Source organism: Nocardia sp. NPDC058666 (assembly GCF_042714895.1).
Classification (GTDB): Bacteria; Actinomycetota; Actinomycetes; order Mycobacteriales; family Mycobacteriaceae; genus Nocardia.
In genome coordinates this window covers 1-54,182 of record NZ_JBHXRY010000020.1, presented here as the reverse complement: position 1 = coordinate 54,182, position 54,182 = coordinate 1, and the positions used below count along the sequence as shown (strand labels likewise).

The 54,182-nt window shown below is 64.0% G+C and carries 55 protein-coding genes, 1 tRNA gene and 1 pseudogene; 13 read left to right on the top strand and 44 right to left on the bottom strand.

The window, feature by feature from the left end; genetic code table 11:
- Nucleotides 1-215: 215 nt before the first annotated feature.
- Complete coding sequence (locus tag ACFWVD_RS26865; protein WP_379247412.1) at nucleotides 216-854, bottom strand: hypothetical protein; 639 nt, start codon at nucleotides 852-854, stop codon at nucleotides 216-218.
- A gap of 507 nt (nucleotides 855-1,361) precedes the next feature.
- Here ACFWVD_RS26865 and ACFWVD_RS26860 point away from each other — a divergent pair.
- On the top strand, nucleotides 1,362-4,571 hold the full coding sequence (locus tag ACFWVD_RS26860) for a heterodisulfide reductase-related iron-sulfur binding cluster (RefSeq protein ID WP_379247410.1): 3,210 nt from the start codon (nucleotides 1,362-1,364) through the stop codon (nucleotides 4,569-4,571).
- A gap of 74 nt (nucleotides 4,572-4,645) precedes the next feature.
- On the opposite strand, the gene ACFWVD_RS26855 is transcribed toward ACFWVD_RS26860, so the two are convergent.
- Both ACFWVD_RS26855 and ACFWVD_RS26850 read right to left on the bottom strand, forming a co-directional pair.
- On the bottom strand, nucleotides 4,646-5,593 hold the full coding sequence (locus ACFWVD_RS26855) for an NADP-dependent oxidoreductase (protein WP_379247408.1): 948 nt from the start codon (nucleotides 5,591-5,593) through the stop codon (nucleotides 4,646-4,648).
- A 75-nt stretch (nucleotides 5,594-5,668) separates the two neighbouring features.
- Nucleotides 5,669-6,193, bottom strand: coding sequence for a YdcF family protein (locus ACFWVD_RS26850; RefSeq protein WP_379247406.1), 525 nt, complete (start codon nucleotides 6,191-6,193; stop codon nucleotides 5,669-5,671).
- Nucleotides 6,194-6,505: 312 nt separating this feature from the next.
- Here ACFWVD_RS26850 and ACFWVD_RS26845 point away from each other — a divergent pair, with 312 nt between their 5' ends.
- Nucleotides 6,506-7,828: a UDP-glucose dehydrogenase family protein gene (locus tag ACFWVD_RS26845; RefSeq protein WP_379247404.1), complete on the top strand. Its 1,323-nt coding sequence runs from the start codon at nucleotides 6,506-6,508 to the stop codon at nucleotides 7,826-7,828.
- A 45-nt stretch (nucleotides 7,829-7,873) separates the two neighbouring features.
- Nucleotides 7,874-9,229, top strand: a complete 1,356-nt coding sequence (locus ACFWVD_RS26840; protein WP_379247402.1) for an Hsp70 family protein — start codon at nucleotides 7,874-7,876, stop codon at nucleotides 9,227-9,229.
- 21 nt (nucleotides 9,230-9,250) lie between these two features.
- Here the strand turns inward: ACFWVD_RS26840 and ACFWVD_RS26835 are convergent, their stop codons facing one another.
- The 4 genes from ACFWVD_RS26835 to ACFWVD_RS26820 all read right to left on the bottom strand — a co-directional run bounded on the left by ACFWVD_RS26835 (nucleotide 9,251) and on the right by ACFWVD_RS26820 (nucleotide 13,847).
- Nucleotides 9,251-9,430, bottom strand: coding sequence for a hypothetical protein (locus ACFWVD_RS26835; RefSeq protein WP_379247400.1), 180 nt, complete (start codon nucleotides 9,428-9,430; stop codon nucleotides 9,251-9,253).
- A 2-nt stretch (nucleotides 9,431-9,432) separates the two neighbouring features.
- A complete protein-coding gene (locus ACFWVD_RS26830; RefSeq protein ID WP_379247398.1) occupies nucleotides 9,433-10,704 on the bottom strand; it encodes a YibE/F family protein in 1,272 nt (423 codons plus the stop codon).
- Between the two features lie 493 nt (nucleotides 10,705-11,197).
- Nucleotides 11,198-12,442 (bottom strand): pyridoxal phosphate-dependent aminotransferase, encoded by a 1,245-nt coding sequence (locus ACFWVD_RS26825; protein ID WP_379247396.1) that lies wholly within the window; start codon nucleotides 12,440-12,442, stop codon nucleotides 11,198-11,200.
- A 91-nt stretch (nucleotides 12,443-12,533) separates the two neighbouring features.
- A complete protein-coding gene (locus ACFWVD_RS26820; RefSeq protein ID WP_379247394.1) occupies nucleotides 12,534-13,847 on the bottom strand; it encodes a helix-turn-helix domain-containing protein in 1,314 nt (437 codons plus the stop codon).
- 150 nt (nucleotides 13,848-13,997) lie between these two features.
- On the opposite strand from ACFWVD_RS26820, the gene ACFWVD_RS26815 reads away from it, so the two are divergent.
- Nucleotides 13,998-14,504, top strand: a complete 507-nt coding sequence (locus ACFWVD_RS26815; protein ID WP_379247392.1) for a hypothetical protein — start codon at nucleotides 13,998-14,000, stop codon at nucleotides 14,502-14,504.
- Here ACFWVD_RS26815 and dcd read toward each other — a convergent pair.
- Both dcd and ACFWVD_RS26805 read right to left on the bottom strand, forming a co-directional pair.
- A complete protein-coding gene (gene dcd, locus ACFWVD_RS26810; RefSeq protein WP_379247390.1) occupies nucleotides 14,423-15,022 on the bottom strand; it encodes a dCTP deaminase in 600 nt (199 codons plus the stop codon). The genes ACFWVD_RS26815 and dcd overlap by 82 nt on opposite strands.
- Nucleotides 15,023-15,231: 209 nt before the next feature.
- Nucleotides 15,232-15,498 (bottom strand): annotated as a pseudogene (locus ACFWVD_RS26805) (hypothetical protein); the annotation flags it as partial.
- Between the two features lie 7 nt (nucleotides 15,499-15,505).
- On the opposite strand from ACFWVD_RS26805, the gene ACFWVD_RS26800 reads away from it, so the two are divergent.
- The gene (locus ACFWVD_RS26800; protein WP_379247418.1) at nucleotides 15,506-15,721 is read left to right on the top strand and encodes a hypothetical protein; all 216 of its coding nucleotides are present in this window, start codon (nucleotides 15,506-15,508) and stop codon (nucleotides 15,719-15,721) included.
- 181 nt (nucleotides 15,722-15,902) lie between these two features.
- A tRNA-Gly gene (locus ACFWVD_RS26795) sits at nucleotides 15,903-15,973 on the top strand.
- Between the two features lie 176 nt (nucleotides 15,974-16,149).
- Here the strand turns inward: ACFWVD_RS26795 and ACFWVD_RS26790 are convergent.
- On the bottom strand, nucleotides 16,150-16,461 hold the full coding sequence (locus ACFWVD_RS26790; protein ID WP_379247388.1) for a hypothetical protein: 312 nt from the start codon (nucleotides 16,459-16,461) through the stop codon (nucleotides 16,150-16,152).
- 114 nt (nucleotides 16,462-16,575) lie between these two features.
- On the opposite strand from ACFWVD_RS26790, the gene ACFWVD_RS26785 reads away from it, so the two are divergent.
- The 3 genes from ACFWVD_RS26785 (at nucleotide 16,576) to ACFWVD_RS26775 (ending at nucleotide 19,431) form a co-directional block, all read left to right on the top strand.
- Nucleotides 16,576-17,325, top strand: a complete 750-nt coding sequence (locus tag ACFWVD_RS26785; protein WP_379247386.1) for a crotonase/enoyl-CoA hydratase family protein — start codon at nucleotides 16,576-16,578, stop codon at nucleotides 17,323-17,325.
- 166 nt (nucleotides 17,326-17,491) lie between these two features.
- Complete coding sequence (locus ACFWVD_RS26780) at nucleotides 17,492-18,598, top strand: DUF4185 domain-containing protein (RefSeq protein WP_379247384.1); 1,107 nt, start codon at nucleotides 17,492-17,494, stop codon at nucleotides 18,596-18,598.
- Between the two features lie 161 nt (nucleotides 18,599-18,759).
- Nucleotides 18,760-19,431 carry a class I SAM-dependent methyltransferase gene (locus ACFWVD_RS26775; RefSeq protein WP_379247382.1) on the top strand — a complete coding sequence of 224 codons (672 nt, stop codon included), beginning with the start codon at nucleotides 18,760-18,762 and terminating at the stop codon, nucleotides 19,429-19,431.
- 56 nt (nucleotides 19,432-19,487) lie between these two features.
- Here the strand turns inward: ACFWVD_RS26775 and ACFWVD_RS26770 are convergent, their stop codons facing one another.
- Nucleotides 19,488-20,090, bottom strand: a complete 603-nt coding sequence (locus ACFWVD_RS26770; RefSeq protein ID WP_379247380.1) for an alpha/beta family hydrolase — start codon at nucleotides 20,088-20,090, stop codon at nucleotides 19,488-19,490.
- A 210-nt stretch (nucleotides 20,091-20,300) separates the two neighbouring features.
- Here ACFWVD_RS26770 and ACFWVD_RS26765 point away from each other — a divergent pair, with 210 nt between their 5' ends.
- Together ACFWVD_RS26765 and ACFWVD_RS26760 are read left to right on the top strand one after the other, a co-directional pair.
- Nucleotides 20,301-22,136, top strand: coding sequence for an acyl-CoA dehydrogenase (locus tag ACFWVD_RS26765; RefSeq protein WP_379247416.1), 1,836 nt, complete (start codon nucleotides 20,301-20,303; stop codon nucleotides 22,134-22,136).
- Nucleotides 22,137-22,431: 295 nt separating this feature from the next.
- Nucleotides 22,432-23,469 carry a helix-turn-helix domain-containing protein gene (locus ACFWVD_RS26760; protein WP_379247378.1) on the top strand — a complete coding sequence of 346 codons (1,038 nt, stop codon included), beginning with the start codon at nucleotides 22,432-22,434 and terminating at the stop codon, nucleotides 23,467-23,469.
- A gap of 93 nt (nucleotides 23,470-23,562) precedes the next feature.
- Here ACFWVD_RS26760 and ACFWVD_RS26755 read toward each other — a convergent pair whose 3' ends face one another.
- Complete coding sequence (locus tag ACFWVD_RS26755; RefSeq protein ID WP_379247376.1) at nucleotides 23,563-24,546, bottom strand: GlxA family transcriptional regulator; 984 nt, start codon at nucleotides 24,544-24,546, stop codon at nucleotides 23,563-23,565.
- 73 nt (nucleotides 24,547-24,619) lie between these two features.
- On the opposite strand from ACFWVD_RS26755, the gene ACFWVD_RS26750 reads away from it, so the two are divergent.
- Nucleotides 24,620-25,216, top strand: a complete 597-nt coding sequence (locus tag ACFWVD_RS26750; protein WP_379247374.1) for a cysteine hydrolase family protein — start codon at nucleotides 24,620-24,622, stop codon at nucleotides 25,214-25,216.
- Here the strand turns inward: ACFWVD_RS26750 and ACFWVD_RS26745 are convergent.
- A complete protein-coding gene (locus tag ACFWVD_RS26745; protein ID WP_379247372.1) occupies nucleotides 25,198-25,812 on the bottom strand; it encodes a hypothetical protein in 615 nt (204 codons plus the stop codon). The two genes, ACFWVD_RS26750 and ACFWVD_RS26745, sit on opposite strands and share 19 nt — an antisense overlap.
- Nucleotides 25,791-26,273, bottom strand: a complete 483-nt coding sequence (locus ACFWVD_RS26740) for a hypothetical protein (protein WP_379247370.1) — start codon at nucleotides 26,271-26,273, stop codon at nucleotides 25,791-25,793. Before ACFWVD_RS26740 ends, ACFWVD_RS26745 begins: the two co-directional genes overlap by 22 nt.
- A 411-nt stretch (nucleotides 26,274-26,684) precedes the next feature.
- Here ACFWVD_RS26740 and ACFWVD_RS26735 point away from each other — a divergent pair, with 411 nt between their 5' ends.
- On the top strand, nucleotides 26,685-27,488 hold the full coding sequence (locus ACFWVD_RS26735) for a hypothetical protein (protein WP_379247368.1): 804 nt from the start codon (nucleotides 26,685-26,687) through the stop codon (nucleotides 27,486-27,488).
- Nucleotides 27,489-27,568: 80 nt separating this feature from the next.
- Here the strand turns inward: ACFWVD_RS26735 and ACFWVD_RS26730 are convergent, their stop codons facing one another.
- The 30 genes from ACFWVD_RS26730 to ACFWVD_RS26585 all read right to left on the bottom strand — a co-directional run bounded on the left by ACFWVD_RS26730 (nucleotide 27,569) and on the right by ACFWVD_RS26585 (nucleotide 54,050).
- Nucleotides 27,569-27,934, bottom strand: a complete 366-nt coding sequence (locus ACFWVD_RS26730) for a DUF86 domain-containing protein (RefSeq protein ID WP_379247366.1) — start codon at nucleotides 27,932-27,934, stop codon at nucleotides 27,569-27,571.
- Nucleotides 27,931-28,374 (bottom strand): helix-turn-helix domain-containing protein, encoded by a 444-nt coding sequence (locus ACFWVD_RS26725; RefSeq protein WP_379247364.1) that lies wholly within the window; start codon nucleotides 28,372-28,374, stop codon nucleotides 27,931-27,933. Before ACFWVD_RS26725 ends, ACFWVD_RS26730 begins: the two co-directional genes overlap by 4 nt.
- A 146-nt stretch (nucleotides 28,375-28,520) precedes the next feature.
- On the bottom strand, nucleotides 28,521-28,961 hold the full coding sequence (locus ACFWVD_RS26720; RefSeq protein ID WP_379247362.1) for a hypothetical protein: 441 nt from the start codon (nucleotides 28,959-28,961) through the stop codon (nucleotides 28,521-28,523).
- Nucleotides 28,962-29,193: 232 nt separating this feature from the next.
- Entirely contained in the window at nucleotides 29,194-30,477 is a 1,284-nt protein-coding gene (locus ACFWVD_RS26715) for a hypothetical protein (RefSeq protein WP_379247360.1), read from the bottom strand.
- A gap of 41 nt (nucleotides 30,478-30,518) precedes the next feature.
- Nucleotides 30,519-31,553, bottom strand: a complete 1,035-nt coding sequence (locus ACFWVD_RS26710; protein ID WP_379247358.1) for a hypothetical protein — start codon at nucleotides 31,551-31,553, stop codon at nucleotides 30,519-30,521.
- Nucleotides 31,550-32,623 carry a hypothetical protein gene (locus tag ACFWVD_RS26705; protein WP_379247356.1) on the bottom strand — a complete coding sequence of 358 codons (1,074 nt, stop codon included), beginning with the start codon at nucleotides 32,621-32,623 and terminating at the stop codon, nucleotides 31,550-31,552. The genes ACFWVD_RS26710 and ACFWVD_RS26705 overlap by 4 nt, the downstream gene beginning before the upstream one ends.
- A gap of 6 nt (nucleotides 32,624-32,629) precedes the next feature.
- Nucleotides 32,630-33,685 carry a hypothetical protein gene (locus tag ACFWVD_RS26700; RefSeq protein WP_379247354.1) on the bottom strand — a complete coding sequence of 352 codons (1,056 nt, stop codon included), beginning with the start codon at nucleotides 33,683-33,685 and terminating at the stop codon, nucleotides 32,630-32,632.
- Between the two features lie 28 nt (nucleotides 33,686-33,713).
- Nucleotides 33,714-35,231 carry a phage tail protein gene (locus tag ACFWVD_RS26695; protein WP_379247352.1) on the bottom strand — a complete coding sequence of 506 codons (1,518 nt, stop codon included), beginning with the start codon at nucleotides 35,229-35,231 and terminating at the stop codon, nucleotides 33,714-33,716.
- A gap of 170 nt (nucleotides 35,232-35,401) precedes the next feature.
- The gene (locus ACFWVD_RS26690; protein WP_379247350.1) at nucleotides 35,402-35,857 is read right to left on the bottom strand and encodes a hypothetical protein; all 456 of its coding nucleotides are present in this window, start codon (nucleotides 35,855-35,857) and stop codon (nucleotides 35,402-35,404) included.
- Nucleotides 35,858-35,949: 92 nt separating this feature from the next.
- Nucleotides 35,950-36,213: a hypothetical protein gene (locus ACFWVD_RS26685; RefSeq protein ID WP_379247348.1), complete on the bottom strand. Its 264-nt coding sequence runs from the start codon at nucleotides 36,211-36,213 to the stop codon at nucleotides 35,950-35,952.
- Between the two features lie 22 nt (nucleotides 36,214-36,235).
- Nucleotides 36,236-38,110 (bottom strand): hypothetical protein, encoded by a 1,875-nt coding sequence (locus ACFWVD_RS26680; RefSeq protein ID WP_379247346.1) that lies wholly within the window; start codon nucleotides 38,108-38,110, stop codon nucleotides 36,236-36,238.
- A gap of 627 nt (nucleotides 38,111-38,737) precedes the next feature.
- Nucleotides 38,738-39,622 (bottom strand): phage tail protein, encoded by an 885-nt coding sequence (locus ACFWVD_RS26675; RefSeq protein ID WP_379247344.1) that lies wholly within the window; start codon nucleotides 39,620-39,622, stop codon nucleotides 38,738-38,740.
- Nucleotides 39,623-39,630: 8 nt separating this feature from the next.
- Nucleotides 39,631-41,790 carry a hypothetical protein gene (locus ACFWVD_RS26670; RefSeq protein WP_379247342.1) on the bottom strand — a complete coding sequence of 720 codons (2,160 nt, stop codon included), beginning with the start codon at nucleotides 41,788-41,790 and terminating at the stop codon, nucleotides 39,631-39,633.
- Nucleotides 41,791-41,885: 95 nt separating this feature from the next.
- A complete protein-coding gene (locus ACFWVD_RS26665) occupies nucleotides 41,886-42,302 on the bottom strand; it encodes a DUF5361 domain-containing protein (RefSeq protein WP_379247340.1) in 417 nt (138 codons plus the stop codon).
- Nucleotides 42,263-42,553: a hypothetical protein gene (locus ACFWVD_RS26660; RefSeq protein WP_379247338.1), complete on the bottom strand. Its 291-nt coding sequence runs from the start codon at nucleotides 42,551-42,553 to the stop codon at nucleotides 42,263-42,265. Before ACFWVD_RS26660 ends, ACFWVD_RS26665 begins: the two co-directional genes overlap by 40 nt.
- 115 nt (nucleotides 42,554-42,668) lie before the next feature.
- A complete protein-coding gene (locus ACFWVD_RS26655; protein ID WP_379247336.1) occupies nucleotides 42,669-43,256 on the bottom strand; it encodes a hypothetical protein in 588 nt (195 codons plus the stop codon).
- Nucleotides 43,257-43,326: 70 nt separating this feature from the next.
- Nucleotides 43,327-43,764 carry a hypothetical protein gene (locus ACFWVD_RS26650; RefSeq protein WP_379247334.1) on the bottom strand — a complete coding sequence of 146 codons (438 nt, stop codon included), beginning with the start codon at nucleotides 43,762-43,764 and terminating at the stop codon, nucleotides 43,327-43,329.
- Nucleotides 43,765-43,876: 112 nt separating this feature from the next.
- On the bottom strand, nucleotides 43,877-44,329 hold the full coding sequence (locus ACFWVD_RS26645) for a hypothetical protein (RefSeq protein ID WP_379247332.1): 453 nt from the start codon (nucleotides 44,327-44,329) through the stop codon (nucleotides 43,877-43,879).
- Nucleotides 44,330-44,993: 664 nt separating this feature from the next.
- Nucleotides 44,994-45,446, bottom strand: coding sequence for an SMI1/KNR4 family protein (locus ACFWVD_RS26640; RefSeq protein WP_379247330.1), 453 nt, complete (start codon nucleotides 45,444-45,446; stop codon nucleotides 44,994-44,996).
- The gene (locus ACFWVD_RS26635) at nucleotides 45,443-45,595 is read right to left on the bottom strand and encodes an HNH endonuclease (RefSeq protein ID WP_379247414.1); all 153 of its coding nucleotides are present in this window, start codon (nucleotides 45,593-45,595) and stop codon (nucleotides 45,443-45,445) included. Before ACFWVD_RS26635 ends, ACFWVD_RS26640 begins: the two co-directional genes overlap by 4 nt.
- Nucleotides 45,596-45,643: 48 nt before the next feature.
- Nucleotides 45,644-46,105, bottom strand: a complete 462-nt coding sequence (locus ACFWVD_RS26630; protein WP_379247328.1) for a hypothetical protein — start codon at nucleotides 46,103-46,105, stop codon at nucleotides 45,644-45,646.
- Nucleotides 46,106-46,469: 364 nt separating this feature from the next.
- On the bottom strand, nucleotides 46,470-47,018 hold the full coding sequence (locus ACFWVD_RS26625; protein ID WP_379247326.1) for a hypothetical protein: 549 nt from the start codon (nucleotides 47,016-47,018) through the stop codon (nucleotides 46,470-46,472).
- Between the two features lie 39 nt (nucleotides 47,019-47,057).
- Entirely contained in the window at nucleotides 47,058-47,579 is a 522-nt protein-coding gene (locus tag ACFWVD_RS26620) for a hypothetical protein (RefSeq protein WP_379247324.1), read from the bottom strand.
- Nucleotides 47,557-49,743 (bottom strand): hypothetical protein, encoded by a 2,187-nt coding sequence (locus tag ACFWVD_RS26615; protein WP_379247322.1) that lies wholly within the window; start codon nucleotides 49,741-49,743, stop codon nucleotides 47,557-47,559. Before ACFWVD_RS26615 ends, ACFWVD_RS26620 begins: the two co-directional genes overlap by 23 nt.
- A gap of 155 nt (nucleotides 49,744-49,898) precedes the next feature.
- A complete protein-coding gene (locus ACFWVD_RS26610; RefSeq protein ID WP_379247320.1) occupies nucleotides 49,899-50,510 on the bottom strand; it encodes a hypothetical protein in 612 nt (203 codons plus the stop codon).
- An 88-nt stretch (nucleotides 50,511-50,598) separates the two neighbouring features.
- Nucleotides 50,599-51,864 carry a glycosyl hydrolase family 28-related protein gene (locus ACFWVD_RS26605; protein ID WP_379247318.1) on the bottom strand — a complete coding sequence of 422 codons (1,266 nt, stop codon included), beginning with the start codon at nucleotides 51,862-51,864 and terminating at the stop codon, nucleotides 50,599-50,601.
- 96 nt (nucleotides 51,865-51,960) lie between these two features.
- Nucleotides 51,961-53,055 (bottom strand): hypothetical protein, encoded by a 1,095-nt coding sequence (locus ACFWVD_RS26600; RefSeq protein WP_379247316.1) that lies wholly within the window; start codon nucleotides 53,053-53,055, stop codon nucleotides 51,961-51,963.
- A gap of 115 nt (nucleotides 53,056-53,170) precedes the next feature.
- Complete coding sequence (locus ACFWVD_RS26595; RefSeq protein ID WP_379247314.1) at nucleotides 53,171-53,533, bottom strand: hypothetical protein; 363 nt, start codon at nucleotides 53,531-53,533, stop codon at nucleotides 53,171-53,173.
- A gap of 39 nt (nucleotides 53,534-53,572) precedes the next feature.
- Nucleotides 53,573-53,902: a hypothetical protein gene (locus ACFWVD_RS26590; RefSeq protein ID WP_379247312.1), complete on the bottom strand. Its 330-nt coding sequence runs from the start codon at nucleotides 53,900-53,902 to the stop codon at nucleotides 53,573-53,575.
- A gap of 10 nt (nucleotides 53,903-53,912) precedes the next feature.
- Nucleotides 53,913-54,050: a hypothetical protein gene (locus tag ACFWVD_RS26585; protein ID WP_379247310.1), complete on the bottom strand. Its 138-nt coding sequence runs from the start codon at nucleotides 54,048-54,050 to the stop codon at nucleotides 53,913-53,915.
- Nucleotides 54,051-54,182 lie beyond the last annotated feature (132 nt).

Here is a 54,182-nt window from a genome sequence, read left to right as displayed (position 1 = left end):
CTCGCGGCCCCTCAGGGGCCGCGCTCGAGCGCGCCAGCGCTCCAAAAACACAGCCTCAAACAACCCGGGACCACTCAAACCCTGAAGCTCTGCCATACAAATCATCCCGGGACCCCCAAACCCTGAAGCTCTGCCGAACAACCCCTCCCAGCACCACCACCCCCACACAGCAAAAAGCCCCGCTCCAACCAGGAGCGGGGCCCAAAGCGCAATCCCTACTTAGGCTTGTCAGCCCACACAGTCGTGCCATCCGGAGCCTGCAGCACCTGCAGCAGCTCCCACCCGGTTACGGCCATGGTCGGCCCACCGATAGCGATCATGCCCACGATCCCACCAACAGCGGCACCCACGGTCAGACCCGGAATGCAGCCCACCGGAATCGTCACGACGCAACCGATCGCCGCACCGACAGCAGTGCCAACGAACGTGCCGATGGCAGTACCGATGCTGAACTTGCTGGAGAAGTCGTTGATCGCCCGCTGGTTCTCCTGCGCCGAAGCGATGTCCTTCAGGACAGGCTTCGGGCTGACAACCTGCTGACCGATGGCAACGCCGGCCGGCTTCTCCGGAGTCAGCTCCAGGACGGTCGAGTCCTTGACGACCGCAGCCTTGGTCGGGATCTCGGCCCCACCGATGGAGAACGCGATCGGCAGCGCGATCACGACGGCCCCGCTGGTGTCCTTGATCTCGGCGATCTGAGTCTTGGGAGCCTCGGGGGTCTCCCCATCCTGCTCGACAATCGAGAAGGTGCCGTTCTTGACGGTAGCGACCACCGTCTTGTCGACGAGCTTGACCGAGTACTTGATGTCCTGCGGCGCCTCGTCGGCATGTGCGGTGCCCATGGCAACGGTCATCGCCCCGATAACCAGTGCGGCAGCCGCAGTAGTCCTACGGAAGTTCATTCAGGTTCCATTCATCAGGTGTGGTGCGGCGTGCGGTCCAGCAACACGCGAGATCTCGTCAAGCGAGGACATCTGGTGAGATGTCCCCGACTTCTCCCCGAGCAGTGTGAAGACCGGCACAGCATGCAGAACAGCTGGAGCCTAATGGACTGAAACCCCAGTGGCCAGAAGGAATTTCGGCGAAGTTAGTAAGCCTGACCTTAGTGTCGCCGCAGTTCACGCACGGTTTACGGTGTTCACCAGCAGCTACTGGAACCCCGTAGCAAACATTTTTGTGATATTGCTCACAGGCAATATCCAGGTCAAGCCCCAGTAAACAAGGTCAGAGCGCAAATGCCGATCCTACGGTGGACAGCGGTAGTTACTGACGGGTAACTTAGGGCCGGTTACGATACGAGCAACCTCGGTGGAGTCTGTCCATCGCTGACCCTCGTGTTGCCTCGAAAGAAAGGTCGCGACATGAATGCCCTGACTATCACGTTGGGCACGATTGGAGCTGTGCTCAGCCTGTTCTGTTGGGCGTCGTTTATCGGCGGCGCCTGGAACATCGGCAAGGCCATCACCATCGGCCAGCCAGCTCCCGATCGTTGGCGACCGTTCTTCCCGCGGTTCAAGCACATGTTCATCGAGGTCGCGGCCCATACGCGGATGAACAAGTTCCGCACCGTGGGCTGGCCGCACTGGCTGGTCATGACCGGCTTCATCCTGGGCGCGATCCTGTGGTTCGAGGCCTACGGCCAGACCTTCGACCCGTCGTTCCACTGGCCGTTCATCGGCGGCACCGCGGCCTACCACCTGCTCGACGAGATCCTGGGCATCGGCACCGTGGTCGGCATCGTCACGCTGATCACCATCCGCCAGCTGAACCACCCGCGTGTGCCCGCGCGCCTGTCGCGTTTCAGCGGCTCCAAGATGGCGCCCGCCTATGTCATCGAGACGATCGTCTTGATGGAGGGCCTGGGCATGATCTTCGTCAAGGCGGGCAAACTCGCGACCTACGGTCACGCGCACGCTTCCACCGATTTCTTCACCATGCAGGTGGCCAAGCTGCTGCCCGCGAGCCCGACCATGGTGTCGATCTTCGCGTTCGTGAAGCTGATGTCGGGCATGGCCTTCCTGTACCTGGTCGGCCGCAACATCACCTGGGGCGTGGCCTGGCACCGCTTCTCCGCCTTCTTCAACATCTACTTCAAGCGTGAGGCCGACGGCAGTGTCGCGCTGGGCGCCGCCGCCCCGATGATGTCGCACGGCAAGGTGCTCACCATCGAGAACGTCGACCCCGAGGTCGACAGCCTGGGCGCGGGCCACATGGAGGACTTCTCCTGGAAGGGCTGGCTGGACTTCACCACCTGCACCGAGTGTGGCCGCTGCCAGTCGCAGTGCCCCGCCTGGAACACCGGTAAGCCGCTGTCGCCGAAGCTGCTGATCATGTCGCTGCGCGACCACGGTTACGCCGCCGCCCCGTACCTGCTGGCCGGTGGCCGCAAGGATGCCGCAGGCGACGAGGTCGGTCTGGTCGACGCTGACGGCAAGCCCGACGAGGCCGCACTGGCCAAGATCCCCGAGGCCGCTCGCGCCGAGGCCGCTCGCCCGATGATCGGTGGCGAGGAGATCGGCGGGATCATCGATCCCGAGGTCCTGTGGTCCTGCACCACCTGTGGCGCGTGTGTCGAGCAGTGCCCGGTCGATATCGAGCACGTGGACCACATCATCGATATGCGCCGCTACCAGGTGCTCATCGAGTCGGAGTTCCCCTCCGAGCTGGCCGGCCTGTTCAAAAACCTCGAGAACAAGGGCAACCCGTGGGGTCAGAACTCCAAGGATCGCCTGAACTGGATCAAGGAAGTCGACTTCGACATCCCGGTGTTCGGTAAAGACGCCGACAGCTTCGACGGGTACGAGTACCTGTTCTGGGTCGGTTGCGCCGGCGCCTACGAAGACCGCGCGAAGAAGACCACCAAAGCCGTCGCCGAACTCCTCGCTACCGCGGGCACCAAGTTCATGGTGCTCGGTGCCGAGGAAACCTGCACCGGTGACTCCGCTCGCCGCGCGGGCAACGAATTCCTCTTCCAGCAGCTGGCCCTGCAGAACATCGAGACCATCAACTCGGTGTTCGAAGGTGTCGAGCAGTCCAAGAAGAAGATCGTGGTCACCTGCGCGCACTGCTTCAACACGTTGAACAACGAGTACCCGCAGGTCGGTGGCACCTACGAGGTCGTGCACCACACCCAGCTGCTGAACCGCCTGGTGCGCAACAAGCAACTGGTCCCGGTGGCCACGGTCTCGCAGAACATCACCTACCACGACCCCTGCTACCTGGGTCGGCACAACAAGATCTACAACGCCCCGCGTGAACTGATGGAAGCCTCGGGCTCGACCCTGGTCGAAATGCCCCGGCACGCGGAACGTTCCATGTGCTGTGGTGCCGGTGGTGCCCGGATGTGGATGGAAGAGCAGCTGGGCAAGCGCATCAACGTCGACCGGGTCGACGAGGCACTGTCGACCAACCCGACCAAGATCGCGACCGGTTGCCCGTTCTGCCGGGTCATGCTCAACGACGGCGTGACCGCACGTCAGGAACAGGGACAGGGCGAAGGTGTCGAGGTCGTCGATGTCTCGCAGCTGATCCTGGACTCGATCACCCGTATCGACGCGTCGCAGTTGTCGGCGAACCTGGTTGTTGTCCAGGAGCCGAAGGTCGAAGCGGAACCCGAGCCGGAGCCGGAACCGGTCGTCGAGGCCGCGCCCGCGGCTGCTGCTGCGAAGACGGCTCCCGCTGGTGGCGGTCTGGGCATGAAGGGTGCCGCGAAGGCTCCCGGCGGCGGTCTCGGCATGAAGGGCGCCGCCAAGGCTCCCGGCGGCGGCCTGGGCATGAAGGGCGCAGCCAAGGCACCGGGTGCGAAGGCCCCCGCGGCCGACGCCACCCCGACCGCTGAAGCCGCTCCCGCCAAGGGCCTCGGTATGAAGGGCGGAGCAAAAGCTCCCGGCAGCGGCCTCGGCATGAAGGGTGGCGCAAAAGCCCCCGGCGCCAAGGCAACCGAAGCAGCCACCGAAACCGCGGCCCCCGCGGCTCCGGTCAAGGGCCTCGGCATGAAGGGCGGAGCCAAGGCTCCCGGCGGCGGCCTCGGCATGAAGGGCAGCGCAAAAGCCCCCGGCGCCAAGGCTCCCGGCGCAAGCGCCCCGGCCACTCCCGCCGCGGAAACCCCTGCCCCCGAAGCCACCCCGGCCCCCACCGCACCCCCGGTCAAGGGTCTCGGCCTCAAGGGCAAGGCAAAGGCCCCCGGCGCCAAGTCCGCGGCGGCTCCGGCAGCACCGTCGGCACCGGCAACCCCGGCAGCAGAGGCAACCCCCACGGAAGCCCCCGCCACCCCCGAGGTTTCGGCCCCCGCCGAATCCAAGCCGTCGGTCCCCGTCAAGGGCCTAGCCATGAAGTCCGGCTTCAAACGCCCGACCAAGACCCCCGGCACCCCGGCACCGGCCGAACCCACGGCACCCGCTGCGGCACCGGCTGATTCCCCGGCCCCCACGGAATCCGCGGCTCAACCCGCACCGGAAGCCGCCAAGGCACCCGAGCCCACCGGCAACGGCACCCCGGCAGCCCCCCCGACCGCCAAGCCGGGCGGCCTCGGCTTCAAGTCCAGCGCAAAGGCCCCCGGCCGCAAGAACTGAACACCCTGAACACAACGGGAACGCTCCCGGATTCCTCGGAATCCGGGAGCGTTCCCGTTTACTCGTTGATCGCCCTAGCGCGGAGTGACCACGATCTTCCCGTGGGCGAGGCCTTGCTCCCCGTAGGCGTGTGCCTCGGCGATCTCGGCGAGGGTGAAGCTGCGGGCGATGCGGGTGTGGATCTTGCCCGCGGACTGCAGGGCGGCGATTTCGGTGAGTTGTGCTTGGTCGGGGTGGACGAACACCCAGTCCGCGCGGATGCCGCGACGACGTGCGACGTCGAGTTGGCTGGGGTTCGGTGTGGTGACGATGCGGCCGCCGTCGGCGAGGACGTCGAGTGAGCGGAGGAAGACCTTGCCGCCGATGGTGTCGAAGACCAGGTCGACGTTGTCGATGTGGTCGGCGAAGTCGCCCTTGGTGTAGTCGATCGGGGTCGCGCCGAGTTCGGTGACGAACTGTTGGTCCGACGGCCCCGCCGTGGCGAACACCGTGGCCCCGGCGTTCACCGCGAACTGCACCGCCATGTGCCCGACGCCACCCGCCCCGCCCTGCACGAGAACCTTCTGTCCCGCAACAAGTTCCGCGATTGCGAACAGTGCCTGCCAGGCGGTCAGCGACACCATCGGCGTGCCCGCCAGTTCCGCGGGGTCCACATCGGCGGGCGCGTGCGTGACGTCGATCGCGCGCACCGCCACATAGTCCGCGTAGGCATTACCGAGTCCGGGAAACCCCGCCATCCCGAAAACCATGTCTCCGACAGAGAACCCGGTCGAGTCGTGCCCGGTGGCCACCACCTTGCCCGCGATATCCCACCCGAGCACCAGCGGCCGCGCGGCCGGGAGCTGGTCGGCGACACCCGAGCCGGCGCGAGTCTTCCAGTCCACGGGATTGATCCCGATCGACGCCGTCTCGAGCAGCAGGTGCCCGGGATACGCCTCGGGCACGGCAGCGTCGTCCACGACGTGCAATACCTCCGGTCCGCCCCATTCATCGAGTTGGGCCTGGCGCATTCGATCGACCATCGTCAGCTCCTCCACGCTCGGGATTTTCGATCAACGGTATCGGCGGCGCGGCGCAACCAGGCCGTACGACACCCGTCAGCAGTCCGCGAACCAGGCCTTCACATATCCCGCCGATTGATACGCGTAGTCCCACGCCCACCGCGCCGGTGACAGGTGCGGGCGAGGGTCGGTGAACAGCAGGTCCCCCGACCAACACTTCCCGAGGATGTACCGGGCACGGGAGATGTGCGGGGTGAAGGTGACCACGATGACGCGGTCCCAGTCGGCGCCGAGCCGGGCCAGCTCGCGCCCCTCGCCGAGGGTGGTGCGCGGGCTGGGGTCGAAGCAGATCACCTCGAAGCTGTAGCCGCCGTGGCAGATTCGGTTCACCATCGGACTGTGCTCGTAGGGGTTGGAGATCAACACGCGCGGTGCGTACCCCTGCGCCGCCAACCGCAGTCCGAGCTGTTCGCGCCCGTCGTGGGCCCCGCCGAGCACCAGGATCGCATCGGCCACCCGCACCGCATCGGTACGCGGCCGTACGTAGACCGGCCACAGCGCGATCACCGCGATCAACACCGCGACCAGCAATCCCCCCGTGGCGAACAGGATCCGGCGCATAACCGAATGCTAGTGAACCGACATCGCGTCCTCGGTGCCCGGCGTAATCGACCAATTCGCCGTCTCTCCATCGAAATTCCGCCTATAGGACCCCCGAATTGGTCGATTACGCCGGGCAACCCGCTGGCTGAGCAGTCCCGCACAGCGCAGGCCGACGATCCGAACCCTGCACGGCCCGAAATCACATCACCGCAGGTAGAACCCCCGCACACCCACCGCGAAACCCCCCGTTCCCCCCTGTACACCAGATGTTGCTCCCCCTGCTGCCTCGCTGACGCGGCGTAGCCACGCACACCGCTTACCAACAGAACTATGCGATGCACAGTCTTCGGAACGGGCTATCTCGGAGCCACGCATGCAGCGTGTATGGCCGAGTTGGGACATGACGTGGTCGGGGTGGATGTGGATCCCGGCAAGGTGGCCAAGCTGTCCGATGGGGTGGTGCCGTTCTACGAACCGGGGCTGGAGCAGGTGTTGCAACGCAACCTCGCGACCGGCCGTCTGCGGTTCACCACCGATTACGAGGATGCCGCCGCACACGCCGACGTGCACTTCCTCGGCGTCGGAACCCCGCAGAAGAAGGGCGAGTACGGCGCGGACCTGAAATATGTGCACGCAGTGGTGGATACGCTCGCGCCGATGCTGGAACGCCCGGCGATGATCGTGGGCAAGTCCACGGTTCCGGTGGGAACCGCTGCAGCACTTGGCATTCGAGCTCGCGAACAGGCGAGGGTCGATGTCGAGGTCGCCTGGAACCCCGAGTTCCTCCGCGAAGGGTTCGCTGTCCAAGACACCTTGCGCCCCGACAGGCTCGTGCTCGGCCTGGATCATGCCCGCGAACAGTCGAATTGGGTCGAACAGCACATCCGCGAGATCTACGCCGACCTCATCGCCGCCGAGATCCCCTTCCTGCTCACCGACTTGGCCACCGCCGAATTGGTGAAGGTCTCCGCGAATGCCTTTCTGGCAACCAAGATTTCGTTCATCAACGCCGTCTCGGAGGTCTGTGAGGCCACCGGCGCCGACGTCACCATGCTGGCCGACGCTCTCGGCTACGACGCCCGCATCGGCCGCCGATTCCTCAATGCCGGACTGGGTTTCGGCGGCGGCTGTCTCCCCAAAGACATCCGCGCCTTCATGGCCCGCTCGGGCGAACTCGGCGCCGATCACGCAGTGGCGTTCCTGCGCGAGGTCGACAACATCAATATGCGCCGCCGCACCAAGGTCGTCGACATGGCCGCCCGCGCCTGCGGTGGTTCCCTGCTGGGCGCGAACGTGGCGGTGCTGGGCGCGGCGTTCAAGCCCGAGTCCGACGACGTCCGCGATTCGCCAGCACTGAATGTGGCGGGCATGATCCAGCTGCACGGCGCCGTGGTCACCGTGTACGACCCGAAGGCGGTGGAGAATTCGCGCCGCGTGTTCCCCACGTTGAACTACGCCACCTCGGTCTCCGAAGCGTGTGATCGCGCCGATGTGGTGCTGGTGCTGACCGAGTGGAACGAGTTCACCGCTTTGACCCCGGCGGACTTGGCACCGGTGGTACGGTCCCGTTCGATCATCGACGGTCGCAATTGCTTGGACAGCACCACCTGGCGTGATGCCGGCTGGGTGTACGCAGGCCTGGGCACCCCGTAGAGTGACCAGCCAGGTGGGGGCGTACTGCAACGAGATGGGCAACAGATGAGTTCGGTTCTGGGAGTGTCGGTGGGGGCCGGGACGGTGCGTCTGGCGCGTCCGCAGCACGGTGGCCCGCACGGTGTCGTCCCGCCGTATTCGTTCGAACTGCAGTCCATCGCGATGCCGGAGCAGCAGGCGGAGGAGTCCGCGGCCGAGGCGATCGCGGGCACGTTGGCCGGGTCGCCGGAGGTCGCCGCCACCACCATCACGTTCCGCACCGACCAGCAGGCCAAGGCGGTGCGTGCCGCGATGGCGCGCCGCCAGCTCACCAACTACCAGCTCATCCCCGAAGCCGTGGCGGCCGTGCACTTCGCGCACGCGACCAGCGATATGCGCGAGGTGTCCACGCTGGCGGTGTACGACCTGGGTTCCTCGGGTCTGACCGTGAGCGTGATCAACGCCCGCACCAGCGACGTGCACCAGTGTGAGCGGATCAGCGACATCAGCGGCGACTACCTGGATTCGCTGATCAGGGAGCAGCAGATCGCCTCGGGCCGGATCGCGCATCCGGCCGATCCGGCGGGTCTGGCCGCGCTCGACGGTCTGTGCCGAGCGGCGAAAGAGCAACTGTCGCACAGCAACGCGGTGGCGTTACCCAGTGAGCAGGGCCTGGTCCTGCTCACTCAGGAGAACTTCGAAGCGTTGATGATGCTGGCGATCGAGTCGTCGGCGCGGATGGCCCGCGATGTCATCATCCGCGCCCAGCATCCCGTACAGGCCGTGCTGGTGATCGGTGGTGGCGCCCGGATTCCGCTGATCGCGCGCGTGCTCGAGCGCACGATCGGCGTCCCGGTGATCGTGCCCCCTGAACCCGAAACGGCCCTGGCCCGCGGTGCCGCGCTGTTGGCCCGTCCCGCGCAGGTCCAGCAGGCCCCTGCCGCCGCCCCGATCCCGCTCGGCGACAACGACGACATCACCCCCGCCTGGCTGACCGCGCCCACTCGTGGCCGCCGCCCGCTGCGCGCGCTGACCAACCGTTCGCATTCGCGTCGCGAGCTGAATGTCGCTGTGCTGACGGTGAGTTCACTGGTGGTGCTGGCCGCGATCGGTCTCGGTCTCGGTTACGGCCCTGAGGTGCTGGAAAGCGGTTCGTCCAGCGACGGTTCGCAGGCGGTCCCGGCGTCCACGCCGCCGCGCCCCAGCTCTGCCGACCCCACGACGACCCCGGTCACGACCACCGAGGCCGAGCACGCGGCCGTCGTCGCGCCCCCGGCCAACCAGCGCCCCACCGAGAAGACCACCGAAGCGCCACCGCCCCAGGGCCCCAACACTTTCACGGTGGTCCCGGGCCTGCCGCCGGTCGTGCTGCCGACGCTGCCCCCGGTGGTCCTGCCAGGCTTCCCTCCACCCGGCCAGTAACACCAAGCCGGGCAATGACACTCAGCCGGGCGGCAACACCCAGCCGATGCGGTAAGTCCCAGCCGGGCTGGTAAGTCCCAGCCGATGCGGTAAGTCCCAGCCGGGCGGTAAGTCCCAACCGGGCGGCAAGTCCCAGCCGGGCAGCAAGTCCCAGCCGGGCAGCAAGTCCCAGCCGGGCAGCAAGTCCCAGCCGAACAACACCCTCAGTTCCGAGCGTGCCGTGCCCGAGCAGGCTGCGCGATAACAGTTTTCGCCCCGAACGGCCGAGCCAACATCACCGCGATCGCGGTAGTCAACGGCACCGACAACGCCAACGCGATACCACCCACCGCCGACCGCGTGATCTCGATGGCCACCGCGTCCCCGGTCAACACATCGGTGATCGACCGCCCCGCAACACTGAACAGCAGCAGCAACGGCAACGCCCCACCCGCGTACGCGAGCACCAGCGTGTACACGGTGCTGGCGATGTGGTCGCGCCCCACTCGCATGGCCGCGGTGAAGATCTCCCGCCGCGTAGCCCCCTCGTCGAGCGCGGCGAGTTCGAACGCCGCGGAAGCCTGCGTGATGGTCACGTCGTTGAGCACACCCAGCGACCCGATGATGAACCCCGCCAGCAACAACCCGGTGATGCTGACGTGCTGAATGTAGGTGGCCACGTTGGTGTTCTGTTCTTCGGACAGCCCCGTGAGATGCGTGATCTCGATGGCCACCCAGGACAGCAGCGCCGCCACCAGCATCGACGCGAGCGTGCCGAGCAACGCCGAACTGGTCCGCAGATTCACCCCGTGCGCGAGGTACAGCACCACGTAGAGAATCAGCGCCCCCGACACCAACGCGACCGGAATCGCCGATTTCCCGTCCAACAGCGCGGGCAGCAGGAACATCACCACCACCCCGAACGCGAAGCACAACCCCACCAGCGCCCGGAATCCCCGCCATCGCGCGACCACGCAGATCACCACCACGAACGCGAGCACGATCAACGTCAGCGGCAGTCCACGCGAGTAGTCCTCGAACCCGTACATGGGAATCCCCGCCGGGTCCGCGGCCCGCACGACGCGAATGTCGTCGCCCGCCCGCAGATCGGGTTGCCCCGGCCCCGGCGCGATCTCGAACAGCGTCTTCTTGCCCTCGTCTGGCCCCGAGCGAATGTCGATGATGCTGCGCTGACACGTGTAGGCGGCGATCCGAGGCGGTTCGGGCTTGTCCGCGAACACCTTTCCCATCGACGGACTCCCACAGGCCCCGATGTCCTGCATGACCACGGTCCCGGCCTCGGTCTGCACCGCCCCACCGGTCATGGTCTGCATCGGCAGCGGAATCTCGACGTTCTGCGAACTGGGCCACAAGATCACCGTCGCGGCCACCACGATCACCCCGATGATCGCCAACAGCCCGACCACAACCTTCGCGGCGGTGTCACTGATAGCAATGGGCCCGGAATGATCGTGATGGTGATGATGATCGCTCACCCGCGGAAGCCTAACGGAGCCTCCCCGCCTCTCCGCGAATCCAGGCCGGGCTCAGGCGCGTAGAGGGCGGCGATGGCGGGTGGCGGGAAGCTCGTTGGTCGGGCCAGCCCGTCCCCGGTGAGTTACCCATGTTCGCGCGTGATCTGTATACACAAAAGCCTCCCCGGGTCTAGATCTAGACCCGGGGAGGCGGGAAGTATGGGGCGGCGGAGAGCAGGGGGGTGTCTCCGCCGCCGCGGTAGGCGCCCAGGGGGGTAGGCGCGCTAACCGTAAGGCTCTCGGTTGTCCAGGGGGGGTAGACAACCGGGCCAGGGCGCCGAAGCGCCGAGGTCTACTGTACACAAAAGATGCCCTTTTGCACTAGTAGATCTTCAAAAGATCCGATTTTCCGAACTCGGAGTCTGTTTTCCCTGCATCTATCAGGATGCGCATCCTGACCTGAGCGTCGAAACTCACTGGTCAGGGCCGTGACAGGTGAGCTTCGACTGTAAACCTACTGGCGGTAGCTCGCCAGAAAATTTCCGAACCTTTCGATCGCCACGGCCAGATCCCGGGCCCACGGCAGCGTCACGATCCGCAGATGGTCGGTCGCGGGCCAGTTGAACCCGGTCCCCTGCACCATCAAGATCTTCTCCTGCAGCAGCAGATCGAGCACGAGCTTGCCGTCGTCGTGGATCTCGTGCACGTTCGGATCCAGTCGCGGGAACGCGTACAGCGCGCCGCGCGGTTTCACGCACGACACACCCGGAATCATGTTCAGCCGCTCCCACGCCACGTCGCGCTGCTCGAGCAGTCGCCCGCCGGGCAGGATCAGGTCGTCGATGCTCTGGTATCCGCCCAACGCCACCTGGATGGCGTGTTGCGCGGGCACATTCGGGCACAGTCGCGACGAGGCCAGCAGGTCGATGCCCTCGAGGAAGCCACGGGCGTGGTCCTTGGGTCCGGTGATGGCCAGCCAGCCCGAGCGGTAACCGGCCACCCGATACGCCTTGGACAGCCCGTTGAACGTCAGGCACAGCAGGTCGGGCGCCAGCGACGCCAGGGAGATGTGCTTGGCATCGTCGTAGAGGATCTTGTCGTAGATCTCGTCGGCCAGCAGCAGCAACCGGTGCTTGCGCGCCAGGTCGACGATCTGTTGCAGCACCTCCGCCGAGTACACCGCACCCGTGGGGTTGTTCGGGTTGATCACCAGCAGGGCCTTGGTCTTGTCGGTGATCTTCGATTCGATATCGGCGATATCGGGCTGCCAGCCGTTCTCCTCGTCGCACAGGTAGTGCACGGGGGTGCCGCCGGCGAGGCTGGTCATGGCCGTCCACAGCGGGTAGTCCGGGGCCGGGATCAGCACTTCGTCGCCGTTGTCGAGCAGGGCCTGCATGGTGACGGTGATCAGCTCGGAAACACCGTTGCCCAGGTAGACGTCGTCCACATCGAGCTCGGGGAACCCCGGAACCAGCTCGTACCTGGTCACGATGGCGCGCCGAGCCGACAGGATCCCCTTCGACTCGGAGTACCCCTGCGCCAGCGGCAGCGCGGCGATGATGTCGCGCATGATCACATCGGGCGCCTCGAACCCGAACGGGGCCGGGTTGCCGATGTTGAGCTTGAGGATGCGATGGCCTTCGGCCTCGAGCCGTGCTGCCTGCGCGTGAACCGGCCCACGGATCTCGTAGACCACGTTCTGCAGTTTCGTCGACTGCTCGAGAACGCGCGGGGACACATGCGAAGGTTGGCTACTCACGAGTCCATCGTGCCACTCGCGGCAAACCGATTTAGTTGCACGGGCGGTGTGTGCCGTGTCGCGCCGACGCTCGATGCCTGGTGGCGGCCTTCTACGGCCTCGGATGACTCGCGAGCGCGGCCGTCGCTACGCAGAACTCTTCGATGCGTTCGTCCAGCCCGCGCGCTTCCACCGCGTCGCGATAAGTCGGCGTGGCGATGCGACGCCGCAACCCCACCAGTCGCTCACTGAGCTGCGCGATCCGTTTGTCCTCGGGCAGGTCGAGAACCGGCCGCAAAGCATCAGCCGCCCCGTCGATACTCCCGTTGATCAGATGCGCGGCCGCATTGTCGACCCGAGCCAACGACTCCGCCCCGTACGAACGCTGCAACGGCGGCCCACTCGAGTACAACGCGATGGCCCGATCGGTAGCCGCCAACGCCTGCTCCGCACGCCCGAGCTGAATACACGTGGCCCCCGCGTAATAAGCCGCCTTGGCCGGCCCGAACCCGAACACCCCACCGATCTCGTCGTGCAGTTCATCGCGCCGATCACCCCCGACCACCTCGGCCGCCCGCAAACACCGATCCGTGTCCACCTCACTACCCAACCGCGCCCACACCCGTGCCTCGATATTGAGCAACCGCACCCGCCCGAGCCCCTGACCCGCGAATTCCTGTCCGCTGCGCGCTAATTGGACCGCGTTGCGTGGCCGATCCGACCAGTTCTCGATCAGCGCGTGCATCCCGCGTGTCCACGCCCGCAACCCGTTGTGCCCGCTCAATTCCGCGTAAGCCCATGCGGCCCTGATCTGTTCGCCCGCGGCGTCGAGGTACCCCAGGTCGGTGCTGGCGTTGGCCAGCAGCCCCGACAATGTCCCGGCCAGCAGGTAGAGGTGGCTGGTGTCGACGGGTTTCTGCTGCCCGTCCAGTAGTCGGTACACCCGCCTGCGCACCCGCAGCATTTCCACCATCATCGGCGCCGGTGCCGCGTGTACGTATTCGTTGGCGATGCGCCGCACGTCGGCGTCGAGCTGGGCCAGTGTCGTGGCCCCCACATTGGTGCCCTCCGCGGCGGCCGCGTGTTCGCTGGCCTCGTGCGCAGCCGCCATGATCAACTCCTTCTCCGACAACACCTCGGGCACAGCACCTTTGAGCGTTCCGGCGTCGACGAACGCCAGCAGGTCGACGTCACCGGCGGGCGCGAGCAGCGACGAGAACCGGGCTCGCACAACATCATCGGATCGAGCCAGCGACGTATCCAGCGCGGCCTGGTTCACCGGTCGCGGACGCACCCGCTCCCCGCCCGCCTCCCACTTCGACACCAGTCGTTCGTGCACACCGAGATGAGCCGCGAACTCCCGGATGCTCATTCGTTTGGCATCGCGTAGAGCTCTGGCCTGCTTGCCTGTCCACTCCCCGACCACGGCGTCACCTCATCCGACGGACAACGCCTTCCAGAGTACGAGCGAGACAGTGAGGCACACCACAACTTCGGGGAATCGGTAGTGCCAGAGGCAGTGAAAGGGCGGTGCGGGGCAGTGGTCACGCGCGTGTCGGTGCGCGATTCTGGAAGGGTGGAAGCCAGAACTGTCGACGACTGGGTGCGGTGTTACCAGCGCGAGTTCCGGCTACCCGTCCGCGAGCGCGGCGGCTTTGTGATGCTGCCGATCACCGACCGGCTGTGTGTGGTGCACCTGCCCACCGCGCGCGCCGAGAAGGTGCTCACGGCGCTGCGCGAGCAACGTCGTGAGGGTCCGGTGCTGGCACGCCAGATCCGCTGGAGCGTGCTCGCCGCGCCCGATGCCCGGCCCTCCGAGGAAGAGGCCGCCGAGCTCGCGGGACTCGATATCGACATTCCCGGCACGGGCAGCGCGGTGATGTTGCCGACCGATCTGGGCCGGTGGAGTCGCGAGGGCTGTCACTGGGTGCGCCCGCCGACCGGCAACGACGCCATGCCCGCGCTGTCGCTGGTGCTACGGATCGCGGTGGCGTGCGGCCCTCAGCGGGTCTCGACCGCGCTCAGCGAATCCGGCGAGAGCGGGAAGTTGAGGTACGAACGCGACGGCGTCGGCCCGCGCTGATTCTGATACTTCGACCCGGCCTTGGCGCTGCCGTACGGATGCTCGGCCGGGCTGCTCAACCGGATGAGACACAGCTGCCCGATCTTCATCCCCGGCCACAGCGTGATCGGCAGATTCGCCACATTCGACAGTTCCAGGGTGATGTGCCCGCTGAATCCCGGATCGATGAACCCCGCCGTCGAATGCGTGAGCAGCCCCAACCGCCCCAGACTCGACTTGCCCTCGAGCCGCCCGGCCAGATCGTCGGGCAGCGAGCACACCTCGAGCGTGGACCCGAGCACGAACTCCCCCGGGTGCAGCACGAACGGTTCGCCCGGCTTCGGCTCCACGAGACTGGTCAGCTCGTCCTGCTGCTGAGCCGGGTCGATATGGGTGTAGCGACTGTTGTCGAACACCCGGAACAACCCGTCGAGACGCACGTCGATACTCGACGGCTGAACCATCGACTCGAGCATCGGTTCGACACCGAGCCGCCCGGAAGCGATCTCGGCCCTGATGTCACGATCGGAGAGCAGCACGCGGCCCAGTGTAGGCAGCCGACATCGCAGGTGAGAGCCCACCACCCCCTCGAGCCCGCCCACCGGTGAGCCCACCCCCGGCCACGACTGCCCGCCCAACAGGCAGCCGAGCGCACCGCCGCAGATGACCGTCCACCGGTCAGCCCCGGTCACGGCTCACCCGCGAGGCGCGTCGCATCGACCCCGCGGGTAAAGCCGCCCGACCCGGATTACGACGTCGGCTGCACCGGCGTCCCCACATCAGCAGTCGCCGTCGGCTGCACCGGCGTCCCCATCTCGGTGGTCTCCGCCGACCCACCGCCATGGTTCGGGTTGGTACAGATGGTCCCCTCACACGGAACCCACGTGCCATCCCCGTTCGGGTTCGGCATCATGTTCGGCCCCGGCGCAGGCGCACTCGGATCAGCACCGCCATGGTTCGGGTTGGTACAAATCGTCCCTTCACACGGAACCCACGTCCCATCCCCATTGGGATTGGGCATCATGTTCGGCCCCGGCGCAGGCGCGGTCGGATGCACATGCCCCGGATCACCGTGCCCCGGATCATGCGCCGCCGAAGTGGTCGGCTTCGCGCTGGTCGTGGTCGACGTCGTACTCGTAGTGGTCGACGTCTTCGACCCGGAATCATCGGAGCACCCCGCCCCCAACACCGTCAACGCCGCGATCACCGAAACGAACAGAACCCGCTTCATACAGTGAGCCTTCCGTCAGCCCGGCCGTCGACTCACACCCACCGAGCCGAATCTTCGAACCGGAGAACTTTGCGAAACCGTTGCCCGCACTCTAGAACGCCCCACCGACAGAAAGCCGAAGCTGCGAAGACTTGCGTTGCGCGCCGAGGGGTCTGATAGAGTCGCGAAAGCGCTTCCGAGCGCCGCAAGCCGATGTAGTTCAATGGTAGAACTTCTGCTTCCCAAGCAGATGGCGCGGGTTCGATTCCCGTCATCGGCTCTCGTCCCGCCTCCCCGCGTATTTAGGCCAGACCTAGGTGCGGGGAGGCTTTTTTGTGCGGCCGGGGGTTTTGGGGGTGGTTGCGGTTGCTGTGGGTGGGGAGTTACCCATGTTCTTGCGAGATCAGTGGGTGTCTTGGGGCCGCGCGAGGGGGATGCCCTCACACGGTGGGTCGGTCATTTGCCCAGGCGGACGCAGTCGGCGGCGATTTTCGATTGGGCTGCGGCGACTTTGGCGGCGTCTTCCTCGGCGAGGAGCTTTGCTGGGTCGTCGGATTTCGCGTTCGACACCATGACGCGCAGGCCGTCCTGGGACATGCCCGAGTCCAGGAATACCTGGGCCGCGCAGTCGGCCAGTGCCACGTTGCTCAGTCCCTTGTCCTGCAACGACCTCGACAGTTCGATCTGGGTGACCTCGGTCGGTTCGTCGACGCAGGCAGACAGCACCGGCAGCGTGAGCAGCGTCGCGGCGAGTAGATAGTTCCGCACGGGGGGAGTCCTCTCGATCACCGCGCATCAGCCGATGCGCGGCCGTTGGCGATCATGCCGCACGGTCGCGTTCGGGGCCACCCACCGGAACTGACTCGCGAGTAAGATAGGGGCATGGGAGAGCACATCACCGTCCGTTTCGACAACGACCGCGCCTACGTCGCCTTGAACAGGCCGGCCAAACACAATGGCCTGACCCTGGAGATGTTGCGCGATCTGGTCGCAGCGGCCCGAAAGGTGGCCGACCACAAGGACACTCGCGCGGTCATCCTCACCGGCAACGGCCCCAGTTTCAGCAGCGGCCTCGATATCGCCGCCGCCACGCGCAACCCGGTGGCTATCGTCAAGGAATTCCTGCCCCGCCCGCTGCGCGGCACCAACACCTTCCAGGAAGCCTGCTGGGCATGGCGGCGCCTCGACGTCCCGGTGATCGCCGCGGTCCACGGTCGCTGCTTCGGCGGCGGCCTCCAGCTCGCCTTAGCCGCCGATTTCCGCATCGCCACCCCCTCGGCCGAGTTCTCGGTGATGGAGGTCGCCCACGGCCTGATCCCCGATATGACCGGCCCCGCCACCTTGTCGCAGCTCATCGGCCTCGACCAGGCCCTGCTGCTGTCGATGACCGCCGACTCCATCGACGCCGATTACGCCCGCCGGATCGGCCTGATCACCGACATCGCCGACGACCCGGTGCGGGCCGCGGAAGCCTTGGCCGACCGCATCACCGTCCGCGATCGCAAGGCGGTGGCCGCCGCCAAGCACCTGTTCGACCGTTCCTGGCAGCGTGATTCGCGCGCGACATTCGCCGCCGAGCGCGTGGCCCAGTTGCCGTTGCTGCTGGGTAAGGCGCTGGGTCGTCACCCCTGACAGGCAATCGGCCGGTAATTGATGCCGGATACCTAAGGGATGTACCGCACATCACAGTGAACGGCTGTTAGCATCGCTTCGATTCGCTGACCAGTCGAAACGCGGTACGTGGCTCCCGAAGTCGGTCGTGCCCCGCTTTCGGCGCGACCCGGAGGCCGCATCACCTGTGAACAAGACCGGATCCATCCTGCTGTCCGCTCTCGCAGGTACCACGGCCTTGCTGGTGAGCGCCGCGCCACCGGCGGTGTCGAATCCCAACGCCATCAACCCGATTCCCGTTCTCAACGGCACCCACGGCCTGCCCGTGTTGCACGGTCGCACCCAAGCGGTGTTCCAGGTGACGGGCCTGGCCAGCCCCAACAACACCCAGAACTACAACGTGCTGGGCACCGACCTCGGCATCATGTGGGACAACGGTCGCGGCGAGATGCTCACCGCCTTCGGCGACACCGCGGGCATCGGTTTCCCGAACCTGCTCGCGGGCAGCACCTGGGCGTGGCGCTCCAACATCCTGGTCCGCACCCACGATCGAAACCCCGCCGACGGCATCATGTTCGACGGTGTCGTGCGCGATGTGATCGGCCAGGCCCGCGACCTGATCCCCAGTCCGAAGATCCCGTTCCTGGAGATCAGCCGCATCCCCACCGCGGGCATTTCCGCCAACGGCGTGCAGTACATGTCGTTGATGTCGGTGAAGACCTGGGACGCCCCCGGCGAGTGGACCACCAGCTATTCGGGCCTGGCCGCCTCGGCCGACAACGGCGAGACCTGGGCCGACCTGGGCCACACCCGCCGCCCCGACGAGGGCGGCAACGCCAACTTCCAGATGAACGCCTTCCTCAAAGACGGCGGTTTCGTCTACGAGTACGGCACCCGCGCGGGCCGCAACAACGAGGCGTTCGTCGCCCGCGTCCCCGAGGCCCAGATCGAGAACCTCGCGGCGTACGAGTACTGGGACGGCGGCGAGTGGAAGCTCGGCGACGTGAACGCCGCGGCCCCGATCATGGGCGGCGTGGGCGAACTGTCGGTGATGTACAACGAGCATCTGGGCCAGTTCATCTCCCTGACCACCGACCCGTTCAACTCCATCGTGATGCGCCGCGCCGACTCCCCGGTGGGCCCGTGGAGCGCCCCGGAGGTCCTCATCGACGCGCGCCAACTCCCCACCGCCTACGCCCCCTCGATCTTCCCGTACCAAACCGGCCGCGACCTGTACTTCATGACAACGATCCACACCCAGTACAACGTCGTCCTGATGCGCACCACACTCTGAGCCGGTTCCGCCTCTCCGCGTATTCAAGCCAGACTCAGGCGCGTGTTCAGTTCGGCAGGCGGCAAGACTCGGGTCGGGGCGAGTTGGCCCGTTCCCGGCGAGTTACCCATGTACGTGCTAGATCAGTACGACGTGGCGATACGGAGTCCTACACTCGTGTCATGGATGCGGCGGATTGGGACTCTAGGTATGCGCGCACTGAATTGGTCTGGGGCGCACCGCCGAACAGCACCGTCGTCGAACATGTCTACGGCCTGGACCGTCGAATCCCCCTACTCCCCGACGAGTCCGGCACAACTCCCGAGCTCCCCCGAGCTCTAGACCTGGCCTGCGGCGAAGGCCGCCACGCCCTCTGGCTGGCCACGCACGGCTGGCAGGTCACCGCCGTCGACTTCTCTCAAGTGGGCATCGACAAGGGCAGAACAGTCGCCGCCCGCCTGTCCCGATCGGTCCGTTCCCGCGTGAACTGGCAAACAGCCGACATCACCGACCTCGAATCCGCCGACATCACCGGCCCCTTCGAACTGATCCTGATGGTCTTCGTGCACCTGCCCGCCGACGAACGCCGCCCCCTCCTGAACCAACTCGCGGACATGCTCGTCCCCGGCGGCATGCTCCTGATCCTGGGCCACGCCACCCGCAACATCACCGACGGTTACGGCGGCCCCCAGGAACCCCCGATCCTGTTCTCCCCCGACGACCTGCGCGCCGACCTCACCCGCGACGACATCACCATCACCGTCGCCCACGAGGTCTTCCGCCCCACCGAGGGCGCCGACGCCATAGATTCCCTGCTCATCGCCCAACGCCCCCTCCCCGAGCCCACCGACTGATCAAGATCACCAGGCTCTGAGGGATTTTTCTACTCGGCCGATGTTTGCGCCATTGCCTAGTGATCAACCGTCCAACGGGCGAACCAGGGCGTAACCGTCGCCGCGATCACGTCGAACCCCGTTCGAAACGCGTGCGCCTGCTTCGGAATCACCCGAACCTCGGCCGCGTCAGCCGGATCGGGCACCCCGAACGGGTCATTACCCCCGTTGATCACCACCACCTCGATCTCCCCGGTCGCCAGCAACTCCTCCCGCCGACTCTTTTCCGGCTTCCCCGGCGGATGCAACGGAAACGACAGCGCGATCACCCCGACGGCCCCCACTTCCACCGCCGTCCGGCACGCGACCCGCGCCCCATTGCTGCGACCCCCCTGAACAACGGGCACCCCCGGAAACCGAGCCCGCAACGCCGCCACGATCTCCACCCAAGCCTGATCCTGCTTCACCACATTGCCCGGCGCCCGCCCCCCTGCAACCCGATACGGCTGCATCACCCGAGCTACCGCACCACCGGCTTCCACTGCCGAATCACGCACGGCCAGAATGTCTTTCGCATCCACTCCACCCCCGGCCCCATGGGTGATCACGAGCAGAAATGCCGGATCCGCCACCTCGTCGAGGGCGATCTCGGCCGGTCCCGCGGTCGTGTCGATGCGCACACCTCACGGTAGCCCCGAGGTCGCGGCGAGCAAGCGCAGAGCACTCGCGCGTGTTTTTCACATCACATTGCCCCGTACCCCTTTGCCAGTGGCATTACCCACCGGTAATATGATCCATAAGTTACCCGCGAGTAGCATGCGGAAAACCGGCGACGGGCGGGAACGGCAATCACCGACCGCACCAGAACTCAATGGAGAGTGAGTACTCACATGGGCCACTACAAGGCAAACGTTCGCGACCTCGAGTTCAACCTCTTCGAGGTTCTCGGCATCGACAAGGTGCTCGACGCAGGCACCTTCGGTGACCTGGACACCGACACCGTCAAGGAAATGCTCTCCGAGATCCGTCGCCTGGCCGAGGGCCCGATCGCCGAGTCGTTCGCCGACGCCGACCGCAACCCGCCGGTGTTCGACCCGGAGACCCACACCATCTCCATCCCGGCCTCGTTCAAGAAGTCCTACAAGGCGTTCGAAGACGGCGAGTGGGCCAAGGTCGGCATCAACGAGGAGCTCGGTGGCCTCGGCGCCCCCGCCGCCATCGCGTGGGCCCTGTCGGAGATGGTGCTCGGCGCCAACCCGCCCGTCCAGATGTACGCCGCAGGCGCCCCCTTCAGCCAGGTGCTCTACGACAACGGCACCGATGAGCAGAAGAAGTGGGCTCAGACGATGTCCGAGCGCAACTGGGGCTGCACCATGGTGCTGACCGAGCCCGACGCCGGTTCCGACGTCGGCGCCGGCCGCTCCAAGGCGATCAAGCAGGAAGACGGCTCCTGGCACATCGAGGGCGTCAAGCGCTTCATCACCTCGGCCGATTCCGACGACATGTTCGAGAACATCGTGCACCTGGTGCTGGCTCGCCCCGAGGGCGCGGGCCCCGGCACCAAGGGCCTGTCGCTGTTCTACGTCCCGAAGACCCACTTCGACTTCGAGACCCAGACCTTCGGTGACCGCAACGGCGTGTTCGTCACCAACGTCGAGCACAAGATGGGCATCAAGGCCTCGGCCACCTGTGAGGTCACCTTCGGTGGCCACGGCGTTCCCGCCAAGGGCTGGCTCGTGGGCGAGGTGCACAACGGCATCGCGCAGATGTTCGACGTGATCGAGAACGCGCGCATGATGGTGGGCACCAAGGCCATCGCGACCCTGTCGACCGGTTACCTGAACGCGCTCGAGTACGCCAAGACTCGCGTGCAGGGTGCGGACCTGACCCAGATGACCGACAAGGCCGCGCCCCGCGTGACCATCACCCACCACCCCGACGTGCGTCGTTCGCTGGCCATGCAGAAGGCGTACGCCGAGGGCCTGCGCGCGGTCTACCTGTACACCGCCGCGCACCAGAACCCGGAAATCGCCGAGGTCGTCTCGGGTGCGGACAAGGACGTCGCGTTCCGCGTGAACGACCTGCTGCTGCCGATCGTCAAGGGTGTCGGCTCCGAGCGCGCCTACCAGTACCTGACCGATTCGCTGCAGACCTTCGGCGGCTCGGGCTTCCTGCAGGACTACCCGATCGAGCAGTACATCCGCGACGCGAAGATCGACTCGCTGTACGAGGGCACCACCGCCATCCAGGCGCAGGACTTCTTCTTCCGCAAGATCGCGCGTGACCGCGGTGTGGCCCTGGCTCACGTGGCGGGCCAGATCCAGAAGTTCCTGGAGTCCGACAACGCCAACGAGCGTCTGAAGGGTGAGCGCAAGCTGCTCGCCACCGCGCTCGAGGACGTGCAGACCATGGCCGCCACCCTGACCGGCCACCTGATGGGTGCCCAGGAGCAGCCGACCGAGCTGTACAAGGTCGGTCTGGGTTCGGTGCGTTTCCTGATGGCCGTGGGCGACCTGTTCATCGGCTGGATGCTGCTGAACCAGGCCGAGATCGCGCTTGCCGCCCTGGACAACGGTGCCGCAGGCGCCGACAAGTCCTTCTACACCGGCAAGGTCGCCTCGGCGCAGTTCTTCGCCCGCAACGTCCTGCCCGAGCTGACCGCCACCCGCGCGATCCTGGCCAACCTGGACAACGACATCATGGACCTGGACGAGGCTGCCTTCTAAGTCTCACCTGATCCACGCAAAAAACGGGCCGGAGCATTACGCTCCGGCCCGTTTTGTTGTTCCCTACGCAGAGCCGCTGGACAGAGCCGCGAGCGTGGTGAGGAAGTACATCAGGCCATCCATGAAAATCTCCTTCGAAGTGAGTCGGCCATTCCTACCACGGGAAAAATAAGCCTGCCCACTCGAAGATGAACGCCGAGCAAACTTGCTCGCGCCGCCCGGTTCCCAGCCGCGTGCGCACCTGTCGGCGTACCCTGGCTGTACCGTCGGTTGGGGTGAGGCTCGGGGGTTCGGCATGGGTGAAAGTACCGCTCTCAGTGTGTATTTGCGCGAGCGACGACTGGCCGCCGGTCTCGCGCGCACCGAGCTGGCGGTGCGCACCCAACTCGCGCCGCTGCTGATCAGCCAGATCGAATCCGGCGCTCTCGTCCCCAATCCCGCTATGCTGCAACGCCTTTTCGACAGTCTCGATGTGCCGCTGTGGTATCGAAAGCACATTCTCGTGCTCGGCCTGCCCGCGGTAGAGGCAGGCACCGCCCCCTCGACGCCCTCGGCCGAAGACCTCGCCGACCTGGCCAGCCTGACCCATCCCGCGTCGCTGATCCGCTTCCCCACGATGGACATGCTCGCCGCGAACGCCGACTACCAGCGCCTTTTCCCTGGTCTGGGCGCGGGCGTGAACATGCTCGAGTGGATGTTCCTCAACCCCGCGGCGAAGAAGGTCTACCTCGACTGGACCACCGAGGCCCAACTGCTGGTGCACGCCTTCCGGATGCTCGCCCCGCTGGCCCCCACCCAACGCGTGAAATCGATCACCGACTCGTGCGGCGGGTCCCCCGACTGGGATCGGATCTGGACCAGCGAAGTCCGCGCCCAGGACATCGCCCGCCGCCACCTGCGCGTCCGCGACCGCGGCACCGGCCTGGAGCGCCGCATGATGCTGCGCATCTACGACCCCCGCGTTCCCCAGCCGCCCGTGGTGGCTGTACCGCCTGATCCCGGCGCGCTGAAAGGGCCCCCGTCGCCGCAGCGACGGGGGCCCGCAAGGTTCAGGTGTTACTCGGCGGCTTCGCCCGAGCCGGAGGTCAGCAGTGCCAGCAGGCCGGCGAGGTCGGCCGAACCGGTCTCGACCTCTTCCTCGACCACCGCTTCGGCTTCATCCTCAGCGGACCCCGAGGTCAGCGAGGCCAGGATCGCAGCCAGCTGCTCCGAGGACCCGGTGGTGGGGGCGGGCTCTTCCGCCGCCGCCGGACCCGCACCGAGTACCACGATGCTCGCCGCCGCAGCCATTGCCACACCGAAGACACGAATCTTGCTCATTGTGAACCCCTAATAATTCAGATTTGCTGCGGATTTCCGCCGCACAAGATGTCTAACAGTGGACCCACCCCCGACGGCAGCCCATTGAAAGGGGGGCAAGACACTTTCACGAAACCGCCCCGATCCGGAACCGTTGCCGGTACTCATTAGGCGTGGTGTCCAACTTCCGACGAAAAGCGCGCGCCAGCGTATCAATAGTGTTGAAACCGCAAGCGGCGGCGATCTTTTGGAGCGTGTCGTCGCTGGCCTCCAACCGCTGCCGCGCCACCTCCACCCGCGCCGACTCGATATAGGCCGCGGGCGTACACCCCAATTCTGTGCGAAAAATCCGCGTGAGTTGCCGTTCGCTGACATGTATCTGCGCCGCCAACTCACCCACCGTCAGCGACCCGGCGATATTGCGCGCGATGTACTGCCGCAAATCCTCGATCCGCCGCGTGGTCGACACCGGCTCGAGCGACACACTGAACTGACTCTGCCCACTGGGCCTTTTCAAATACATCACCAACTGGCGAGCAACCCGCAACGCCACCTCATCCCCGAAATCATCGGCCACCAACGCCAACGTCAAATCCAGGCAGGCCGTGAGTCCCGCACCCGTCCATACGTTTTCGTCGCGAATGTAGATCGGATCGGCATCGACGATCACCTCGGGATGCTCACTGGCCAACTGCTGCGCCGTAGACCAATGCGTGGTTGCCCGCTTGCCCTCGAGCAACCCCGCCGCGGCGAGAATATGCGCCCCCACGCACACCGAAGCCACCCGCCGAGCCCCCCGCGCCAACGTCGCCACCGCCGCGACCACCCCCGGATCGACCACCGCACTCACCCGCCGCGCACCGTCGACCTCCACCGCCCCCGGCACCACCAGGGTGTCCACCCGCCCCACTTCCGCGAACGTGAGATCGGGCAGAATCCGCACCCCCGCCGAGGTGGTCACCGACGCCATCGACTCCGCCGCCAACACCACCCGATACCCGGTAGGTCCCTCGACCTCCCGCTGCAGCAACGCGAAGACCTCCGGCGGCCCCGTGACGTCCAGCAGGTCCACCCGATCGAACAACACGATCACAATCAGCCGCTCAGCCACCACAACCTCCATGTCCGAATCTGCAGGTTACACGTCATTGCCGACACCACCGCCCGCGAATACCGTGAATTTCATGACCTCCACAACGCTGCGCGAACTCAACGGCTTCGACGAAACCCCCGCCACCCTGTCCAACTCCACCCTGGTCCTGATCGACTACCAGAACACCTACACCCAGGGCGTCATGGAACTCACCGACTGGGCACCCGCCATGGAATCCGCGGCCGAACTCCTCACCGCCGCAAGACTTTCCGGCACCCCCGTCATCCACGTCATCAACGACGGCGGCAAAGACACCCCCTACGACATCACCGCCGAAATCGGCCAGATCCACCCCGAAGTAGCTCCCCTCGCAGACGAACCCACCGTGGTCAAAACCGCCCCCAACGCCTTCATCAACACCAACCTCGCTGAACTCGTCGACGCCGCAGGAAAACCCAACCTCATCCTCGCCGGCTTCATGACCCACATGTGCGTCACCTTCACCGCCGAAGGCGCCTTCCTCCGAGGCAACACCCCCACCATCATCGCCAATGCCTGCGCCACCCGCCCCCTGGGCAAAGTCCCCGCCGCCCAACTCCACGAAAGCGCCCTGGCCACCATCACCGACCTCTACGGCATCGTCGTCAACACCCCCGCCGACCTGATCGGCTACTCGGTGAATTCGTAGAAATACCAGTCGTCACCCAGCGGCAGATAATAGGTGTGCCCACGCACACCTTCCCGAAGTTCCTCATTCGGCAGATAGACGAACCCGTTGCGGACCACCGGATAATCGCGGGACAAGCGGAAATGACACCCGCCGTCGGGCAATCGTTCGACGTCATAGAACTCGTAGACACCGACCTTCTCCCTGTTGTACGAAGAACCCGACGGCGGACTGTCCCCCGCCCCGCACACCACCCCCGCCCGGTGCATATCCCCCCGCGACACAGCCCACCCGATGCGCCCCGAGATCTCGAACCAGGTCATCAACACCGTAACCGCGACGAACAACGGCACCACCAGCCCCCACCGCCACCACCACCGCGGATACCGCCGGTACCCGACGACGGCCAGCACCACCCACCCCAACACAGGTATCGAGAGATTGATACCGGTGAAAAACCGAGTGTTGAGATCCTCGAACGCCGACACATCCGCCCAAACGATCCACAGACAACACGCGACTGCCAACCCCGTCACCACAACCATCAGTACCGCCCACACCAACGGCCCACCCCGCCCCGAAGGACTACCCGAACTCAACGCGGACTCGCCAGACACAGCGTGAACGAATCAGTGAGATAAACGAATTCGACGTCCGGATACCCGGCGCACAAATAGTCGCCATGCTCCCTCGACGCGCTCCCACCGACCCTGGCGACAACTTTCCCCATCGCCGACGGATCCGAACACGCCACCTTCTCCACATTCGGGTTGTCGTCCTCGGTCCCGCCGCTCAGGTTCACAACGCAATCACCGACCTGAGCACTGTCCGCCGAACGCGCCTCCATGGCCACCACCGCCCAGACCAACAGCGGCCCCAACACCACCGGAATCAACAACCCGAGCATTCCGGGCCGCCGCCACAACGACTTCCCCGGATCCAACGGCGCCCGCGGCCCGCCGGGAATCGGCGGCGCCATCCCCTTGATCCGCTTCGCCGCCCCCATATTCTGCAGCAAGAGCACCGGCGTCACGACCACCGAAATGATCCCGTACCACCCCATGAGCACGCTCTCCACCGTCAACCGACGATAGGTGGCCGTCCCACAGTCCCGACAAAACGGCCCAGCCTCCGTGACAAACCGCATCCGCCAAGCAAACCCGTAGTGCCCCCGAATCGGCACCCGCACAGCGGGCGTAGCCCCGCACAAACAGCAGTAGACCCCATTGGCCGCACTGAAATCGACCCGCGCCGACCCGAACCCAGAAGACGCAGTCACGCCTACCCCTAAACCTCGCAAGAACCCGACTCGAACGCGAACGGGCAACAGAGGATCGTAACCCCTACCCCCACCAACGCAACTCGAAACCTGTTGGTGCGCAACAGCTATGAGCCGCCCGGCTCGGATCCGCCCAGGCACACCCCATCAGCACGGACAGAAGCTACTGTCGATGCGAGCACGACCAGGTCCGACGGCAAGCGAGAATCAATGATCGACTCAGGTCCCGGCTACGCAGGATCTCCAGAGAACTACGTCTGGAAAATCCACACCCCAGATCCCCTCGTTCGATCCCACCGAACCGCCCTGACAATCACAGTTGGCATCCTGGCTTTATCCGTCGCCATCGGCTGCATCGCCGATATCCGATTCTTGTCGAGCATCGCGGCCATAATATTGGTGCCCTCAGCAATCTGGCTGATAGACATCCTCGCCGAAGAAACCACACACCGTCCCCGCGTTTCCGTCTGCTCGGAGACAGCCGAACCAACCCTGAGATATAGGCCCACCAACTTTGCCAGCGCCCTGTTCGGCATTCCGCTGGTCGCACCAATTACGGCCGTCTACGGCTGGACACACAACATCCCGGAACCGTTAGTCGCCGGGATCGTACTCAGCACCCTCTGGATCGCATTGATAATCGCGCTAGCAATAATGAGCAAGGCCGAATTGCGCTGGGACAGCGATACCCTACGCATAACCACGCGCCTATACGAACGCCATTGCAGGTGGGATGATATTCGCTCGATTTCCGTCACAGAGAAGTCCCACGGCAATGTTGCAGTCCGAATAGTGTCCGAGCAAGCAGCGGTACAAACAACATGGCGATATATACGACGCCGCTCCCCCCGAACACATGAATCAACGTGGGACATTTTGCCCGTCAACTGGGGCACGCGAGCAAACTCTCTAGCGTCAACCATCGACTATGTGTGGCAAAATCCAGACTTCAGAACAAATCCCGATCCCACACCATTGACCGCCATGCTGAGAACCCCAGACTGGCACGTGTAGCAACCTTGCGCATCCACAGCGCCGTGTCCACCATCACCGACCTCTACGGCATCGTCGTCAACACCCGACGACCTGAACGCCTAGCTCTCGGCGGACTCCAGCTCGAGGAGGATCTCGCGAACGCCGGCAGCCTCCTTGGGCAACCGGGTCGCGAGAAGGTTCCAGAGGATGGTGTGGTCGACGGCGTCGTAGTTGTGGGCGACCAGATTGCGGGTCGCCTTGACTCCGCGCCAGGAGACCTCGGGGTGCGCGGCGATGAATTCCGCAGGCAGACGGGCTACTGACTCGCCGAGTCGGTGCAGGACGGCCTCGGCAGCCAGACGGGTGATCTCGTCGGAGTCGTACGCAGCTTTACCGCCACTGACGATGCGCGCAGCCATCTCGCTGAAGGCGAGGAAGTCGCGCAGACTCTTGACGGTTCGATCACCAGTGTTACGGCCGCTCACAGTGGCTTGGCCTCGTCCCGAATGGGGTGGGGCCCGGGCGGCAACCCGCCTTCGGAAACCAAGTCCACATGCAGGCCGGTGAGCTCCTCCAAATCGAGCATCAGCTCGGCCATATCGAGCAGGTCGGCGTCGTCGTCGAATCGCACCAGCAGATCGATGTCACTGCCCGAGACATCATCACCCCGCGACGCCGACCCGAACACCTGAACCCGATTTGCCTTGTGCCGCAACGCGAGCGCGAGAATCTGCTCACGGTGAGCAGCAACCACCCCCGATGGCCGGGGCTGGGCGACCGCACGCAGTCGAGCCATCATCGCCGTCGAGGGCCGACGGCTGCCACTCTCGTAAGCGGCAATATTCGGCTGCGCGACCCCGGAGCGCTGTGCCAGCTCAGCCTGGGTGAGCCCAGCGGCCAAACGCAGTTCGCGGACAGTTTCCATGTCTCGATGATATCGGAAGATATCAACCGTAAAAGCAGAAAAGGCCCAACCCCCGCAAAGGGGTTGGGCTTCTTCTCGATCAATGTTCAGTTCGACGGCCGGTGCCGATAGTCCGTCCGCTCACCGCGGCACGTCACGACCCCGTCTCACCCGATCCGGACGAAAGTGGCCGCCCCACCGGTGATCGTCGCGTACCACAATGACGTGGTGACGTTGTGCGTGATTTCGACGGTCACTACATCACCGGCCGCGATCGCCACCGTCGCGTTCACCACCATCGTGCCGCTCGTTCCCGTCACGGCGGTGCCTGTAGCGACCACCACTGTGTTCACCAGCAACCTGGCTTGGAAGGTTCCCGGCATGCCAGCGCCTGAGTAGGCGATGTTGGCCGACAATGCCGCAGTGGCGGAGCCACCCTGTGTCCGCAGTCCGTCGCCGGAAACCACGGAGCCCGGGTAGCCCACGTTGTCAGCGGTCCAGCCGGGAACGACATTCCACGTGCCGGAGGCGCCGGTCACCACGTTGCCGTTCTTCGTCATCGCGGACGGGCTGAAAACCTCCCCGCCACCAGCAAAGATGTGCGGCATCAATTGCTCCGTTCATCGGAGTCGGGTGCGGGCGTGTTCGGAACGGCGTCCGGCTCGACGGGCAACTCGGGGACTGGTTCCGACCCTGGATCTGGCTGCTTTTCGGCGAGTGCGCCGGGGTAGCCGGATGCCGGGCTCTTCCAGTAGGGCTCCCCGTCGGGGCTTTCCGGTTCGGGATGACTTTCGAGGGGCTGCCACATCATCACGGGTCCCCCGATGAACATCGTCGGCATTACGCGGTCACCCCCGCCAGACTCGCCTGCAGCCCACGTCCGGCCGCACTGTCGACCGTGGTGATCTGCACCGTGACCCGGTCACCGGCGGCGAAGGTCCATGCCCCGGTCACACTGGTGTCCATGGCATGGTTGGCCGCACCGATCGTGGCAGTTGTCCCCGCGACAGCGACGCCGTTCTTGCGCAGTTCCACGACGAGATTGCCTGTTCCCGCTGTTTCGCCACGGTAGGTCACCTTCGACACAGTCAGCGCACGCTCGATCCGAATGCCTTCTGGCACAGTGTTTCCCGCGCCTGCAGCCCGGATCCCCGCGTGTGACTTGATAGCGATGTCATACGCCTGTCCCGCCGCGGTGGGGGTTCGCGCATTCGACAGCCGCGGGTCCGAGTCGGCCAGTGCTTGGATCGCAGTGCGCACTGCCGCGCCGTCCGCGGCGGTGAGCAGCGCACCCCCCAGCGGACTTGTCCCGGTCAGCTGGCCGATCGGGTGGGTGTGCGGCGTCGGCGTTCGAGGGTTGGTCAGGCGCGGGTCGTCGCCGGCGACCGCGGTGGTTGCGGTATCCCCGATGACCGGCGGGAAGGTGACGGGCTTGCCCGAGATGCCGCTCCACAGCGTGGTACCCGCCGGACCGCGCACAACGATGCCCTGACCGTTCGCCGTCCAACCGCTGCCGCTCCGGTAGATGTACAGCAGCCCATCGGATTTGACGATGTACTGGCTACCGTTCGGTGGCGCGGCAGGCAGCTGCGGATAGGTTTCGACCTGCCCGTCGATCTGAATGCCGTGCCCGGCCGGACCGACGACCACAGCGTTGCCCGGCGAAGCGGGCACGGGAGCCGCGAGGGTCAGGTCGACCAGGCCGGTAGAGCCAGTGTCGGGGCTTTCCGGATTCGGGCCGGAAACATACCGAGGAACCTGGAAACTGAACGGTTCCAACGGAATTCGTTCGCCGTCGTACGACAGATCGAACGAAACCCGCCACGTCCATTCCGACGGATTGGTCGCGGGTCCGGGTGCGACCAGGCGCACACCGCGCTTCCCCCGCCAGCTCAGATAGCCGAACTCGTCGAGCTGGCATTCATAGTGGTGCGGAAGCTGGACGTAGGTCGCCGGCGCGGGTTGCGCGTTGCGAACGAGGATCTTCGGCGCGTCGGCGATGAAGGTGATGGTGCCGCTCAGCGGCGGGAACTCGGGCAAGTCGCCGAGGTCGGGGCCGTCGATCACGTTGGCGAGAAACCGCCCGACGACCTTGCCGTACTCGAGCGGGGGCAGATCAGCCATGGCTCAATACCTTTCGAGAGGGTGTGCGAGGGTGCGCCGCGTCAGAGCGGCAGCGCACGAACCTGGAGGTGGGAGTAGGTACTTTTGACCGAGTACGTGCCGCTGCCTGCCGCGCGGGTGGCGACGACGTAGAGGGTGACGGTTTGATTGGCAGGCACGATTCCGATCTGAGCTCCTGGCTCGACCGGGAATTCGAATCCTGGCGAAACCAGCACGTGCCCTGATCGGGATTCCCAGTGGCCCCAGCCCCGGGCGACCACTTCGCCGTCGGGCGCGCCGATGCGCACCGTCGCGTCGCACCGGGTCGGCGCGTTGGAGGTGATTCCGACCGCACCTTCGATCCAGGGCCGCCATGGTGCAGGCTGTGCCGGAATCGTGATGGCTGCCAATACCTTCGGGTCTTCTTTGAGATTTTGCGCGTTGAGGAATTGGCTTTCGCCGATCGTCCACGGTCCGCGCGGGCGCGGCGAGGGGATCGGCAGGAAGTTCTCGGTGGCACTGTCGAATCCGAGCACGTACCCCTGGCCGAGTGGATTCTCCTCGGTGACGAGCACATCGGCCGCGTCGGCGATCCGTCCCGCGGTGCCGCGCCCACCCGTCACGCCCTGCTCACCTCGCGGAAAGGTGATCTCCAACTGCTGATTCGGCGCTGTCCCGAGGATTCGCGCCGAGGCGGCCGATCCGGCAGCGCCTGCCAGTGCCACACCGGTGAGTACGTTCACCGGGCCCCGGCGTCCCGGCTGCCGGAACGCATCGTCGAAGGCGATGAATTCGGTGCCGGTCCAGTAGTAGATCGCGTTCGCCGACACCACGCGCCAAGCCTTGCGCGCATCGGAAGTGGTCAGTCCCAGCGCTGACAAGGCGGCGGCATCGGCGATGTCGCCCTGCCATGCCCACGGCCACGCCGCGGCGCCTTCGACCCCTTGGACCCCGGCCGGTCCTTCGCGCAGTTCGATCAGGACTTCCCGGTCGACGATCTCGACCGGGTTCACGGTGTAGGGCAGACCGACCGAGTCGGCCACTCCACGCATGGTGATCGTGACACCCTGGTCGAAGACGGTTTCGTCGTCGTTCACAACACCCCCACGGGTCGGGCCGTGCACACGATTTCCGCGCCGGCCATCTGATACTCGAAATTCGACGGACCGGCCCGATTCAGGGACACGACGAGTGTCGTCGCCTGGCCTGCTGGGATGACACCCACTTGGCTCGCCGGTGTGATGTTGCGCGCGCCGAAGAACGGCTGGAACCGCGCTCGCGTCTGCAGGCCGGTGGTGTACCCGGTGCCCAGCGCGACGGTCTGCCCCGTCGGCGAGCCGATATGAACGACGGCGTCGACGCGGGTGCCGAAATCGCTGGCAGTTCCGTGCGGGCGCACGACCACGCCACCGGTGATCATCGGAAGCCACGCCGTGTCCTGCGCGGGCACCTTCAGCGTTGCGATCACCATCGTCGTGGCCGTGACCGAGAACTGTGACGGCGCGAACCCCGGACCGCCGTCCCACGCTCGATCCTCGCGAATGGTCCACGGTCCCCGCAGGCCTGGATAGGGTCGTCCCGACCATTTGTTCGTTGTCGCGCTCCAGACGGGCACCGCCTTGTCAGTGTGCGAACCGTCGGCGTAGTCCGCAGCCTGACGAATGGGACCTGGGCGGCCGACCGGCCCCTCGAGTCCTTTGACGCCCCGCGGCACGACGAGGTCGAGTACAAGGTTGGGTGCCGTGCCGCTGACTGTCACCTGGAGGTCGGAATTCGCCGGACCGGTGGTGACGCTGCCGATCGTGAACGAGCACGACGCACCGTCGGGCCCCAGCGCGCCGAAGGCATCGGCGAAGGTGTCCATGCCGGTGCCGTTCCAGTACGCCAGCGCGCCGGACGACACCACACGCCAGGCCTTACCGGCGTGAGCGATGCCCAATTTCGCGGTCAGTGCACTCAGGGCGGCATGGTCGGCGATATCGCCTTCCCAGCGAAACGGTCGTGCGGGCTCACCCTCGGGACCCTGCAGCCCGGTCGCGCCGGTCGTCAGTTCCAGGCTGCCGTCGCGTGGTGTGCCGTGCAGAGCCTGCACGAGTCCGGACGTGCCGAGTCCCTCGTCCAGTCCGCGAATCAGTGTCGCGTCGAAATAGTTTCCTACCGAGTTCATTTCATCTCATTCCGTGGGCTCGGCGAAGGCGACGAGCGAAGCCCCTACCGGGGAGAACCCGATCTGGTCGGAGTCGGGGCCGGTCCCGATCCGCTCGACCGACACCACGAGGTGTCCCGGCTGACCAGCCGGAACCGTCGCGAAGTCGGAGCTCGGCGAGAGAGCCTTGGCGGTAGCGCCGTCGCGCAGGCACGGGAACAGCGCCACGTACATCCAGGCGCCCGGCGCGCTGATCCCGAAGGCGGTGCCGGTCGCGACGATCGGACCCTGCGCGCTTCCGAGCCGAACCGTCAGCTCGGCGGACTGACTGACCGTTTTCGAGTACGCGGCCATATGGCCGTACACGACCGGTCGCCACCGGAACGGCTGCGCGGGGATGGTGAAGGTGCCACCGTCGACCCGGCTGACCGCGGCGACGTGTTCGCCGAGGAAGTCCTCGTGGTACCACCCCCACGGCCCCGAGCCCAGCGGCGCAGGCGTCGAACGGAATCGACGGCTGGCACGGTCGTAGGCGAAAACACCGCCGTGGCTCGGCCCGTTGGTGGTCTCGTAGTCGGCGGCTTCGGTGATGGTCCCGGAGTCACCGGGCGGACCTGCCTGGCCACGCAGACCCGCGGGCACCGTGGCCCGAAGCTGCTGGTCAGCGGCACGTCCGATAATCTCCAGCGCCGGTTCGATCAACGCAGGTTCATTGACGGTGGCGGTGACCGTGATGCTGTTGGCCTCGGCCGCCGGACCTACCGGTCCCACGGCGTCGACCGAGTGCACCCACCCCGCTTCGGTCCACACGTCCATGCCGTTGTCGTCGAGCCGGTGCCACCACTTGCCCCGATCCTCCGGACCGAGACCTGTCGGTCGCGCGGCGCTGCCGGCCAGCACGCCCATCTTGCGAAACGACGTCCGCGGACGTCCACGCGCACCCGCGATTCCGGCCGGGCCACCGGGCAGCGGCAACTCCGCCACCTCTGGCGCCAGCTCGACCCGCGCGGTCAGCAACGGCAACCCGTCGATATCGGTCTGACGATCCGCGCGCAGCCGCGCGGCGAAACTGATGTCTGCCATAAATCTCTCCTTTCGATTGGCGGGCCGCTCAGAAAATGAGCAGGTCCAAGTCGGCACCCACGTCGGTGGACAGGTCCTTGATCGCCGAGGCCACCCGGCCCAACCGCTGCCACGCCTTGACGACCGAGTCCTCTTCGTCGGACCCGTCGCCCACGGTGATCTGCCACGTCGCCGGGGTTTCGCGGTCGTCGGTGAAGGTCAGCTCGGTGACGAAGTCGGTGAACACCTTCTGGTCCATGGCGAAACCGATCTGGTCGCCCAGGCCGAAGTCGCGGCCGATCAGATAGGGCGCGTTGTCCTGAATGGTCACCTTGTGGCTGGTGTAACCACGGGAAAGGTGCAGGCCCTGCCGAGCGGCGACGAACCCGTCGAGCGTGAATGCCTTGTCGCTGCCGGTGATGAATGCCTCGCGGAACGCATAGGGGCCGGCCTTGTCGACCCGCCCCATGTCCCGATAGACCATCCAGGCGAGGAACACGTCATCGAGCTGGCCGCGGTACAGCCACTCCATGCCGATCAGCGACAGCAACCCCTTGATCGCCAGCTCGATGCCGGCGTTCACCCAGCCCGGCGAACGACCGCCGACGATGATGTCGGTCGCGGTCGGTTTGTGCAGCGCGATCTCCGAGGCACCGATACCGGAGTACTCGCCCTCGAAGTACCACACCCACGGCAGGTTGCGCATGGTGCCGAACTTGCCCGGCGTCCCGTAGACCGCCTCGTATTCCGAGGTCGAATCGAAGTTCGGGTACCTGACCGGCGTGGTGCCGTCGTCAGCGAATTCCTCGAACCACGACAGAATCCCGTCCAGCAGCGACCCGGTCGGCCCAGTGACGCCCGACTTGTCCACCGTCTCCAACACCACGGTCGGCCTGTCGAGGTAGAACCATTCGGGTGCCGGTTGCTCGTCCTCCCCTGGCAGGAAGAACCGCGCGGTCAACATCACGCCCGAGTCCTCGAGCATGGGTTGAAACAGCTTGTCCGCCATATCGAATCGCGCCGAAGCCGCACTCCACCGACTGGTGTCGGTGCGCGGATCGACCGGCACGACCGCGATCGGGAACGTCGTATTCCCTTGCAGCCGCATCAGATTCATCGTCAGATACGTGGTGACGAGAGTCCGAACCGGACCGAACAGGATGTGGTGGCGCGGGAACTGTGCCAGCACCGGCGCGAACGGACTCGCCCAGCAGCAGATCGTCGACACATGGTTCCAGGCGTGAATCGCCTCGATATCCACCGTCTCGACACCGTTGTCGTCCCGGATGATCGAGGCCTTCGTGATGTACCCGTCCCACCGAAACCCCTTGGTGTTCACAGTAATCGGCAGTGTCGTGTCCGCATGATTGCCGAACAGGTGGTCGAAGTGCACCATGTCGCGCGGACAGATCATCTTCAACCCGCCGGCCGAGTTCCGCGGAAAACTCACCTGCAACGACAGGTAACTCCGCTCCTCCCCCACCTCCTGCATGTCCTTGTCCCAGTACCGAACCAGAACCTCTTGATCTCGAGCATCTTCCTGCTCGACCCGAAACATCTCATCCATCCGCCGCGATTCCGCATGCGGGTCCCAAACACCCATCCTCCACCACCTTTCACTTGTTTTTGGGTACAAAAAAACCCCAACTCGTACGAGTTGAGGTTTTGAAGCGAGATTCCGCCAGATCAACGACCAGCACGTTCAATCATGGGAGAGGCGAGGTCCCCCGGAGAGAATCAGTCCGATTCACCCTCCGGCGGCTCGGCGTACTTCTCCGGCCTGATCAACACACCACCCGTGATCAACCGATCACTCGGGATCCTTTCTGTGCTAACCAGCGGAATTTCGGTCATCTTTCCGCCGAGAAGCATCCATAGCCCGAAGCAACTGTCTTCCTCATCGCGGATCAAGACCTGCACCGAATAAGGATCCGGCCAATCGAGACCTTCCAGACATCCAAGCAAACCCCACCAGTTGAACCGACGAAATTGCGCAACCCACATGTAGCAGTCGCCTGATCCCGAAAGCGTCCCCTCGAAAACAGAATCATCGACCGCTGTAAAACACTGATGCCATTCCCGATCAGGATCCGGTTGCGTCAATGGCTCCATCGCCGACCACCCATCACGGGCAATGACGATAACCTCAGCAAATCGACTCAAATCCCAATTCCTTCCGTGCATCAACCTCATAGCGACTCATTTCACTCCGCCTTCGGCACTACCGCTTTGAGAGCTGGTCACCGATGCCCCCTGGCACGCGCACAGAAACTGATCCCTACCTCTCAAGGAGAGGGCCGCAGCCCCGAAATACTTGCTCGCTCTATGGCTGTAACCACTTCTTCTTTGGTCAAATTGCCGTGGATCCATCCGCCAATTATCGAAAGGTCGATGATTGGCGGCTTGTATTCCGTTCGCAAGGCAACAAGCAAATTGGCGTCGCCTTCAGGGAAATGTTCCAACATTACTTCTGCCGCATCGACCAGGGAAATACCCTTTGAGCGGCACGCCGCCGCGACCCGGATCATATCGGCGAGAACTTCACCCATCAAAAGTCACCATTCCGTATCATTATCGCCTGAACAAAACATTCACAGACATGTAGGCTCCATCGAGACTTAGCTGCGAGTCTACCAACCTAACTCTCGTGAAACCGTAGCGAGCGGCCTGCGCTGCAGTCCAACTGGCTTTTGCGGCCTGACTTTCTGTAGCGCCGTTCTCAATTGCACGGTTGAACGCAGCTAGATTATCACCATAAAACCAGTTTCCTTGAACGGATTTTACTCTATCGCCAAAATGTTCCATCATTTCATCGAATAGCTCCCTGCCACGCAGTGGCGACCCCGCCGCCGGATTGTTTGCGATAGCAAACTGCAGAGACCCGTTTCGATCCAGAGTCGACATAAGCATAGTAGCACTCTCCGCATGGCTAATCTCGAATTCGTACTCGCTAGGTTTCCTTACTATCTCGGCCGCGGGCCCGGTAGGCCCATTCGGCCCGCGAGGTGGATTCGGCATCGCATTTCCGGCGCGACCTACAGCTTCAGTTCCACGGGCTCCACCCGCCAGATCTCGGTGGCCAGCCTGCGGCCCGATAGACCTCTCCGGTATGCGATCGCCAGCGGCAGCGGCGCCCCGGCCGGGCGCGCCTGCCATCGCGGTCACCGGCATTCTTGCTTCGAGCATGACGACCTGCTCGGCCTGAGCGACGAGGTTTTTCGCGGCCAGGGCGAACCTGCCCTCATCGGCGAGAAGCTGATTCAGCGGCGAGTCCACGCCGCTGACCACCGCAGGCGGTGGCGTGAACTCATCAGCAAGGTGCACCGGCCGACTGCCCGCAGCTGCGGGCAGTCCCGGAACTGTGGTGTGGAGTTCGGGCGCCATCGCGGGGCCGGGCGACGTCGCACTTGGCAATGACGCGGGGGCGTCATCAATGGCGTTTGCCGCCGGAGACGGCCTGCTGTCGAGCATAAATTTCTGTCGGTAGTCCAGCGCGGAGTTGGTAACACGGACATCTTGGAGCGCTTGACCAGCTCTGACGGCGTCGACCACATCGTCTGTCGTGCTCAGCACGCCCCAGAATTCGGGCGCAAGTCGACGAACCGTCGCTTTGGCTGCGAGGCCCGTCAAAGCACCAACGCCTGGAACGATGCCAACGATATTCAGTCCGAGTTCGGCAGCGGCCCAAGCAATATCGGCTCCACTGTGATCGCCGCGGTCGTGTGCCGCCTCCCACAACACCAGAGCGGGCCCGTAGGTAATCGCGGCCAGGAACTCGTTGGCCCCTTGTCTGAGGTCGTTGCCGGTGATGTCGACCCGGCTCGCTTCGATCTGCTGCTGGCGGATCTCGTAGGGACTGAACAACGGCGGAGGCTGATACCTGACCGGCATCGTCGGGTCAGTCGCCATAGCGACGTCGAGTCCGTTGTCGATCCATTCCTGGATCCGCGGATCCGACCAGGGAATTCCCGCTTCGTTCAGGCGGGTCCGTGCGTCGAACCGGTCACGTGCCTCCGACTCGGTGCGCGGTTCCCGGTTCGCCCATCGCAGATCGTTGAACTGTTCGGTCGGGGTATACATCGCCGAGTTCAGGCGGGCCCTGGCGGCGGCAGCCGCGAGACCGGCTTCGGCGCTGGTCAGCCCCGATTCCGCGGCGGCGATCGTGTCCAGATCAGCTCGCAACTGCTCGCTGCCGTAACCGCGGCCGGTCCGGAAGATCGTGTCGGGTGTGGTGATCGAGCCGGGGAGCGGGGACGTCTCGGGGACCTGTACCGGAAGTGCGCAAATGCCGGCTACTTCGAGTTCGATAGGCGTGCCTTGGACTGAGGTCCCCACAATGGTCGGGTGACCAGGGATGTCGATCTGGGTAGCGGTGATCGTCACGCCGTTGGTGTCCTGGGACACCTGACGCATATCGGATCCCTGCGGCAGGATGAGGTCGGACACGACCGACAGGCTCGAGCCCTGCTCAGATGTTGGCCGGTAGGACGTTTCCGGGCGGGGTTTCCCACCGGGCAGCAGACCGAAGTCTTGTAGCGGAATAGTCGGCGGTTTGTCGGTCGGGACCACGGGCACTGGTGCTGGCGCAGTTTGCGGTTGGGGAGTCGACGGTGCGGTACTCGGCGCACCAGGCGCGCCCTGCGGTTGAGGTGACCCCTGCGGAAGGATCACAGGTTCTGGAGTCGGCGCCCCCGGCTTCTGGGTAGGTGCCTGTGAGGCCGGCGGAGGATCTTCCCGCACCCGATCAGAGATCGAGATCTCTTGAGCCGACGGAATCTGTTCCTGAGCAGCGCTATCCATCGCACGAACCCCGAGCATCCGCTCATAAGCCCGCACAGCCGAAGCAACAGTCAGCCCATTCAGGTTGTGCACCTGCGGTTCTCGCGCGGGACGCGACCTGGACTCAGCCCCCAACGGGGTCAAAGACGCCAACCATTCAGAAAACTGAGTGTGGTCATACGCCACGAAAGGCTCTGGTACCACCATCGCGATACCTCCTTAGAAATCGAGAGAGCCCAGCCCCCAGAAGGGGATTGGGCTCTCTCTCGATCGATGTTCAGTTGGTACGCGGGATCAGAACGGTCGCGACGACCTCGGGGTGAGGGCACCGATGATGCTCGAATCGGTGGTCCCGTCTTCGATCTTCACGACGATGTCGGTGCTGGTCCACGGGTCGAGCGAGGCGAGCCAGCGGCGGCCGGCGAGCTGGCCCCAGACGTTCACGCTGGCCGCACTGCCCTCGGTGTAGAGGCGGGCCGTGCGGTGGCGTGGGTGTGTGTCGATACGCAGGGTCTGACCCGCGATCAAGCGGGGCGTTTGGACCAAGCGCGGCTGGTCCAACCCCTCGACCGGATCGAGGATCGACCAACGACCGGGGCCGTTCATCGTGTACCGCGGCCAGGCCGGCTGGTCCGCGGCATTGCGCAGGCGCAGAATGCCTTCGCCCGCACCGGAAGCGTTGGTCCACACCATGGTTTCGTCGAAGTGCCGCTCGAGCGGATCCATCGCGGTCGCCGACATCTTGTACATCGCGAAGCCGTTGCGCGCCGGATCGATATCGCCCGAAGGTTCAGGGGCGGTGTCGAGTTGGAACTGCTGAAACCGCCACCCCTGGTGGCGAGTGAAGTAGCCGACAGTCACGGGCTTGTCGGTGGACCAGCCGCGGAACCACGCGTCGTGCACGGCGAGGAATTCGCGGACCGGGTTGGACTCCTGGGCGCCGCTCGCGGTGGAGATGATGGCGAGGAAGTCCCACTCCTTCTTCCAACGGACCGACCGCGCGAAGGTGGCCCCGTCCTGGCGGGCACCTTCGGTGGTGAGCAGCTGAACCGGCGCGAACATGAAACCTGTTTGCGCCGAAAGCCTCACGCCTTCGCGGCCGGCGTTCGGACCTGCCAGGTGCCAGACCCGACCGTTGTTGTCCCACACCACGATCTTGGTGTCCTGCGTGTTGAGCATGTGGTGGATCATCGACCGAGTCCTCCTCCTCGTTGTGCCACAAACGTTTGGCGGCGTTGAACTCGGGCGATGGACATCTGCACGCTCTTGGGGTCCATGCCGTTGAAGTTGAAGATGTCGCCGCGGGCGGTGTGTCCGCCGGGGCCGTCGGCCAGGTCGGTGAGACCGAAGCCGGTGCCGACGAGTTCCTTTGCGGTGCTTGCCAACCACTCGACGGGTTTGGCGACCAGGTCGACCGCTTTGCCTGCCACCGTCGAACCGGCGACGGATCCGAGCATGCCGCCGATCGCGGCACCGGCCGGGCCCGCGATCGCGGTGCCCAAACTGGCGCCGAGAAAGCTGCCGACCTGGCCCGCCGCGTCTTGCGCCAGGCCTTTCGCAGCCCCGGTGATGCCCTTGACCAGACCACCTGACGCGGTCCCGGACGTGAAGCCTTGGATAGCCGCCTGCAGGTTCGAGGCTTCGTTGTTGTCGAAGGCCTTCTGCTGTTCCCCTGGAACGAAGTAGCTGCTGTCAGATTTGATCCCGAGCTGTTTGGCTAGCTCGCCGTCGACGGAAAGCGCATCCGAGATAGCCGGGATGCCAAGGGATCCGGCCAGGGCCCCCAGTGTCGAGCCCATATTGCCGAGTGCGGTTGTGTCGCTCAGGCCGAGCGACTTTCCGAAATTCCTCGCCAGTTCGCCGCCGACGATCGTTCCGCGATCGATGTAGTCGGCGCCGCCGTACGTCGTCCAATGCGTGGGGTCAACCAGACTGGTCCCGTTGTAGCCCTCACTGAGACTTGGCGTTCGCGGCGTCGTAGACGGCCCGATGGCGGAATATCCACCAGTGCCATTGGGCATATACGTGATGCTGCTGCTACCGCCGCCGGACCCACCAGTGACGACAACGCTGTTCGAACCACCGTCGCCACCACCGCCGAAGCCCGTCGGCGTCATCGTCGTCATCGGCGCGGCACCGCCCGGCGCAACCACACCACCAGCACCATCCGACGACAGACCCGATCCTTCTGTCGGCATCGCACCGATAGCGGACTTCAACGACATAGACGCCGCGAACCCACCACCGAACCGAGACCCGATCGTCTGCCCGAGCTGCTCACCGATCTCCGGCGCCAACTGCCCAGCCGGGCCGAGCGCAGGCGCGATAGCCGCACCCAACGCCGCACCGACCCGACCACCGGCCTCGGTCGCCGAGGAAACGATCCCCGCCGACAACGCCTCGGACAGCGCCGACAACGGTGCGGTAGAACCCCGCGCCGACGAAGTCGACTCCTGGGCGAACGCGGGCATCGCGCCCATCAGCCCCTGCGGCTCCACGTTGAACGCAGCCGAGATCGGCGGGCCTTCGCCGGTGAACGGCGAGTTGGCGCCCAGGTCGACCTTCATGGGTTCGGGTGCGCGACGGCCGAACAGCCCGCCCGCGCCCAGCACCGGTGCCAACGCACCACCGAGCGCAGCACCCGCGGTACCCGCGGCGTTGATAGCCGCACCGCCGATACCGCCGATCACGTCCGCGATCAGCCCGGTCCCGAGCAGGTCGCGCCATTTCTGCGGATCGCCCATCCCGGTGTCGCCGACGAGGCCGCCATCGGCTAAACCGGGCAGCATGCCCGCAAGATAGCCCGGTGAGGGAACCCAACCGCCGTTGATCGCTTCCAGCAACGGCAGCGCGCCGGCCGTCGCTGCGGCGTTGACCACGAACTCGCCGTTGGACAGTCGCGCCAAGATCGAATCGCTACGACCGGTGCCAGGTCCGCGGACCGCGCCGCCGTCTGCGTAACCGGCTGGCGCACTGGGCTTTTCAATTACATTGTTGAATCCAGTCTCAGACTTCGCCGGATTGAGCAGCGTCGTCTTCGAGGAGAATTTGATCAGTCGGGTCTTGGTGTCGGCCGCATCCGAGTCCGGGCGCAGCAGATCCATCGCCTGCCCGGCAACCTTCTCGGCGATCGCGCCGGGCTGGGTGCCGAGCACATCGGACAGCACACCGAGCAGGCCAGCCCCGATCAGGCTGTTCGGCGGAATCCGGCCATCCTCACCGAGGGTGACCGGTCCTTCCTCCGGCAGGGTGATCGTCGCGGTCCCGCCGCCGGAGCCGCCTTCCCAGACCGCCCCGCTGGGCAGTCTGATCCGCTTTCCCGGAGCCGGTTGGCCGCTGGTGGTCATCGCAAGAACGTCCGGCAATGTCATCGCCGTTGGGCGTTTCTTCTTCACAATTGGTATCCACTTTCTGCGTTCGACCGCTCCGGGACTGCAGCCACCTAGTCGTGCCAGCCGAGGAAGTCGTTCATCTGATCGAGTTCCGTTGCCGTGCCGACTCGTTCACGATTGGACTTGCGGCCGGGGCGAGCGATCGGCTCGGGCATATTGCGCCCGCGCCTGCCGTCGTCGGTCCGCGCCCACGCCAACCACCGCAGGCTGTCGGCGGCATCCGCCAGCAGGTGCTCGGCGGTTTGCCATCGACTGCCCTCCGGGTGCATCACCCGAAGCAACGCCGACTCGAGCGGCAGGTGCTTCACGATCGCTCGCAGGTCGGCCCAATCGAGCGCGTCGGTGCCGAGCATCCGCAACCGCAGCCCCAGGACGATCAGGTCGTATTCGATTGCCTCGCAATACTCTTCGAGAAGAGCATCGAGGCTTAGGATTCCCCCAGGCTCAGCCCCGAGTGCGCGCGCCACGCCTCGAGCAGCTGGTGGTAGGCGTCGGGATCCATCTCGTCGAGCGCGGCCAGTGCCTCGGGGGTCAGGCTCAACTCGAGCAGGGTGTACATCGCGTCGACATCGCCGAGGCGACGGATCCGGCGAACCAGACCGGGCTTGAGGTAGGACAGCGACGGCAGCACGATGTCGGCGCCGTCGACGGTGTAGGTGAAGTCGTTCTTCACGACCGCAGGCTGGGCGATCTTGATGGGAGCAGCTGGAGAAGTCATGGGTAGCAGACCCTTTCGTTGTTTCTGGTGTGAATCTTGCGAAATAGGAAGGGCCCAACGGCGGCGGGCGGGCCTGCGCATAGGTGATTTACCCGCCGCCATTGGGGGCTTTTAATCAGGCAGTCTTGAGACCGTCATCGAGGTAGCGGTACGCCTTGATGCCGGAATCGTCCTTGAATGCCTCGACATTGATCGTGAAGCCGGCCAGTTCGTTGGACACGAACTTCTTCTCGGTGATCGAGGAGATCTTGGCGTTCGGCAGCACGATGCGGAGCTTCTTGTCCTCGGTCTTCATGTCGAAGACCCACGAGCGACGCGGCAGAACCACGCCGGTTTCCCGGACGTTGATCAGCTTGCCCGAGGTGGAGGTTGCCGCGGTGGCGGTCACGTTGTTCTCACCGAAGATCTCGGCGAGCACGTCCTGGTCCCACACCGCGTACAGGGTCAGGCCGAAGCGGACCGAGTGCTCGGTCTGCAGCTGGGCGATGATGTCGGCGTTCCAGTCCTTGACCGTCTCGACCTTGCGCTCACCGAGCGACTCGATGCCGTCTTCGGAGACGTAGCCCAGGGCCTTGAACGCGGGGGCGATGACGCCGGCCGCGGTGGTCGGCAGAACGGTGTTGAGCGGGGCCACCAGGACACCGCCGGAAACGGCCAGGTTGGGGGTACCGGCGCCGATAAAGTTGCTGGAAGGCAGAGCCATTGTTGTTTTCTCCCTTGGGATTGTTGCGCAGGCCCTCGGGATGGGTACTTCAGTTCGACTCCGGTCGGAGTCAGGCGAGGACGGTGCCTCGCACAATCAGGTCGGCGACAATTGTGTACCGCGGGGCGGCTGTCACCGGGTCGGTGTCGTTCTCGATGCCGGCGTCCTCGACCTGGTCGCACCACACGGTGCCCAGGTATCCGGGAGCGGCCGCACTCAGGATCGAACGCACGATCGCGGCAAGGGCTGCCGCCGCGCCGGCGTCATCGGTGCATTCGAGAACAACACGAGGACGATCGAGAATCAGCTGAGCGCTTCTGCGCCCCTCCCGATCCTCGACATCAACTCGGGCTTTTCGGTCGTTTCTGGTTACTCGCACCATCCGGGTCGGGCGCGGGTCGGGGACCCGGCTGACCACAGTCGCGGTATCGGATACCGCGGCGAGTTGCGTTGTCAGATAATCGACCAAAGTTTGTTCGATATCAGGAAACAGGATTCTTTCATTCATGTCAAGTCCTTGAACAGAAATTGTTTGAGACCAAGATTTGGGCATGAAAAATCCCGATCGGTCGACCGATCGGGATACCCATCACCAGCGAGGACGGAACAGAACTATGCCCCTAATCACTGGGCTTTTGCTGTTCTTTCCACCATGCAAGAAGATCTTCATTTTCCTTCTTCAAGCCGGAGACTTCATCGAGAGGAAACACACCAGAGTAGACGAATTGCTCTTCCCTGAGGAGCCCGTTCTCTTCCGCCCAACGCTGCGAACTCCCCTCGAAAACGCCATTAATCATTCCGCCGTCGGTTTCGCCTCCCGAGTTAAAAGGTTGCCCTCTCCAGGTGAACGTCCACCGCCACCGGCACCACGTATCTAAATCACAAGGGTCCACCAGGTAGCAATCCTCGTCGATGACCACCCCGTCCCCCTGTTGAAGTCCCACAGGGTGCGGCTGTTCTTCACGTGGGATCAGAATAATGCAGGGCTCAGCCGCAGCGTCCTCGAACCAATCGTAGGCCTCCCCCTTATAAACGGCTGCATGCCCAGAACGCCATCTTCGTGTATCGCCCATACCTTCACCATATTCCCACAGAGGCCTGCACACTTAGTTACGACATCCCGACAGTTTCTCGCACGTAATCCGGGTAGCAGTGGCGATGGAAGAATCGTGTCCATCAGAAACTGGGCAACGCGCGTTTCGGCCAAAGCCGAGATCCGCACTGGTTCGAAATAAGACGTCGAAAGATCAATTCTTCCAGCTATATCTCCATTTAGATATATTCAATTCACTGTGTCCCGCAATCGAATCCCGACTCCATCTTCCACTGCCCAGTCGGCAATTTTGAATACCGGTAACAGACCCGCTTCAAATTAGTACTGAATTCTTTGTGCAAGTCCACTAGATCACCGACGAGAGTGAGCGTTTCATCAGAGGGAAAGATGATAGGCCGACTCGACGACTTCAGCGAAACACGATACTGCCCGCCATCGTCAACGCTCACGTCCAGTTCGGCGATAATGTCCACTTCCGACATTTCAATCAAAATCGACCTTCCAAGTGCGACGTCAATCTTGCCGTGTCGGTCAAATGACATGCCTGGCATCGCAGGTCCCTCCCGGTCCTGTTTGCTGAATCATCACTTCGGTACACCGCTTAGGGTCGATAACCTTTCGTGAATACACTCACGGACTGGTCGTCAGCGAATTCCGCCCACTGATCGTCCAACACTCCAGAATCAGGTCAGTTCTCGCGAAACAAGCCCATCGAGAAACTCCGTCCAACTGCTAGAGATCATCGAGATATTCTCACAGGTCGGAGGAAGAGCCTCATCGTCGCCTTCTTCTTCGTGATCCCAAAACCAAACTGTTCCGAGATCTCCCAATCTCAAAGATAGGGCAATGAGATTGCCATAGGAATCACGCGCAATGGGAAGCAGCCATTTCGGCACTCGGCCATCGTAGACCTCTAGCTGATCCCAAATGCTTATGCCTTCGCCAATATTCGCACCAACACCGAAAATCTCGTCGATAGCCTGGTCATTATCTTCCAGCCACCCGCCATCGGACTCGAGAAGGTACGTGCGGTACTCACCAGGAAGCACCGTGTCTAAATGTTTGGCGAGCCGATCCACCTCCGTCAGTAATGCCGGCTCACCGACTACCCTATATCCTACGCTAATCTGAATCACATTCCCTTTTGTATCGCGACCCCGCCTGCGTGCCTAACCGCATCGTGAATACCGTTAGGTACCAACTGCATCGTAACGCCGTCCTCGTGATGATGCCAGGTGTACCCTCGCGGCCTCGCCCAAACGCCACCAGGTGTAGCTGCACGCATCAATGCATCCGCATGGATATCGTCCACCAAGAACTCGAATGGTCGGCGTCAATTTTGCCGCTCCATATCGACTGGGGCAATGAATGGGAATGCGGTAGCGAATTCGTCCATAACACTCGGACTATTGCGGATAGCTTTCTCCGCATCCGCTCTGGAAATCGGCGGATCATAGACGTCCACACCCCTCATGAAGGCAATGCCATATATTTCAGATTCGAGCGTTGGCACTTCATTATCGTCTGGAGCGAATCCAATTGCGTCCATCACGCTATCTATACTCTCTTCACAATCGAGTAGGTCGAAAATATACGGAGGGATATCTTCGACCTGATTTTCCACTATGAGACGGAGGGCCCACTCCTTCATTTCGGCAATGCTGATCGCTTGACAGAACAGGCAGCCGACAACAAAATTAATTGCCCGTGAATCACCCTGTGTCAGACCCCGCACTTCAGACACTTCATCTCCCTTTAGAAATCGATTCGCCACCGATATGGCCAGACTTGCCATGGAACCACTTCTCAACCAATTGCATCCTGGGGACACGACCTGCTCGCAAACATTTCGCTGAATGCCTCTTCCAAGAAGTGGTACATCTCATCATCACTTCCGAAGTCGACACCAGAAATGCCGAAGATGTCGTCACACGTCAACATTCTGGACTTGAGAACCTCCAGATATTGACTATAGACAAGGTCCTCGAAACCGGGGTTGCGTTCGCGAAATACCGAATAATCCATCTGGTCCCGAGCCACGGCTGCCCAATCCCCATATACTTCATCACTCAATAATGAAATTAGGTATCGAAGTTCAGATCCGATCAATTTCCACTCCTACGGATGGCGGCCCGGCGCGGGACTCAGATGTGAGTTCGCTACGACGTACCGACAATGTCTCGCACGTGATCGGGCAGCAGTGGCGATGGCAGAATAGTGCTTATCAGGAACTGTGCAACGCGAGTTTCTGCCAAAGCCGAGATCCGCGTTGGCTCGAAATACGACGTCGAGTTTTCTATACTCTCGACCTCAGACATCATTTCTAGCCACTCTTCAGGTGCGACCACCCACGCCAGACCGAACGAAGGCGCGTCGCAATCCAGAAGCATTTCAGAATAGAGCGGTACTCGATAGATACCTGGCGAAGCACCTTTATGTGTCGTAACAGAGATATCGGAAGAACGCAGACTGAACATCCGCGCATCGTCTACTGATGCAATTGGAAATCGAAACGGCTCAGGGACCCCCTCCCCGGCGACTGGTAGGTCGCTATGGAGTTCTGGAATGAACCTGACCTCAACAAGCTCGTTCAGCCGCATGATGTGCACCCCCTCGAACAGGACGGGATCTGCATCTACACTTAACGACAGTTCGCTCTCGGCCGCCGTAACAAACACCCTGAAGTCAAAGTCGAAACCTTGTTTCATTCGCCAACCATCCCATTTTCCGCCTGGCGGTTCAGAAACCTACTCTTCCTCGTACCGATCGATCAGGGCACCATCTCGTCCATACAAAAGCGTTGCAGACAATTCCCCATCATCTCCGTACTCGTAACCCTTCATTTCCAATAGATCTCCACTGTCCATGGAAAACCATGCTTCTGAGATGAGATCACCCTTTGCATCTACGTGCTCAGATCTCCTCAATATTGAGTCTTGCGCGATACTGATGCCCTCACGAAATTGATAGCTGCCGCTTTCTTTGAACACACCCCAAACATTCCCGCGCGCAGTAGGATATGCCTCCTTATGCCAAGCCACTGCCTCGTCTACGTTTTCGACGTCGAAATAGTGGACAGTGACCACGACATCTGACTCGAAGGCGACCCGCTGAACCACTACTCCACCAACGCTCATCACAACCACGCGATGCGATGCCTCGACTGGCTCGTGCCCGTGGGCGCGAACGAAATCGAATTCGGCGCCATCCCATACGTACCATGTCATCTCATCAATACGAGAATATTTATAGATAGGGACCGAAGTCAAAGGGGCCACCTTCCTCTACTAGAGATACTTGAATCTTATAACTACCAGGTAGTGTGTCATGAAGTATATCCCCAACCGGGCGCTCGAGGTTCATGCGTGGCGCCCAACGATAGTGTGAAAACTTTCCCTTCTGCTCATCCTTTTTGATCGCTCTCTTGATCTTATCAATCATCGAGGCGTCGAGAAACTGTCGCGCGTACTTATGGAAGGTTTTCGAGTCCACAATAAGTGCGACGTCGACGTCGCTCGTCCCTGGGTTGTGAACCGAACCCCCCTGAACCCTAAATATGACGTCTGCCGGATCTACACCGTAACGTCGAGCAAGCTCCAATACCTCCGCTTTCAAGTCTTCGAACTGCCGCTTGGACTCGAAAAGATACGGGTACCCCCGAGATCGTACTTCGTCGAGATTGTTCAAGCTTTCATGTAGCTTATCGACTACATTATCGGTCCCGGCGAAGTCCGGAACATTTTTTCCACCTTTCAAGCCATATTGGGCAAGCAAAAATTTTGCATCCTCACCCCAACGTTCGATCAAATCCAGCACTGCTGCCAGCTCGTCGTCAGTTGCAGATGCAATGGCAGCGCGTATATACGGACTCGGATCAAATCTCGGCATCGGCCGGACTGGATCAACCTGTATATGCGCCAACGTGTCCACTAGAGTGCCCCGTGATAGCCCCGCGGATTCGTTCGAAACGTCAGCGTCTGCTGTTTTATCTGGCGATTCTGCGCTGGCACCTCCGAAGCCGTCTACGCCAGACTCGACATCTCCCGTCGCTCCTTCAGGATCGGTGTTTACGTCGGTTTGATCCGCTGCATGTAGAGGAATCGGTGCGACAGGCCCCGCAGGCTCGCGTGCCGGCCGTTCGGGAACGATCCGAGTTGGGTCAGGGACACTTGTTTGATCTTCGATGCCGTCTGATTCGATATCGAATGGGTCGAGCGCGGGCGGCAGACGCGGATCCCAAGGCGTCGCCGAGTGAGGCGCAGGCGCTGGCGTCGGGGTTGGCGAGTACGGTTCCGGATCTACCGTAAGTGGGAATTGGGGATTGTCCGGAGCGAGTTCCGGCCCTGGGATTTCGAGATCGGTCGGTTTCGGAGCTGGTGGGGGTTGAGGTACTGCCCCCGGCTGCGCGCCTTTCGATGCCTCTTCGCCTTCGGGTGGATCCAGCGACAAAATCCATGTTGTCGCCGCGACAGCCCCCATACCTGCAACCACTGCAAGCACGGCCGGCCAGGAAACCACTGCAACCATCGTCCCGGCCGTGACCAGAATTCCGGTCTCGGTGATTGCCAGAGTCGAGGCCATTACAGCGCCGGTGGTCACCGCCGCCGCGCCTCCGGTTACCAGCGCTCCAGTGTTGGCGGTCCTCGCGACGTCGTAGAGCGCCTGGGTCTGTTCGTAGGGACCGCTGGCCACCGTTCCAGTACCTGACGGATAGCCCGTGTAACGATCAGCGACTGGATCCGGCCACACCGTCAGCGCCGACATCACAGTGGACGAGCCTCCGAACGGGCTCGTCGGACGCGGCTGAACTGTGCTGTCCGCCTGAATCGAGATCATGCTCAGCACCGGATTGACCGGCCCCGCCGATGATCGATTCGGATCGACTACGCCGGTTCCTTCGGACGCTTGAGCACTGATCATCCGCGTGATGATCGAAAGACTCGGATCTGCAGCAGGGGTGGCTACCGCGGGAATTGCAGTGCTGCTCGTGGCCAAAACAGCAGCAAGCCCAGCCGTATCAGCAGCAGCTCGCTCCGCACTGAGCTGCTCGTTCGACTTCAAAGTGCCGTCTGGGTTGTACATGGTCGCGAGCATCGGCACCGAAGCGACGAGCTCAGGGTCGATGCGGTCAACCACCTGGTTGTCGGCAGGCTGGGATGCTGGTTGTTCTGGCACTGGCGGCGGCGGAACACCTGGCCCCGGAAGTTGGGCGGGGCTCGATGGAACTACGGTCTGTGGAGCTGGCTGGGGCGTTGGCGTGCTCGGCTTGTTCTCGGGTTTGCCCGCCTGACTTCCGGGATTGGGCACCTGCCCTTCCACGGGAACCCGGTATCCCTCACCGTCGAGGTCAGCACCCGCATCGACGTCGACGATCGGCTTCAGCTGGGTCGGGTTACCGGACAATGCTGCAGCGACCATCTCGGTCGTAGCCAAGATTCGTTCGTACGCTCGTGCTGCGGACTGCGGCGTGAGCCCGTTGATGTTGTGGACTCGCGGCTCGCGCTCGGGTGCTCGCGATCCAGCAGCACCGATAGGCGTCAGACTCTGTAACCACCGACCGTCACCCGTAGGGTCCGGCACTGGACCATTCACCGGGAAGGCTCCGCCTCATCGATCCGACGCCGCAGCTCAGCGACCATCGCCGCATACGCCTCCGACTTCGTCTTCCCCTCACAAGCAACCCCACGAGGATGCGTCGCATACCACGCACTCCCCTCGACCTGCTTCACCGAGATCTCGTCGAAGTCGTAGAACTCCTCCGCATCAGGCGTAGGCCAATTGCCTTCGGCGTCAGGGGTGATGTGAGCACCGGTATCGAAAGCACCCGGCGCGCCGGCGGGCGTCGGGACCCACCGGATCTCCTCGAGTTCGGGGTGCACACGCACACCTCGCTTGATGAGGTAGTCGGCAACGCGGGTCGCCTGCTTGATCGAGGTGATCGTCGGTTCGGCCAGCTTGCGACCGACCGGGCTGGTCCACTCGGGCAGGTGGATGACCGAAAGTTCTTCTGCCAGTGCGCGAACCTGCGGGTCTAGTTCGTCGTCATGGTCGGGTTCGGCGAGCTTGCCGGACATGGCCTGCTGGATGAAGGCCAGAAACTCGGGAGTGACCAGCTGTCCGGACTCGGTCTGGACGTATTCCGGAGGCGACGTTTCGTTGGTGCCGAAGTCGACCGAGCCGATGATTTCCTTGCCGGACATGTGGTGAAGCCTCCCGAGCTTGGGCATGAAAAAAGCCCGGGCCGAGTGGCCGGGCTTGTGGATGGATGTGGAACTCAGTACTGCGGCCTCACGTAGCCGCGACGAGTCCGTTGTTCTGGAACAGGCTCGGCGCGGTGGCCTGCGTGGACCGGAGGAAGGTGGCCTGTGGCTCGGTGGCCAGCGAGCAGCCGTCGTAGATGATCTTGCCGACGGGGCCCATCGCCGCGTTGGTGGTCACCTGGTGGTATCCCATCAGCTGGCAGTCGAGGTAGCGGACGATCGGGCCGGTGCCCCAGGTGGTCCAGTCGTAGGAGTGCGTGCGCGGCGAGGCATTGCCGAACGCGGGGAAGGAGTTCGCCGTGTTTTTGTTGCTGACCACCTGGTAGGCCAGCGCCGTGTCGCTGCAGCTTTCGAACGTCACGTTGCCGGTGACCCAACCGCAATCGATGACTCGGTGATGCTGGGAGCGGACTTCGAAGCGCACTCCCTGTGCGAGGAAGCGCCATGAGCCGTCGGCGATGTTGTTCTTGCCCAGCTTGATCATGGTCGAGGTCGTGGTCTGGGTAGTGTCACACAGGATCCACGAACCGCCGTGAATGTTGATGCTGCCGCCCATGGCGAAGTCGAGCATCGTGCCGGAGTTCCACTCGAACTCGCAGTCACGGAAGGCATAGTTGAGGAACTGTGCCTGCTGCGCCGGGTAGGGGGCAAACCCGGAGCGGACTCCGGCGTCGCCCCAGTTGACACCCTCGACGTAGACCCAATCGAACAGCTGCTCGGAGTTCAGATTGGCATTGGTATCGCCGTCGAAACCCCACCCGCGCAACCAGTTCCCCGTGATGCGCAAATTGCGCCACTCGATGCGATTCTGCGCGCCCGAACCATAGGCGGGGTAGGTGCCATCGTTGGCGGCGCTGCACCACAGGTACGCCAGCGACTGATTCGGGTTGGTCGAATGGAACCCGAGATCGTGAATCTTCGCCGACCGCAGCCGGTTTGCCGCCGTGATCAAGTTGTTGGCCCGTGGGTCGGTCGAAGCGGTGGCGTCGGAGGAGAACACGATGAGCGACGAACGCTCACCCGCACCGAAGATTTCCAACCCGTGGACAAGGTTGCTGCCCCATTGCGCGCCCGCGGCAAGCGCCGGCGTGCCGAGCAGCGCGTCGGGCTCAGTCAGCACATACGTGCCGGGCGGGAAGTACAGCGACTTGGTGAGGACGCGGTTGGTGGTGATGGTGTTGGTGGGCGATGCGAGGACTGCGGCCATCGCGGACTTCACCGCAGCGGTGTCGTCGTGGATGCCGTCGCCGACAGCGCCGTAGTTCTTTACATTGACGATGTCATCGTCGAGCATGGCTGAATCCTTTGCGGAATTCGAATTAGGTTCGCACATGCGGGCTTTCGGCATGACTACAGCCGAAAGCCCGCATGCCCGCGATTCGTTGATCGGTTAGGTGATGCGTACGTACGACGCCGGATTCGCCTGCGCGGTCGGGTTGTACATGGCCAAGAACTGACTGCTCATCGCCTGCACCCGGACGATATCGCCGGCCGCAATGTCGCGGACCACCGAGACGTTCACCGTCGCCGACGCATTGGCAGGCACTTGCGTCGCCGTCCCCGTCGCGACAACTACTCCGTTGACCGTCAGCCGCAGCGTGACATTGACATTGACCGAGGCAGCAGCGGTGAACACGATCGAAGCGCCCAGTGACGCTGCGGCTTTGGATTGTTGCGCCACGATGCCATCGGTGTTGACCGTCGACCCTGGATAGGTTCCCGTGTTGGCGGTCCAGCCGGTCACGGTCGACCACGCGTCGGTGAGCTGCGTCCACGCCGGGGACTTGATCATTCCGGAGGGAGCGAAGCTCGCAACCGTGACCGTCGACAGTTGCCCGATGCCGACCTGTGCCATGTCGACACCAGCCTTGGCACTACTCACCGCGACGAGCCCGCCGGAGCCGGCAATGCTCGCAGGCGCACCCTGCGTTACGGAGAGCAATCCCCCACCTCCGAGCGCGACCGGTTGTCCGGTTCGCACCGAGAGGGTGCCCTCGCCCGCCCCACCGCCGAAGGCGACTACCGGCCCGACGGCCGAAGCGTCTGCCGTGAGGCTTCCGTTCCCGGCGAAGGAGAGATCCATCGGTTTCAGGCCGGAGAACCTCCCTTCGCCACCGAACAGTGCTTCAGCGCTGCTGATGACAACCAGGTCGGCGCTCGCGGTTCCTTCGGAAACGAAGGCCCGTGGCAGGTGGGTGTTCAGCGCGGCAGTCGAGTCGCCGATCGCGGTCAGGCCCGCGTCGAGCAGCACCTTCCCTGACTTGACCACGACCTTCGCGACCAGCCGCCCCAACGCGCCCGCGGCGGTGAACGCCCCGGCACGCGGAGAGGTTGCCGCGGTGGCCTGGCCATTGGCGGTCGGCTGCGCAGAAATCTGCGCTCGCACCTTGTCCAGTCGCGCTGTGACGGCTCCGTGTCCGGTGTTTCCGGCGACGGTGTACGGCTTGATGATCGGCACATCCGCGCGCAGAACGACCACCGGCACCGCTGGCGGCCTCGAGGTAGTAACCGAAGCGTCCGGCGGTTTCGCCGCAGCTGTGGACGGCGCCGGCAATGTGGCCCGCACCGTCGATTGTTGCGTAGCCATGCGGCGCCCTCCGTCAGCTCTGGGTGAAAGTGGGGGTGATCAGCAGCTGGCCCTGGGCGCCCAGGGTGGTCGCGCTGATCGCGACCTTGTCGATGAAGTCCGGGGCGCCGCCGGCGAGGGTCTTCCACAGGCCCACGTAGGTGTAGGAACCCGCGGGCAGGTCGATGGTGACCTGCGAACCGGTGACCACACCACCGGTCCCGGAGGTCCACGTCGACTGCTTACGGGCGTAGGCGGGCGAACCGCCGTTCGCCTCATTGGCACCGGTCGTGCCCGGGTCGGCGATGTGCACGCTGATGAAGACGGTGTTCGATCCCGCGACGTTCTTGTAAGCGTCCGCGAGAGCCTGGCGAGTGGTAGCAACGGCGATAGCCATGGGGATTCCTCCTGGAGAGATGGTGAAAAGGTGAGTCGGTTACTGCTTGCGGCGAACGGCTCCGTAGAACCAGAGATATTCAGTGGTAGGCGTGGTCGGATACGACACGTACAGGCGGTATTTCGCGCCCGCGGCGATGGCGTCGGCCAGCTCGGAACCGACGACGAACTTCGCCTGACTCGCACTGACCACCGCCTGCCAGGTGTCGAGGATTGTTTCCGAGGCATTCACCAGCACGATCCGGACCTTGGTATCGGCCGGGAAGACCGCGCCTGGTTCCAGTGCCACGGTGTGCACGAAATCCGCGCCCTTGGAGAGCACGAGGGTGAGGTTCGTCGGGTCGTAGCCGAATTGCTTCTGTTCAGACATGAGCTTCCATTCAGGACGATGGTTCCGGTTGTGGCGCAACGGGATCCGGTTCGATATAGACCGGACCGGCCTCGGGCTCCAGCGCGCCGATGAAGATGCTGCCGCGCCTGCTCGCGATGCCGTCGGCGACGATCGACACGACGAGCATGTTGTTCTCCACGGTGAGGGCCAGTTCCTGGCCGTCGACCCCTATCTGTCAGACTCGGATGAGACACGGCGACCGTGTAGTTTCCCGTAGACATGGGCGAGATCGGACGTTGTGAGCGTGACACTGAGTACC

Coding starts and splice junctions, on each gene's coding strand:
- ACFWVD_RS26635 (WP_379247414.1), bottom strand. CDS start 45,595: ATGCGTGCAGCTACACCTGGTGGCGTTTGGGCGAGGCCGCGAGGGTAC.
- ACFWVD_RS26675 (WP_379247344.1), bottom strand. CDS start 39,622: ATGCTCAACACGCAGGACACCAAGATCGTGGTGTGGGACAACAACGGT.
- ACFWVD_RS26650 (WP_379247334.1), bottom strand. CDS start 43,764: ATGAATGAAAGAATCCTGTTTCCTGATATCGAACAAACTTTGGTCGAT.
- ACFWVD_RS26595 (WP_379247314.1), bottom strand. CDS start 53,533: ATGGCTATCGCCGTTGCTACCACTCGCCAGGCTCTCGCGGACGCTTAC.
- ACFWVD_RS26605 (WP_379247318.1), bottom strand. CDS start 51,864: ATGCTCGACGATGACATCGTCAATGTAAAGAACTACGGCGCTGTCGGC.
- ACFWVD_RS26735 (WP_379247368.1), top strand. CDS start 26,685: ATGATCGACTCAGGTCCCGGCTACGCAGGATCTCCAGAGAACTACGTC.
- ACFWVD_RS26855 (WP_379247408.1), bottom strand. CDS start 5,593: ATGGTCGATCGAATGCGCCAGGCCCAACTCGATGAATGGGGCGGACCG.
- ACFWVD_RS26705 (WP_379247356.1), bottom strand. CDS start 32,623: ATGAACTCGGTAGGAAACTATTTCGACGCGACACTGATTCGCGGACTG.
- ACFWVD_RS26860 (WP_379247410.1), top strand. CDS start 1,362: ATGAATGCCCTGACTATCACGTTGGGCACGATTGGAGCTGTGCTCAGC.
- ACFWVD_RS26800 (WP_379247418.1), top strand. CDS start 15,506: ATGTTCGGCCCCGGCGCAGGCGCGGTCGGATGCACATGCCCCGGATCA.
- ACFWVD_RS26845 (WP_379247404.1), top strand. CDS start 6,506: ATGCGATGCACAGTCTTCGGAACGGGCTATCTCGGAGCCACGCATGCA.
- ACFWVD_RS26695 (WP_379247352.1), bottom strand. CDS start 35,231: ATGGATGAGATGTTTCGGGTCGAGCAGGAAGATGCTCGAGATCAAGAG.
- ACFWVD_RS26750 (WP_379247374.1), top strand. CDS start 24,620: ATGACCTCCACAACGCTGCGCGAACTCAACGGCTTCGACGAAACCCCC.
- ACFWVD_RS26645 (WP_379247332.1), bottom strand. CDS start 44,329: ATGGGCGATACACGAAGATGGCGTTCTGGGCATGCAGCCGTTTATAAG.
- ACFWVD_RS26690 (WP_379247350.1), bottom strand. CDS start 35,857: ATGAGGTTGATGCACGGAAGGAATTGGGATTTGAGTCGATTTGCTGAG.
- ACFWVD_RS26625 (WP_379247326.1), bottom strand. CDS start 47,018: ATGAAACAAGGTTTCGACTTTGACTTCAGGGTGTTTGTTACGGCGGCC.
- ACFWVD_RS26725 (WP_379247364.1), bottom strand. CDS start 28,374: ATGGAAACTGTCCGCGAACTGCGTTTGGCCGCTGGGCTCACCCAGGCT.
- ACFWVD_RS26670 (WP_379247342.1), bottom strand. CDS start 41,790: ATGACCACCAGCGGCCAACCGGCTCCGGGAAAGCGGATCAGACTGCCC.
- ACFWVD_RS26590 (WP_379247312.1), bottom strand. CDS start 53,902: ATGTCTGAACAGAAGCAATTCGGCTACGACCCGACGAACCTCACCCTC.
- ACFWVD_RS26760 (WP_379247378.1), top strand. CDS start 22,432: ATGGGTGAAAGTACCGCTCTCAGTGTGTATTTGCGCGAGCGACGACTG.
- ACFWVD_RS26685 (WP_379247348.1), bottom strand. CDS start 36,213: ATGGGTGAAGTTCTCGCCGATATGATCCGGGTCGCGGCGGCGTGCCGC.
- ACFWVD_RS26765 (WP_379247416.1), top strand. CDS start 20,301: ATGGGCCACTACAAGGCAAACGTTCGCGACCTCGAGTTCAACCTCTTC.
- ACFWVD_RS26715 (WP_379247360.1), bottom strand. CDS start 30,477: ATGGCTGATCTGCCCCCGCTCGAGTACGGCAAGGTCGTCGGGCGGTTT.
- ACFWVD_RS26840 (WP_379247402.1), top strand. CDS start 7,874: ATGAGTTCGGTTCTGGGAGTGTCGGTGGGGGCCGGGACGGTGCGTCTG.
- ACFWVD_RS26660 (WP_379247338.1), bottom strand. CDS start 42,553: ATGACTTCTCCAGCTGCTCCCATCAAGATCGCCCAGCCTGCGGTCGTG.
- ACFWVD_RS26850 (WP_379247406.1), bottom strand. CDS start 6,193: ATGCGCCGGATCCTGTTCGCCACGGGGGGATTGCTGGTCGCGGTGTTG.
- ACFWVD_RS26720 (WP_379247362.1), bottom strand. CDS start 28,961: ATGCCGCACATCTTTGCTGGTGGCGGGGAGGTTTTCAGCCCGTCCGCG.
- ACFWVD_RS26700 (WP_379247354.1), bottom strand. CDS start 33,685: ATGGCAGACATCAGTTTCGCCGCGCGGCTGCGCGCGGATCGTCAGACC.
- ACFWVD_RS26775 (WP_379247382.1), top strand. CDS start 18,760: ATGGATGCGGCGGATTGGGACTCTAGGTATGCGCGCACTGAATTGGTC.
- ACFWVD_RS26610 (WP_379247320.1), bottom strand. CDS start 50,510: ATGTCCGGCAAGGAAATCATCGGCTCGGTCGACTTCGGCACCAACGAA.
- ACFWVD_RS26785 (WP_379247386.1), top strand. CDS start 16,576: ATGGGAGAGCACATCACCGTCCGTTTCGACAACGACCGCGCCTACGTC.
- ACFWVD_RS26865 (WP_379247412.1), bottom strand. CDS start 854: ATGACCGTTGCCATGGGCACCGCACATGCCGACGAGGCGCCGCAGGAC.
- ACFWVD_RS26630 (WP_379247328.1), bottom strand. CDS start 46,105: ATGGCAAGTCTGGCCATATCGGTGGCGAATCGATTTCTAAAGGGAGAT.
- ACFWVD_RS26585 (WP_379247310.1), bottom strand. CDS start 54,050: ATGCTCGTCGTGTCGATCGTCGCCGACGGCATCGCGAGCAGGCGCGGC.
- ACFWVD_RS26655 (WP_379247336.1), bottom strand. CDS start 43,256: ATGGCTCTGCCTTCCAGCAACTTTATCGGCGCCGGTACCCCCAACCTG.